Origin of the sequence: Acinetobacter sp. SA01 (genome assembly GCF_011319235.1) — a bacterium.
Classification (GTDB): Bacteria; Pseudomonadota; Gammaproteobacteria; order Pseudomonadales; family Moraxellaceae; genus Acinetobacter.
Genome location: NZ_WXXM01000013.1, coordinates 1 through 57,671, shown reverse-complemented (window position 1 = coordinate 57,671; position 57,671 = coordinate 1). Strand labels below are relative to the sequence as shown.

Below are 57,671 nucleotides of genomic sequence, written 5' to 3'. Positions count from 1 at the left end.
GGTGAAAAAGGTGCTTCGTTTGACCCGGCGGATCAGCAAGTCATCAAGCGGGTGCTTCAGGAAAAGATTCAATCCAAAACTTGGCAAGAGTGGCAAGTGATCTTTGCCGATCAGGATGTGTGTGTAGAGCCTGTTTTAACTCTGGATGAAGCCTTGGATTCTTGTTTGGCTCAAGAACGAAAATGGGCAGTTGAAGTGCCGCTGGCTCCGGACAGCAAGCAGACGGAAACCCAGTTGGCCTGTCCGATTAAATTTTCCCGCTCTCAGGCAGAATATTTATATATAGGACAGCATTTAGGCGCCGGAAACTGGTAGTTTTTACATAGATTAAAAACATTAACATTGAAAAACAATGTATTCACAATTTGCGCCCAATGTTAAATAAAAAACAGGAGTAGCATCAGTATTAGAAAAAAATAATATAAAGGTGAGCGGCTGTGAAGCAGTTATGGAGCACGTTCGGTGTCGGTGTGGGCCTGATCTCTCTCAGCGCTGTATTAAACATCGCAAATGCAGGCAATGCATTTGATTCACAAAGCCAGTGGATGTTTGGTGACTGGAATGGTCAACGTACAGCATTACAACAAAAAGGTTATGACTTCAGTCTGGGTTATACCGGCGAAGTTGCGACTCTACTGGACTCAGATCATTATTCCAGTGATGGCACTGAATACGCAGATCAGTTTGCAATCGGTGTCCACTTCGATTTAAACAGAATTCTAGGTTGGCAAGACACTGAAGCGCAAATAACCGTGACTGAACGTAATGGCCGTAGTCTGTCGAATAGTTCAGCTGCCTTAAATGGTCATCTCAGTTCGGTACAAGAAGTTTGGGGCCGTGGCCAAACCTGGCGTTTAACAGACTTCTGGATCAAGAAAAAATTCCTGGAGCAAAAACTGGATCTCAAAGTGGGACGCTTTGGTGAAGGTGAAGATTTCAACAGTTTCGACTGTGATTTCCAGAATCTGGCGCTTTGCGGTTCTCAAGTGGGGAACTGGGTCGGTGATCAGTGGTACAACTGGCCAGTGAGTCAATGGGCTGCCCGAGCGAAATATAACTTCACTCCTGACGTCTATGCCCAAGTCGGTGCCTATGAATATAACCCTGAAAACCTTGAACGAGGCAAAGGCTTCAATTTAAGTACCGACGGTTCTCATGGTGCGATTATTCCTGCTGAAGTGGTCTGGACACCGAAAATCGGCGCGGCAAAATTTCAGGGTGAATACCGTGCCGGTTATTACTACAGCAGCGCCGATACTGCAGAAATAAAAGATGCATCTCAAACTGAGCACAAACAAGGTGCTTGGGTTGTGGCCAAACAGCAACTGACTGCACATAACGGTGATTCATCTCGCGGTCTGAGTGCTTTTGTAAACTTAACTGTACATGATCGTGACACAAACAAAGTCAGTGACATGCAAAATATGGGTCTGGTTTATAAAGGTTTAATGGACTTTCGTCCTCAGGACGAGATTGCGATCGGTATAGCCCGCATCAAGATCAATGACGATGTCAATGATGCGAACATTCACAATAACAGTGTGGATGCCCGTGGCCTACAGAGCGAAGAATACGATACGGAAATTTACTATGGTATTCATGCAACAAACTGGCTCACTATCCGTCCAAATATTCAATATATCCAACAGGTTGGTGCATATAAAAATGGTGAGAATGCCTGGGTTGGCGGTATTAAGCTACAAACAGCGTTCTAGTTTATAGATGATAAGTACTTGGGTTTTATCATTCGATGCTTGGAGCACAACTTTCTTTTGCAGATCGGTTTAATCCAGATATTTAAAATCTAAAAATTAAAAAGGTGCTCATATTTAACTTTAGGTATGAGCTTTAAAAGAATTCTAAAAATAGGTGGTCAATATGAGTACTCCATCTTCAGGTTCAGGGCTAAAAACGATTTTGGTTGTTGTGGCCATCATTTTCGGTTTAGTACTGCTGATTGGAGGAATATATCTTGCAGTGCTTGGTGGGTCTTGGTACTACATCATCGCAGGTCTATTCTTCATTGCTACTGCAGTTTTATTACACAAATTAAAAAGCTCGGCACTGCTGATTTACGCGGCGCTGCTATTAGGGACTGTGGTGTGGGGGCTTTGGGAAGTGGGCTCTGACTTCTTTGCGCTGGCACCTCGTCTCGACATTTTAGGACTATTTGGTCTTTTATTACTTATTCCTGCGGTGACTCGCGGATTTGAACATTCCAAAGGGGCAAAACTGGTTCTTGCAGGCACATTGGCCATCACCATTGCCGTGATGATTTACTCGGTATTTAATGATCCACAGGAAATTCGTGGCGAGTTAAGCACTAAACAGCCTGCAACATCACAGCCTATTCCAGGGATTGAAGATGGTGACTGGCCGGCTTATGGCAGGACACAGTCCGGTTTACGCTATTCTCCGTTAAGGCAAATTAATTCTGAAAACGTAAAAGACTTGCAAGTGGCCTGGGAATATCACACTGGTGAATTCAAAACTGAAAATGACTCGGGTGAAACCACCAATCAGGTCACGCCGATTAAAGTGGGTGACAATATGTACATTTGTACAACTCACCAGAAATTGACCGCACTTGATCCGGCAACAGGTAAAGCAAAATGGACTTATGATCCTAAATTACGTGCTGATAATACCTATCAACATTTAACTTGCCGTGGTGTGTCTTATTATGATGCCAATAACACGGCAGGCTTCGAAGCCAGTCTTGCTGCCAAGAAAACAGCTTCAGCCGATTGCCCTAAAAAAGTGATTTTGCCGGTGAATGATGGCCGTCTTGTCGCGATCAATGCCGACACGGGCAAGGCGTGTACTGACTTTGGTAAAAATGGCGAAGTCGATCTGCAAAAAGACATGCCATTCCCATACCCGGGCGGTTATATCCCGACCTCTCCGCCAGTGGTTACAGGTACAACTATTATTATTGGCGGTTCAACCACCGATAACTATTCGACTGAAGAGCCATCGGGTGTGATCCGCGGTTATGACGTCAATAGCGGTGAACTGCTTTGGGTATTTGATACCGGTGCTGAAGATCCAAATGCCATTCCTGCGCCAGGCCAGAAATTTGTTCATAACTCCCCCAACGCATGGGCACCATTAGCCTATGATGCAAAACTGGATATGGTCTATGTACCTACAGGTGTCGGTACGCCAGATATTTATGGTGGGCACCGTACTGAACTGGATGAACGCTATGCCAACTCCATGCTGGCTTTAAATGCATCTACCGGTAAGCTGGTCTGGAATTTCCAAACCACCCATCATGACTTATGGGATATGGATGTACCAGCGCAGCCGACTTTAGCGGACATTAAAGATAAATCTGGCAATCTTGTTCCTGCAATCTATGTGCTGACGAAAACAGGCAATGCTTTTGTGCTGGACCGTCGTACGGGTAAGGCAATCGTTCCGATTACAGAGAGGCCGGTGCCGCAAACGGTAAAACGCGGCGCACAAACCAAAGGCGAACGTTATTCACCAACTCAACCATTCTCTGATTTTGACCTGGCGCCTAAAGAAAAATTAACCGACAAGCAGATGTGGGGTGCCACCATGTTTGACCAGTTAATGTGCCGTGTAGCATTCAAGAAATTAAACTATGATGGCATTTATACGCCACCTTCTGAAAATGGCACGCTAGTGTTCCCGGGTAACCTGGGGGTGTTTGAATGGGGCGGTATGTCGGTCAACCCCGACCGTCAAATTGCAGTAATGAACCCGATTGGCTTGCCCTTTGTGTCCAGACTGATCCCTGAAGATCCGAACCGTCAGCAAACAGCCAAAGGCGCGGGGACTGAACAAGGTGTTCAGCCCATGTACGGTGTGCCATACGGTGTGGAAATCAGTGCCTTTCTGTCTCCGTTCGGTCTACCGTGTAAACAGCCGGCTTGGGGCTATGTGGCGGGTGTCGATTTAAACACCCATGAAGTGGCTTGGAAACGTCGGATCGGTACCATTCGTGACAGTATGCAGGGTATTCCATTACCGCCATTTAAAATGGGTGTGCCAATGCTGGGCGGTCCAATCTCGACTGCAGGTAATTTGATGTTTGTGGGTGCAACCCAGGATAACTATATCCGTGCCATTAACGTCACCAATGGTGATGAGCTGTGGAAAGGCCGTCTACCGGCGGGTGGTCAGGCAACGCCAATGACATATGAAGCCAATGGTAAACAATATGTAGTCATTATGGCCGGTGGTCATGGTTCATTTGGCACCAAGATGGGTGACTCTATCGTAGCTTATGCCTTACCCGATAAAAAATAAGCTACCTATTTATTCGGTTAAATTTTAAAAGTCCGATTCGTCGGGCTTTTTATGAAAATAAATGCTAAGGAATAAATAAAATAAGCAATATCATGGAAAATGAATCAAAAAAGGCTGAAAGGCTGTATATCCGTGCAGCTTAGACACACTTATCAATAAAATCGCTATGAAATATGTAAAAAACGCATTTTGTTGATAGATCAAATCTCGTTATGCTGTCCGCCGTTATAATAGAAACTACTAGCTGTACGCCATGTATTTATATACTGATTTTGACCAGCAACTGGTCAATGAACGTGTTGCACAATTCCGTGACCAAACGGAACGTTATTTAGCCGGTAAATTGACGGAAGATGAATATCGTCCGCTTCGTCTGCAAAACGGCCTTTATGTACAACGTTATGCGCCAATGTTGCGTGTTGCAGTGCCTTACGGTCTGATGAATTCAAAACAATTGCGTAAAATTGCGCAATTGGCTCAAGACTATGACCGTGGTTATGCACACGTATCAACACGTCAAAACATTCAGTTTAACTGGCCTGCACTAGAAAATGTACCGGACATGCTGCAAGAACTGGCATCTGTACAAATGCATGCCATCCAGACTTCTGGTAACTGTATCCGTAATACCACGACTGACCAGTATGCCGGGGTGGTTGCCGGTGAAATTGCAGATCCACGTCCGACCTGTGAATTGATCCGTCAGTGGTCAACCTTCCATCCGGAATTTGCCTTCTTGCCACGTAAGTTCAAAATTGCGGTTTCTGCATTAGAAGAAACTGACCGTGCGGCAACGTCATTCCACGACATCGGTGTATACATCGTGCGTAATGAAGCAGGTGAGATGGGCTATAAAATCAAAGTTGGTGGTGGCTTAGGTCGTACCCCGGTGATTGGTAGCTTTATCCGTGACTTCCTGCCACGTGAAGATTTGATTGCATATTTGGAAGCGGTACTGCGCGTCTATAACTTGCATGGTCGCCGTGACAACAAATACAAAGCCCGTATCAAGATTTTGGTAAAAGCATTAACGCCAGCCGTATTTGCAGAAAAAGTGGAAGCTGAATTTGCGCATACTGTAAAAACACTGAAAATTGATGCAGACACCTTGGCAAAAATGGATCAGAACTTCACGCCATTTGCTTACCAAGATTATGCCGATGAAGACTTTACAGAAGAGTTTGCAGCGCATTCGAAATTCAAACAGTGGTTCAACATCAACACCAATGCACATAAAGTAAAAGGTTATCGTATCGTCACGATTTCTCTGAAACGTGCCGGTATTGCTCCTGGTGATATGACCGTTGAAGAGATGAACCTGATTGCAGATCTTGCAGACAAGTACACCTTCGGCGAGTTCCGTACCACCCACGAACAAAATATTGCCTTGGTTGACGTACCGCAAAAAGACCTGTTTGAATTGTGGCAGATCCTGGATCAGCACAATCTGGCTCGTGCGCATATTGGTTTCTTGACCGATATCATCTGCTGCCCAGGCGGTGACTTCTGCTCGCTTGCAAACGCAAAATCTATTCCTATTTCAGAAGCGATTTCACGCCGTTTTGATGATCTGGATACCATTTACAATTTAGGTAAACTGGATCTCAACATTTCAGGTTGTATGAATGCCTGCGGTCACCACCATGTCGGTAATATCGGTATTTTGGGTGTAGACAAAAAAGGTGCAGAATTCTACCAAATCACGCTTGGTGGTAATGCAGACCACGATGCATCGATTGGTGACATCCTTGGGCCATCATTTGCAGCAGACCGTATTCCAGATGTAGTGGAAGAAATTCTAAATACCTATCTTGACCTTCGAAATGACGGTGAAGAGTTTATTGATACTTACCGCCGTGTTGGTATTCAACCATTTAAGGAGCGTGCATATGCTTAATACCGCACTACAAGTGCTCTCTAAAGATGGCACGATTGCAGACAATACGTATCAATTAATTGGTGAAGATGGTGTATTACCTCAAGGTGATGTGGTTGTAACGGTTGAACAGTTAGACCAGATTGCCCATGTTTCAGGTAAAAAAGCACTTTACATCACTGTAGATGCCTCTCCTGAAACGCATGAGTTTCCACTTGACCAGTTAGATGCAATCTTTATCGAATTTGCAGGCTTTAACGATGGCCGCGGTTATTCTTTTGCAGCATTGCTTCGTCGTCAAGGTTACCAAGGTGAACTTCGTGCCATTGGCGATGTATTCAAAGACGTGTTGAACTATATGAAGCGTTCAGGTTTTGATACTTTCGTGATTAAAGAAGGTAAAGATATTGCTGAAGCTGCTGCAGGTTTGGGTGATTTCACCAATCCTTATCAAGCTTCAACTGCAGTGCCAAAAGCACATTATCAAACTGGTGCTTAATCTCATTCATTAAGCTCAAGTTGAAAAAAGCCTCCATATGGAGGCTTTTTTGATTTGGAATATTTACATGGCTTCAAGCTGACAGTTGACCATCCATTTAATCCCGAACTGATCGGTAAATGCCCCATAGAGTGCACCCCAAAATGTCTTTTCTAAAGGCATTTCTATTTGTCCATTGACAGATAAAGCATCAAATAAGCGTTTTGCTTCTGCCTGCTCATGGGCATTCAGATTAATTGAAATATAGTGATTATTCCCTGGCGTGAAAACGGTATTGTTTTGCGCACAGAATTGATCATTGGTGTCAGATCCCATCAGTTCTGTAAATTCGTTAATGGGAAGTGAGATATGCAGGATTTTATTTTTATCCGCTTCTGATAGCGTGACACCTTCTTCAGCTAGCATTTCACCATAACGGGTCAGATTGGAAAATTCGCCTCCAAAAACTGATTTATAAAAGTTAAAGGCTGCTTCAGCCTGACCTTGGAAATTGAGGTAATGATTCAGTTGCATGAAAAGCCTTTGTTGTTGTTTTAATGGTTCTAATCTAGCAGGCTTAAGCTTAAATTTAGATGATGAAAATATAAAAAAGTGTAAGCATAAAAAATCCCTCAAAAGATGGATTTTGTTCTCTCTCCCTAAGGGGAGAGAGTTAGAGAGAGGGGGAATTACCTGACTCCCTCTTTAATAAAGGCAGACTTCAAAAATTAAAGCAGTTCAATCGCTACAGCAGTCGCTTCACCACCACCAATACACAGGGTAGCAATCCCTTTTTTACCACCAGTACGTTTTAAAGCATGAATGAGCGTCAAGATAATACGAGAACCGGTAGAGCCAACTGGATGACCAAGGGCGCAAGCACCACCGTTAATGTTGACTTTAGCTGGATCAAGTTTGAAGTTATCCATCGGACACATAGTCACCATAGCAAAAGCTTCGTTAATCTCCCAAAGATCGACGTCTTGTGCATCCCACCCAGTTTTATTTAAAACTTTCTGAATGGCGCCGACTGGAGCAATGGTAAATTCTGAAGGGTGCTGTGAATTTGAAGCATAGGCCACAATCTTAGCCAATGGTTTTAAGCCTTTTGCTATTGCATTGTCACTTGAGGTGAGTACAAGGGCAGAGGCACCATCGGAAATCGAGCTGGCATTTGCTGCAGTAATGGTGCCGTCTTTGGCAAATGCAGGGCGAAGTGTTGGAATTTTGGCAATATTGGCATTAAAAGGCTGTTCGTCTTTATCAACCACGACATCGCCTTTACGGGTAGATATGGTTACAGGCACGATTTCATCGGCAAAATAACCTTCGTTCACGGCTTTTTGTGCACGTTCTAAAGAGCGAATCGCAAAGTCATCCATTTGTTCGCGGGTGTAGCCACGGGTATTTGCCATGTCTTGTGCAAAAGAACCCATTAAACGGCCTGTTTCTGCATCTTCAAGACCATCCAAGAACATATGGTCTTTAATTTCACCATGACCCATGCGCAAACCACCACGTGCCTTAGGCAATACATAAGGTGCATTAGTCATGGATTCCATACCGCCTGCAACTACAATTTCAGCAGAGCCGGCTTTAATCATGTCAGCCGCTTGCATCACGGCTTTCATGCCAGAACCACACAGCTTATTGATGGTGACTGCGCCAGTTGAATCGGGCAGCCCGGCTTGACGCATTGCCTGACGGGCTGGTCCTTGCTTTAAGCCAGCAGGCAACACGCAGCCCATAATGACTTCTTCGACATCGGTTGCTTGTAATCCAGCACGTGCAATCGCTTCTTTGATACATGCTGCTCCAAGTTCTGGGGCTGTTACACTGGCCAAGCTACCTTGGAAGCCGCCCATTGCAGTACGTGCCCCATTTACGATTACGATGTCTGTCATTGTTCTTTCTCCAAGATTGATTTTTTTAGGGAATTACTTTCCAAGCTTAAGCAGTATATTGAAAAATGAGCTGGAATAAACAAAGATTGTAGGATGTCTTTAGACTGATAAGTTTTTTAGCAGCTCGATAGGTTTTCTATCCGCATATGTCCCATCGCACTCAGAACCAGCTTCCGGTGATGATCAGAAACCATTGAACAATAATAAAAACTACCATTTGAACCTATAGGCAGGCCATTTTCAGCTTGAAAAGTTAAACTGGGAACACTCAAAGTTCCTCTCCAGTCTAAGTGCCCATATTTTAAATCGGTAGATTCTGTATAGATAATTTTTTCACCTGTATCAATTTGTCTATTTTTATTACTGTCGAGAAAAACAAGTAAACCAGCAGTCCATTGGCTTGTTTGACAATTCACTTTATTTTGACTTGGACATAACACTACATTGCTATGATAGAGCGTAGCTTGAGATTTAGCGAATTGAATCGTTGAAATCAGTTTATTAGTGGTGGCGTTGACTTCCTGTTTGGCTTTCATGTCTTGAAAATAAGGTAAAGCGATTGTTGCCAGAATTGCAAAAATAGCCAAAGTAACGATGAGTTCAACTAATGTGAAGCCATTTTTTTGTTGAAAAAGCATTGAAAGTAATCCTGTAATATATTTTTTTTAATTATGTATGTTATTAATGTTTTGTTTTTTAATTGTTTTTTTGCAGGTAATATTTATTTCTCAACTTTATAAGAAAGCTGTTAAAATAATTTGCAAGTGACAATAAGCTATTCATCAGAATAAATTGAGTAAAAAATTACCGAATTACAACGGAAATTGTAAGTAATTTTGTCAATAATTTACTTGATTAAAATTATCAAGCACTTGGAAAAAAAATAAAGTGTTTGTATGATTCAAAGTGAATAGCTTAAGAATAAGACTGGGGTATAAAAAAGCCTATCTCAGAATAGCCAAATTCTAGGCTTGAGCTTGAACAACAATTGTTATCTCTGGAGGATAAATCCATGAAAATGAGTCGTATTGCTTTAGCAATGCTCGTTGCTGCACCTTTAGCTGCTGCAAACGCTGGCGTAACTGTTACTCCATTAATGGTCGGTTATACATGGCAAGATACTCAACACAACAATGGCGCAGATCATTTAACTGATGGTCCTGAGCTTCAAGACGATTTATTCGTTGGTGCAGCACTTGGTGTTGAATTAACGCCTTGGTTAGGTTTTGAAGCTGAATATAACCAAGTGAAAGGTGATGTAGAAGGTCTTAATGTACCTGCTGGTGCAGAGTATAAACAAACTCAAATCAATGGTAACTTCTATGCGACTTCTGATTTGATCACTAAAAACTATGACAGCAAAATCAAACCTTATGTATTGTTAGGTGCTGGTCATTACAAATATAAAGCTGCAGGTTCAATTGCAGATGGTGAGTCTGAAGAAGGTACTTTGGGTAATGCTGGTCTAGGTGCTTTCTGGCGCTTAAACGATGCTTTATCTCTACGTACTGAAGCTCGTGCTACTTATAATATCGACGAAGATTTCTGGAACTATACAGCTTTAGCGGGTCTTAACGTAGTTCTTGGTGGTCACTTGAAACCTGCTGCTCCTGTAGTAGAAGTTGCTCCAGTTGAGCCTGTAGCTCCAGTTCAACCTGCTCCACAAGAGTTGACTGAAGACCTTAACATGGAACTTCGTGTGTTCTTTGATACCAACAAATCAAACATCAAAGACCAATACAAACCAGAAATCGCTAAAGTTGCTGAGAAGTTAGTTGAATATCCAAACGCTACTGCTCGCATCGAAGGTCACACAGATAACACCGGTCCACGTGCATTGAACGAACGTTTATCTTTAGCTCGTGCTAACTCTGTTAAATCTTCACTTGTAAATGAATACAATGTAGATCCAGCTCGTTTGTCTACTCAAGGTTTCGCTTGGGATCAACCGATTGCTGACAACAACACTAAAGAAGGCCGTGCTATGAACCGTCGTGTATTCGCGACTATTTCTGGTAGCCGTACTGTTGTTGCAGAACCTGCTCAACAAGCTCCTGCAGCTCAATAATAAATTATTGAACTGAGTTAAAAAAGCAGCCGTAAGGCTGCTTTTTTTGTGTGTGCTACATAAGCATAACTTGTTTAATACACAGTTTCATTTTGATCTTGTTCTAATAAACATCCATATAGACAATAAAAAGAGGGTGAAAAAATGACGCAGATGTTAACGACAACAGATGGAACCTCGATTTATTATAAGGACTGGGGAGAGGGACCGGTTGTGGTCTTTTCCCATGGATGGCCTTTATCTAGTGATGCTTTTGAAGACCAGATGTTATTTCTTGCAGAACATGGCTATCGGGTGATTGCATTTGATCGACGTGGTCATGGACGCTCGAGTCAGCCTTGGGCTGGACATAACATTGATCAATATGCGCAAGATATGCATCAACTCATTGAGCATCTTGGATTAACCGAGTTCGCTTTAGTCGGACATTCTACTGGTGGGGCAGTCGTGACCCGTTATACGGCAAAATATGGTCAGCATAAAGTCACTAAACTTGCACTTATTGCAGCCGTAACTCCACTCATGATTAAACGAGATGATTATCCAGACGGTGTAGATTCGGACGTGTTTGATGAGATGCGCGCAAATTTATTGGCCAATAGAGCTGATTTTTATCTGGATTTTGCTAAAGCATTTTATGGATATGGCAAGCTGTTAAATAAAACTTCGGAAGGGGTAATACAAAATTTCTGGCGTATTGCAATGCAGGGTTCAATCAAGGCGCATTATGATTGTATCCATGCATTTTCAGAAACCGATTTACGTGACGATTTAACCCAGATTACAGTACCGACCTTGGTGCTTTATGGAACAGCAGATGACATTGTTCCGCCAGGAATTTGCAGCCAGCAGACCGTTAAACTATTAAAACAGGCTGTGGAAGAGCAAATTAAGGGAGCACCGCACGGGTTGTGTACCACTCATAAAAATGAAGTCAGTTTTGCCTTGAAGGAATTTCTGTCACATCATTGATATAAGTTAAATAAAAAAAACAGCCTTTAGGCTGTTTTTTTATTTAAATACCCAATTTAGTCCTGATCAGGATTCATCGGTTTAACATCCATATCTTGATAAGAAACCAACTTGGTTTTGTTTTTCCATTTATAACCCAGCCAGATTGCTAGAAATAATGGAATACTGATATAGGTGGACAATACACCGAGCCAATCACCCGTAATAAAGGCTTGATAGTTCTGTCCAAGTACGACAATCGTACAAAGAATAAAGGCAAACCAAGGGGCAAATGGGAAAAACTTGGCTTTATACGCTAAATCTTCCAGTTTATAACCTTGTGCCAAATAACCTTTACGGAAACGGTAGTGTGAAATGGCAATACCCAACCATACGATGAATCCGCACATTCCCGACATATTCAGCAACCAGTTAAACACTTGTTGTTCCCCAATAAAAGTGGTGAGAAAGCAAAGTGCGGCAATTGCTGTGGTGGCATACAGTGCATTCATGGGTACACCACGCGAATCCAGTTTACCAAAGATTTTTGGTGCACTGCCTTTGCGTGCCATGTCAAACAGCATACGGGTAGATGAATACATGCCTGAGTTACCTGCGGACAGGATCGCAGTTAAGATTACGGCATTCATTAAACCTGCGGCGAAAGCAAAACCGACTTTTTCATACAATAAGGTAAAAGGTGAAAGGGTAATGTTTTCACTTGCTGCCGCTTGTAACAGGCGTGGATCATCATAAGCCACTAGTGTACCAATGATGAAAATACACACTACATAGAACAATAAAATACGCCAGAAAATTTGCTTGATGGCTACTGGAATGGTCTTTTTAGGATCTTTCGATTCACCCGCAGCCACACCCACCATCTCTGTGCCCTGGAAGGAGAATCCGGCAATCATGGCGACACCAATCATGGCCTGCAAACCACCAACAAAAGGTGCATCCCCTTTGGTCCAGTTGGCAAAGGTCACCATATTCGGTGTCAGCATGATTTTTGCAATCATGGCAATACCAATAATAATAAAGACAACGATGGCAATGACTTTAACCAGGGAGAACAAAAACTCACTTTCACCAAAGCCTTTTACAGAGAGTGAGTTAATTGCAAAAATCATGCTCAGAAAAATAGCACTCCAGTAGAATCCGGGAATATCAGGAAACCAGAATTTCATAATAAACTGGACAGCAACCAGTTCAAAAGCAACCGTAATGGCCCAGTTGTACCAATAGTTCCAGCCCAAAGCAAAGCCAAAACCGCCTTCTACATATTTTGTACCGTAGGTAAAGAAAGCACCTGAGGTCGGGTTATGGGTCGCAAGCTCGCCCAGACTGGTCATCAGGAAATAAATCATGATTCCAATCAGGCAGTAAGCCAATAAAGCACCGCCCGGACCTGCATTGGCAATGGTTGCACCAGAAGCCAGGAATAAGCCTGTGCCGATAGAACCACCAATGGCGATCATATTCAAATGACGTGCACCCAGCTTACGCTGTAAATGTGCAGATTGAGTTTCGCTCATCGTTGTTCCTTAAGATTTCTTTTCGGTGCTAGTGAACAGCACTTTAAAGCCTTGTTGATCGGCTTTGGTTGTACATTTGCCAAAGCTTTGTTCAATGAGTAATGGATAATTTAAAAAGCGGTTTGCCACAATCCAGAGTTCACCACCAGATTTCAAATGACGGCGTGAAGTTTTGCACAAGCTTTCACTGGCATCATAATTGGTCTGAATACCTTGATGGAAAGGCGGATTGCTGACGATGGCATGCAAGAAAAGAGGCGCATCTTCAATACCCGTCACAGCAGTAATTTCCAGCTGTTCGGGAGAAAGGTCATTTTTTTCAAAAGTCATGCGGGTAGAGGCCAATGCAAAAGCATCAACATCCAGCGCAAAAATGCGGTTTTTAGGATTCAGTTTGGCCAGATAAGCACTGATAATACCGGCACCACAGCCAAAGTCGGCAATTTTACCTGAAGTGACCTGTGATAAAAACGGTAAGAATACTGCTGTGCCGACATCTAAACGATTTTGGCTGAATACGCCGGGCAGGGCACAAATAGTGAGATCACCTTTTGGTGTTGCTACCGTATATTCTTGGGCCCAATTTGCCAAAGTTTTTTCTTTAACCGTCGATTCAATCTTGAGTTGCCAGAGCTGGCAATGACGTGCACTGTCCAGTTTAAAGGCTTTACCATAAGGCTGTAGCTGTTTGGCTGCGCGTTCAACGCCGCCTTTTTTCTCACCTACCAGGAAGATGGAAGCCCCTAAACCTAGACGGCTGACGACATTATGGAGTACATAATTTAACAGTTCTTTGGACTTCGGTACAAAGATAATGGCTTGGTCAAAACTGCCTTCAGGAAGCTCTACGCCAAAATGTACAGCGGCCTGTTGTGACTGAAAATATTGAAATTCATTATAATTCCATGTCCACAAACAAGGGCTGATGTCTTTCTCTAGATTGGAAAGTAAATCATCAGTCGGTGCATTGACTAAAAGCACACGTCCAGAAAGGTATTCATGCTGTCGAATGACAACTTCACTTCTTGGATCCATTTTTTATCTCGCCATTGAAAAACTCTGCCCAGACAATGCTGGGCAGAGTTGATGCTGAAATGAAATTATTGCTTCGATTCAGGAAGAATAATATTTAAAAGCAATGCTGCAATACCACCAGTCGCCACACCGGAACTGAAGATGTTACGGAATAACTCAGGAAGATGTTCCAAAATTTGTGGGACTTGTGCAACACCCAAACCGAGTGCCAGTGAAATGGCAATAATTAACAGGGCACGACGGTCAAGATGAATCCCTGACAGGATATTAATACCAGAAGCCGCCACAGCACCAAACATCACCATGACTGCACCGCCAAGCACGGCTTGAGGAACTGCTTGAATCACGCCAGCAACCGCAGGTAACAAGCCTAAAATTACCAGTAATGCTGCAATCCAGATGCCGACATAACGGCTTGCAACACCAGTAAGCTGAATGACGCCATTATTTTGTGCGAACACCGAACTTGGGAAAGTATTGAATAAGCCGGCGAGCAGAGAGTTGGCACCATTCACCAGCACACCGCCTTTAATACGTTCCATCCATACTGGACCATCGACTGGCTGATTCGAAATCTTTGAAGTTGCGGTAATGTCACCAATCGCTTCTAAAGATGTGACTAGATAAATAAAGGCCATTGGAATAAACAAGCTCCAAGAGAAGCTTAAACCAAAATGCATCGGTGTTGGAATCTGAACCATTGGCGCATCTTTCATGCCTGAAAAATCAAGATGGCCCATAAAGCCGGCAAGAGCATAACCAATAATCAGGGCAATCAGAATGGCGGAGCTTTTGATCCAGGTAATACGGACACGGTTCAGGACAATAATAATCGCCAGTACCGTACAGGACATAATCAGGTTATCGGCGTTGGCAAAGGTTTTATCGCCCATGGCCTGATAACCGCCCCCCATACTGATTAAACCTTCCTTAATTAAGGTCAAACCAATCAGCAGGACGACAATACCTGTAACAAGGGGAGTGATCAGTTGTTTTACCCAAGGTAAAATACGTGATACACCCATTTCAATAAATGAGCCGGCAATTACTACACCAAAAATAGAAGCCATCACTGCTTCAACAGGGGTACCTGCCGCGACCATGGCTGAACCAATGCCGATAATCGGACCAATAAAGTTAAAACTGGTGCCTTGTACAATTAAAAGACCCGCGCCCAAAGGGCCAACCTTTTTACATTGTAAAAAGGTTGCTATCCCGGAGATTACCAAAGACATGGAAAGAATCATGTTGGTGTCTTCTTTTGAAACGCCTAAAGCAAGACAGATCAAAAGACCAGGGGTGACAATCGGGACAATAATCGCAAGTAAATGTTGCAGGGCAGCGAGAAAAGCGATAAATGGTTTGGGGCGATCGTTTAATCCGTAGACCAAATCAAGACGATCTTGTTGTTTGGGAGAGTTTTGTAAATCAGACATGTAAGAAAGGTACAACAGCAATTTGGCGTTATTCTAATCGAGTTACAGGAGTTTACAAACCAAAAAAAGGACGAAAAGTCAAAAAAACTTGTAACTGTCAATAAACTGTCACTACTAAAAGTTTAGTTTTTTCTGTATAATTTGCCCTCAAATTTAATACGTATCGAATTTACATGTCAGATATTAAAACTCTCCGCAACATTGCCATTATTGCGCACGTTGACCACGGTAAAACAACTCTTGTAGACAAACTTTTACAACAATCAGGTGCACTCGGTGAACGAGCGGGCGAGATTGAGCGTGTCATGGATTCAGGCGCTATTGAAAGTGAACGTGGTATTACCATTCTTGCAAAAAACACTGCAATCAAATGGTTAGATGAACGTACTAATACTGAATACCGCATTAACATCGTGGACACCCCGGGGCACGCCGACTTCGGTGGTGAAGTAGAACGTGTATTGTCGATGGTAGACTGTGTATTGCTACTTGTGGATGCACAAGAAGGTCCAATGCCACAAACACGCTTCGTAACACAAAAAGCCTTTGCACGTGGTTTGAAACCAATCGTGATTATCAACAAAGTCGACAAGCCAAGTGCACGTTGTGACTGGGTGATCGATCAAGTTTTTGATCTGTTTGATAATCTTGGTGGTACTGACGAACAGTTAGACTTCCCGATCGTTTATGCTTCAGGTCTTCGTGGTGTTGCTGGTCCTTCTCCAGAAGAACTTGCTGAAGATATGACACCGTTGTTCCAAACAATCGTTGACATCGTTGAGCCACCAGCAGTTGATGTTGATGGTCCATTCCAAATGCAGATTTCTTCACTTGACTATAACAGCTTCGTTGGTGTGATCGGTGTTGGTCGTATCCAGCGCGGTTCAGTGAAATTAAATACGCAAGTGACTGTGATTGATAAAGATGGTAAGACGCGTAACGGCCGTATCTTAAAAATCATGGGTTACCATGGTCTAGATCGTGTTGACGTTGAAGAAGCTTCTGCAGGCGATATCGTTTGTGTAACGGGTATTGATGCACTCAACATTTCTGACACAATCTGTGATCCGAAAGCTGTTGAAGCTTTACCGCCATTGTCTGTAGATGAACCTACCGTATCGATGACGTTCCAGGTCAACAACTCACCGTTTGCTGGTAAAGAAGGTAAATTCGTGACTTCACGTAACATCCGTGAACGTCTAGATCGCGAATTGATCCATAACGTAGCACTTCGTGTTGAAGATACTGACAGTCCAGACCGTTTTAAAGTGTCTGGCCGTGGTGAACTTCACCTTTCAGTTTTGATCGAAAACATGCGTCGTGAAGGCTTCGAGATGGGTGTATCTCGTCCGCAAGTAATCTTGAAAGAAATCGACGGCCAAATGCAAGAGCCGTACGAAAACGTAACTTTTGACGTTGAAGAACAGCATCAAGGTGCTGTAATGGAACAAATGGGTCACCGTAAAGGCGAGATGACCAATATGGAAGTTGACGGTAAAGGCCGTATCCGTATTGAAGCAACTGTTCCTTCACGTGGCTTGATCGGTTTCCGTTCTGAATTCTTGACCATGACTTCTGGTACAGGGATCATGACATCAAGCTTCTCGCACTACGGTCCAATGAAACAAGGTACTGTTGCTAAACGTCAAAACGGTGTGTTGATTTCTATGGTTCAAGGTACTTGCCTGGGCTATGCATTGTTCACACTGCAAGACCGTGGCCGTCTATTTGCTAAACCACAGTTGGAAGTTTATGAAGGAATGATCGTGGGTATTAACTCTCGTTCAGACGACATGGTGGTTAACCCGACTAAAGCGAAACAGCTCACTAACGTACGTGCATCAGGTACTGATGATGCCTTAACACTTGTACCTAATATTGAATACACGCTTGAACAGGCGCTTGAATTCATCGAAGACGACGAGTTGGTTGAAGTAACACCGAAATCAATTCGTATCCGTAAACGTTACTTGACTGAAAACGAACGTAAGCGTAACCGCGGTAAATAATTTTTCTGTTTAGCAGATATAAAAAACCGCTAACTAAGGTTAGCGGTTTTTTTGTGAGCATAAGTTACAAAATGAAACTGCTCTGTGAGCAAAAATTGCTAAAGTACCCCTAACAACAGATTAATTATCATCCTATAAAAACACTGAAAATGGTCTCAGGAGTCAAGTATGAGTATTGTTCAAGAATTTAAAGAGTTTGCCATCAAGGGCAACATGATGGATTTGGCTATCGGGGTTATCATTGGTGGGGCATTCGGTAAAATTGTCGACTCATTGGTGAAAGATATCATCATGCCCATCATTACCCTGATTACAGGTGGAGGCGTTGATTTTACCCAGAAATTTATCGTCCTCGGGGATAATCCGGAGAATCTGCAATCTTTGGATGCATTGACCAAAGCCGGAATTAACGTGCTGACCTATGGTAATTTCCTCACGATTTTAATTAACTTTATCATTTTGGCTTGGGTGGTGTTCCTGATGGTAAAAATGTTAAACCGTATGCGCCGTACAAAAGAGGAAGTGCCGGCAGCACCTGCCCCAACACCGGAAGATATTCAGTTACTGCGTGAAATCCGTGATGAATTGAAGAAAAAGGTTTAAGGATTTTCTGCTTGAAAAAACGGTGCTGAATGTACCGTTTTTTATTCCTTATTTATTCCCTCTCCTTTTAGGAGAGGGCTAGGTAGAGGTTTACCTCCATCCCAGCCTTCCTCCTAAAAGGAGGAAGGAGCAACAAAGATTACTAATCCATCCGAAACTTGATTTCCAGCAAATGCCAGCCAAACTGGCTTTTGATTGGGCCATGCAATTCACGCTCAGGCAAGCTAAACACGGCTTTATCAATCGAACCGACTAACTGACCTTTTTTAATATCACCCAGTTCACCGCCTTTTTTGCCCGAAGGGCAGGTGGAATGCTGTTTGGCAATTTTGGCAAAATCAGCCCCATCCTTAATTTTCTTTTTCAGCTGTTCAGCAAGCACTTTATCCTTAACCAGGATATGTCGAACGATGGCAGATTTCATGCTTGGCTTCCTTTAATGGCTTTCTGGTGGGCTATTTTAACTTTTTTTAGGGGCTGACACTCTGGACAAAATACCGATGCACGCTGTCCGAGTTTTAAATTTTCCAACGTGGTTTCACAGTTCACACACATTTCACCGGCACGACCATAAGCCAGCAGGGTTTGCTGGAAATAGCCGTTTTCACCCATGGCATTGGTATAGTCACGCAAGGTCGAGCCGCCGAGATCAATCGCCTGTTTTAAAATACGTTTAATTTCTATAACTAACTGTTCAATTTGCTGAAAACTCAGGCTAGAAGCCGGTTGAGCAGGATGAATCCCTACATTAAATAAACTTTCCGTGGCATAAATATTGCCCACTCCCACCACTATGTGGTTATCCATAATCGCCACTTTCGCTGCTACATTTTTCTTTTTAAATTTTTCAAACAGATATTCAGCATTAAATGCTTCACTCAAAGGCTCAGGCCCTAATGTATCAATCAGCTTGCTTTGCGAGTCTTGATCGAGCCATAAAATACAGCCGAAACGGCGCGGGTCATGATAACGCAGTTCAATATCTTCAAATTGAATGATTAGATGATCGTGTTTGCGCAGTTCATCTGTTGCTGTACATAATCTGAAACTGCCCGACATGCCCAAATGCCACAGCATACTGTCTTGTTCAAACTCTGCCAAAATATATTTGGAACGGCGGGTGAGTTTCAGCAATTTTTGCCCCATCAACTTTTGTATATTTTCAGGAATAGGCCAACGTAAGCTCGGCTGACGGACTTCTACCTTTAAGACGGTTTGATCCAACAGTGGCAAGAGACTGGTTTTGGTGGTTTCAACTTCAGGTAATTCAGGCATGGGATCAAATGTATCAAGAAAACTTTGTGCTTAATATTGGACTGCTAAGAGGAGATTGCAAGGGAATCTCAAAAAATCTATATGCTTGTTGCAATTCGTTAATCGATGTAATTGACTGATTCTAGCAGTCATTTTGATTCGCCGATTACTTAATTCTTCGCCTCAATCTAAATGCTTCATCTTAATCTGAAAGGGTCATTAACTTTGGTACTACAAATAAACTTAAACGCTATGCAGGTAGTTCGTTTAAGCTTTCAAGCAGTATTTTAATAAGAGATAGAGCAAGCTATGCCAGGTAAATATTACGAGATTCTCTTCCCTAAGACTTTGCTTTACCTGACAGCATGCCTCTGCCAGCATCTTTATGCTGCCCCTGATTCTACTGACCCGGTTTTGCTTACTGTCATTAAAATAGAAGCGACACGTAGCGATACTGACTGGCTGCAAACACCTGCTTCAGTATATCGAATTGAACAAAATAAGCATACGAATCATCTGGGTGTAAATCTTTCTGAAAGCTTGAAAGGAGTTCCCGGGCTACAGTTGAATAACCGTGAAAATTATGCCCAGGATTTACAGATTTCCATGCGTGGCTTTGGTGCACGTTCAACTTTTGGTGTGCGTGGTATCCGTTTATATGTCGATGGTATTCCTGCGAGCATGCCGGATGGGCAGGGCCAGACCTCAAATATTGATTTAAGTAGTCTGGATCATATTGAAGTACTGGGTGGGCCATTTTCTACACTTTATGGCAATTCCTCTGGCGGTACAATTTTAACCACAACCAAACAGGGGGAAGGCAAAGATTCCATTGAATTGGGCTATTCGGCTGGCAGTCAGCATAAAAGCCGTGCCAATGTGGTATTGCAAGGTGGTGCAGATCGGGCCGGTGAGCCGAGTTATGTGCTCAGTTCCTCTTATTTTGATACTGATGGCTACCGTGACCACAGTGCTGCGCATAAAGTACTGAGTAATGCCAAACTGACCAGGGATCTGGATGACGGCTCTAAACTGAACTGGATTATGAATCAGGTTGATATAAATGCCGATGATCCGCAAGGTTTGACCCGCCAGCAGTGGCAAGCCAATCCCAAACAGGTCAATGATGCGAACAATATCTATGACGTGCGCAAGGAAATTAATCAAACCCAGACAGGTCTGACCTGGTCTAAACCGATTAATGATCAGCATGAACTGTATGCTATGGCTTATCTGGGACATCGTGAAGTGACCCAGTATCAGTCGATTCCTTCGGCACCGCAAATAAACCCACGCCATGCCGGCGGTGTGATTGATTTCAGCCGTGATTATTACGGTACTGATATTCGCTGGATTGGCAAGAATCTTTTACCCAATACGCGTCTGACCGCAGGTCTGGCCTTTGATTATATGGATGAAGACCGCCAGGGTTATGAAAACTTTGATGCCAATGGGCAATTTGGCGTAAAAGGGAATCTACGTCGTGATGAACAGAATTTTTTATGGAATTTAGATCCATATCTTCAAGCCTCGTGGGATTTTTTACCAGGCTGGAATTTGGATACGGGGCTGCGTTATAGCAATGTACATTACCAGTCCAACGATCACTATATTGTCACAGGCAACGGCGATGATAGCGGCAAGACTGACTATGATCAGGTGTTACCTTCAGTAGCTTTAAGCTGGGAGATTCAGCCTGATCTAAATGCGTATGTGAGTTATGCCAAAGGTTTCGAAACACCGACCTTTACCGAAATGGCCTATTCTGCAAATGATGGCATGAATTTCAATTTAAAGCCCGCCAGTAGTAATAATTATGAGCTGGGTGTGAAAGCACAAAATATGTGGGGCAATTTCACGGCTGCAGTCTTCCAAAGCAAAACACAAAACGATATTGTTTCTGCAGGAACAGTGGATGGCCGTGCGACCTATAAGAATGCGGATAAAACGCTGCGTGAAGGACTAGAACTGTCCTGGAACAAAAATCTATGGCGTGATTTAACTGCTCAGGCCAGCTACAGCTATATTGATGCTACATTTGATGCAGCGATTCCGGACAGTACGGTGCAGAAAGGCAACAAGATTCCAGGTATCTCTAAAAATCAGGCTTTTGCCTCTTTAGGCTGGCAGCCGGAAACCGGCTTTAATGCGGGTGTTGATGTCCGCTATATGGATCAGGTTTATGTAGATGATGCAAATAGCGATGCCGCATCAAGTTATAGCATCGTTTCAGCCAATGCTGGTTATGTCTGGAAACAGGCCGACTGGAAAGTTCGGACTTTTGCGCGAGTCGATAATCTGTTTGATAAAGACTATGTCGGTTCAGTGATTGTAAATGAGGGTAATGGACGATTCTTTGAACCCGCGGATGGTTTGAACTGGAGTGCGGGATTAAGTTTGAGCAAGGTATTCTAACAGGGGGCTAAGCGTGGTGTTATTATTTAAACCAATTCAATTTGGTTCGTTAAAACTGGGCAATAAAATTGTAATTGCTCCAATGTGTCAGTATTCGGCAACTGAACAAGGTGAAGTGACGTATTGGCATGAGCAGCAATGGGCCAATTATGCTTTGTCTGGTGCCGGTTTATGTATTGTTGAAGCCACCGCAGTGCAAGCGGAAGGGCGGATCAGTTATGCCGATTTGGGACTGTGGAATGATACACAGCGTGATCAGATTAAGGCATTACTGACAAAAATAAAGACACTTTCGCCTATGCCGTTTGCTGTGCAATTGGCACACGCAGGGCGTAAAGCCTCAACCGATAAACCTTGGAATGGAAGAGGTCAATTTAAGCCGGCAGAGACTCATGGTTGGCAAACAGTTTCTGCCAGTGACATTCCTTTTAATCCAGCCGATCATGCACCGCATGCGCTGAGTAAAGATGAAATCCAGCAAGTGATTCAAGACTTTGCTGATGCTGCCAAGCGTGCCGTGGATGCCGGTTTTGACTTAATTGAAGTGCATGCAGCACATGGTTATTTGCTGCATCAATTTATGTCACCATTATCGAATCAGCGTCAGGACGAATATGGCGGCAGTTTCGAGAACCGCATTCGCTTAACGCTGCAAGTTTTTCAGGCCATGAAAAATGCGGTACCAGAAGGCTACCCTATAGGCGTGCGTATTTCTGCAACAGACTGGATGGAGGGGCAGGCCAGCTGGGATGTCGAATCTTCGGTCGGTTTGGCCAAAGCTTTAGAGCAATTGGGGGCGGTATATATCCATGTGTCGAGTGGTGGCTTGCATATCGATCAGAATATTCATCTGGAAGCCAATTATCAGGTTCCATTTGCTCATGCCATTAAGCAGGTGGTCAGCATTCCCGTGATTGCTGTGGGTTTAATTACTGAAGCCATGCAGGCCGAAGGAATTTTGCATTATCAGCAAGCTGACGCAATTGCTTTAGCTCGTGCTATGCTGTATGACCCGCGCTGGCCATGGCATGCTGCCGCAGAGTTGGGTGAAAATATTCAAATCGCACCGCAATATTTGCGCTGTCAGCCGCGTGGATTAAAAGCGTTGTTTAGCGCTTTTTAATACTTCATCCCGATATTTCGCTTGAATGTTTTAATGCTCAGACTCTAAAGAGTCGGAGTCTGGGCAAGTAATTTTATTTATTGAAAGGACAAATTCCATATGGTCTTTACGGTCATCGTACCGATCTTTTTTTTATTAGCTTTAGGTTATTTTTCGGTAAAGTTTCAGCTTTTAACAAAAGAACAAGTCAATGCTGTTGGGGCCTTTGTCATTAAAATTGCGCTACCTGCTTTATTTTTCCAATCCTTGGCCGCAAAAGATTTGCATGAAATCTGGTATCCAGAATACTTTCTTGTCTATAGCGGTGTGACTTTTATTTTATATGCTGCGGCATTTTTTATTGTTTCACATTACTTTAAAAATGACCGTTCACAGTCTTCAGTTTTGTCGCTGGGTGCGGCCATGTCGAATACTGGGCTCATTGGTACGGCGGTATTGTCCTTGCTGCTGGGACAAAAGGCGATGACCTATACCTCTTTGGTGGTAATCATTGAAAGTGTGCTGCTTATTCCGGCAGTGCTGATTCTGGCGGAACTGGGAAACTCACAAAAGGCCAGTTTTGCCCAAATCCTCCAGAGCACGGTGGTTACTTTATTGAAAAATCCCTTGTTTATGGGCGTCATGCTGGGGATAGCCTGCGCCATCTTTCAGATTCATATTCCTAAACAGCTGGATCAGGTCTTGGCCCTGCTTGGACAAACTGCATCGCCTTTAGCCTTATTCTCGATTGGTGGCGGGATTGTGGGATTGACGCTGAAATATGTGAATCTGCAAAGCTTTTATCTGGTGATTTCCAGTAACCTGATCATGCCTTTGCTGATGTTCCTGGGTTTGAATTATTTAACCAATGTGAGTCAGGAAATGGTCTATGCTGGAACGCTTATTGCCGCTTTGCCGATGCCGACCATTTTTGCCATGTTAGGTCAAGCGTATGGTTTAAATGAAAAAACTTTAACTCCTTTATTGATGAGTACCATTTTAGGATTCATTGTGGTGAGTGTGTTAATTAGTGTCTGGTGGGCTTAAAATTTTACGGTCAGCATGAATAGCAACAAAATAATAGGCATAAAAAAAGCCCCCGGAATTGAGGCTTTTAATCATCTCTGTAGTGATTAGCTTTTCTTTTCAGCAGTAGCTTTAGGTGGGTTTTTGGCCTGTTCGGCAATCATTTTATCCACCACAGCTAAAGATTGTTTGGCTTGCGGGATATTTTCTTTGGCTAAAGCCTCAAAAATTTTTTTCGCTTCAGGCAGGTTTTGCGGAACGATTTTACCGTTGGCAAACATGTTACCTACAGCCATTAAAGCGGGAATATAGCCTTTTTGTGCCAGATCCTGAATGCTTTTTAAGCCTTGCTTAATTGGCGCTTCGTTTTTGTTTTTAAAACCCTGACTGATGTCATATAACGCTTTGGCATGAATGGCCTGATAATTGCCTTTTTTGATCAGCGGATCTAATTTTTGTAAAGCCAGTTTATCTGATGCTGCTGTACCTTCAGAAAACAGTAATACGGCCAAATCTACGCTGGCATCATCAAAACCTTGCTTGGATGCTTTTTCTAAATACTGTTTGGCTTTTTTAGTATCTTGGGGCAGACCTAAAGTACCGGTCATGTAGTTTTTACCTAGGACATAGTTGGCTACCGGATAGCCTTTGTTTGCAGACTCTTGATACAGCTGGATGGCTTTTTTCTCATCTTTGGTGGTGCCCTGACCGGTTTGAGTCAGGTAGGCCAAATTATAAAGTGCCTGTGCATTTCCTGTTTTTGCTAGTTTATCCAGCTCCTGATAAGCGCCTTTCATATCGTTGGCTTTGACCAGTGTTTCTACTTTGGCAAATGCAGGATCAACAGAAGTGGTTGTCATTTCAGCCATCGCGAAACTTGAAGACAAAGCGATCAGGCTGGCAAGTATAATTCTTTTCATATTTTTAAAAAACCTTTTATAAACATAATCTTAATTCCATTTATGTGCTTAAAAATGAATATGGAACCCTTCCTTTAACATCATAAGTTTATTTATGTGAATGTAAATACATGAGGGGTGCATTACCATAATATTTCATAGATATTTACATAATTGCTACTGGCTCGATTTTGGGTAGAAAATCTTAAAGCAAGCTTAAGTAGGGTGAGGGCTTTGTAGATGAATTGTTTTGTGCTTAAAATTTAAAACCATCAAGCACAAGGATCAGAGAAAAATACGCAGCAGCGAAACGGCACTTTGTTTTTCAGCCAATCTTTGTTTAAATCGCGGCTGAATTAATGTGTGAGTAGATAAATGTTCATTAAAGCCATTAAACGCGCCTATGATCGGGTCAATCTGGACAGTAATATTCCTGAAGAAGAAAAAATGGATGCTTTGCTGATGAAACTGGGGGCTGAATATTTGGTCAGTAAAAATGACCGTGTCTATATTTTTAAAAAAGGTGAGCTTGAAGCAAAATTTGATGCCAAGCATGCGCGTGATTATTCATTTAAAGAATATGTCTGCAAAGACATGAACAAGCTGTTTCATGGTTTTTAATCCGGAAATGTGATCGGTTTAGTATCCCTTCACATGCATAAAAGCCTCCAAAGATGGAGGCTCAGTGCAGCAGATATCCAAAGCTTAAATATCTAAAGTTTCAATATTTACTGTGGACGTGCTACATCACCATTTAAGGCTTCAGGCAAATCTAGAACTTGTAATCCCAGCTCTTCAAGCGCAGCAGGTTTTGCCACGACCAGGGCTTTATAACCGCCATCCACAGTAATGCTGTTGACCACTTCAACATCATTGTTTAACTGGGTTGCAGCAGCAGGAGCATCACCGCTACCTTGCACCAAATGCAGCCAGTGTTTCGGTTTGGCCTTGAACCAGAGACGTGCAATAATTTCCTGCCCCAAATAACAGCCCTTGTCATAATGTACGCCTTCACGCTGATGCAAACGTAGTTCTTGCGGTTGGAATTCTTGTGCCGTTGTCGCTTCAATCCAGGCCTGACCGGCTTCAATCGCTTGAAGTTGCCAAGCTGCGATATCGGTTTCAGTGCTAGAAAAATCGGTGCTATCGCCATTGAGCGTAGGGAAAACTTGGCCGACTTGTTCCAGTTTCATTTTCGAAAAAGCGCCAAACTTTTTAATGTGTTGGGCAAATTCTTCGGCCTGATCGTCAGTGACCACAATTTCAAAACTTTCCGGACTAATTTTTTTTAGCCATAAGCCAAACTGGATCCGTCCTTTTAAACTACAGATCGCGGTATAGCGAGTCAGGTTTTCGGCTAATGCCTCAGCATTTAAAGTCACTTGGCCCTGAAGGAATTTTTGTGCATCTACCCCATTTAAAGTGAATAGTGTAAAAGCAGGAGACGTTGACATGACTAGCCTCTGGATATATTTCACAAATCATTAGTTCAGATATTTTGCAGCATGTAGTGCAGATAGGCAAACAAAAAGCCCAGATTGCTATAGCTTTACTGAAATTCAGAAATATGCAGTTTTGTTTAAATGAATGCGGTTAAGCGACAAAATTATCAGCATTAAAATCGCTGCTCTAACATAAAAATGGCAACCAAAATTTTTTACTCGTGATCAATTTTTTGTAAGGTGAAGATCTTTTCTGACCTCATATTTGAAGGATTTAGAGTGATGAAATGATGCAAAAATCGGTATTACTCAATAAGCATGTTTAAAAAATAAGCATCGAAAGCAGTGCTAGATCCTCAGATTTTTAGCTTAACCTATTTTGTCGGTTTTAATGCCTGACAAGAGCGAATGCAATATAAAAAATATAAGTTTTACATTCACTTAAACGATTGGGATAAATATTACAGAACAAGATTGTTTGTTATTCGCTTAGGAACATCTAATACTAAAGAATGAGGCGTATTTCCCGCTATTTTTCCAAAAAAAGCATGATTAGAGCAAATATCTCAAAAATTATGTAACAATATGTTTCTAAAACACCTGTTTTTATACCTAAATATATGAAATATAAAAGATTTGGGAAATGGCTTTTCGGCGGTGTACTATGCCGTTGAACCGATTGTAACTCGCAACAACAATTACGTAGTAAAGAAAAAATGATTCAAGAGGCAGGTAAGCTATGAACAACAACTACCGCAAACCACTGCAAGGTACCCAGCTCGAATATTATGACGTACGCCAAGCCGTAGAAGATATTCAGCCAGGCGCATATGCAAAACTTCCTTATACCTCGAAAGTACTGGCCGAACAGCTGGTACGCCGTTGTGATCCTGCTATTCTGGAACAGTCTTTACGTCAGCTGATTGAACGTAAACAAGACCACGATTTCCCTTGGTATCCGGCACGTGTGGTGTGTCATGACATCCTGGGGCAAACGGCACTGGTTGACCTTGCAGGTTTGCGTGATGCCATTGCTGATCAGGGTGGTGACCCGTCTAAAGTCAACCCGGTTGTACCAACCCAGCTTATCGTGGACCATTCATTGGCTGTGGAATACGGTGGTTTTGACCCGGATGCCTTTGCCAAAAACCGTGCTGTAGAAGACCGTCGTAACGAAGACCGTTTCCACTTCATTGAATGGACCAAAACCGCATTTGAAAATGTCGATGTGATTCCGGCGGGCAACGGCATCATGCATCAGATTAACCTGGAAAAAATGTCTCCGGTGATTCAAAAGCGTGAAGGTGTGGCATTCCCTGATACCTGTGTCGGTACAGACTCGCATACGCCACATACTGATGCCTTGGGTGTTATTTCAGTGGGCGTGGGTGGTTTGGAAGCTGAAAACGTCATGCTCGGCCGTGCGTCTTGGATGCGTCTGCCGGACATCATTGGTGTAGAGCTGGTAGGTCAGCGCAAGCCGGGCATCACCGCAACCGATATCGTTTTGGCATTAACTGAATTCTTGCGTAAAGAACGTGTCGTGGGTGCGTATCTGGAATTCTTTGGTGAAGGTGCCGACAGCATGTCGGTGGGTGATCGCGCGACCATCTCTAACATGACGCCTGAATATGGCGCGACTGCGGCGATGTTCTATATTGACCAGAACACCATTGATTATCTGACTTTAACCGGTCGTGAAGCAGACCAGGTGAAACTGGTTGAACAATATGCCAAAGAAATTGGTCTTTGGGCTTCAGACATGAAACAGGCGGAATATCCACGCGTACTGCGTTTCGACCTATCGACTGTAACTCGTAACATTGCCGGACCATCGAACCCGCATGCACGTGTATCAACGGCTGACTTAAAAGAAAAAGGGATTGCAGGTAATTTAGAAGCCGCTCGCGCACAAGAAGCAGAAGGTTTAATGCCAGATGGCGCTGTGATTATCGCGGCGATTACTTCTTGTACCAATACCTCTAACCCGCGTAATACAGTGGCAGCCGGTTTATTGGCACGTAAGGCAAACGAGTTGGGTCTAACCCGTAAGCCTTGGGTGAAATCATCTTTTGCACCAGGTTCTAAAGCAGCAGCTTTATACCTTGAAGAAGCAGGCGTACTGCACGATCTGGAAAAACTGGGCTTTGGTATTGTCGCTTATGCATGTACGACTTGTAACGGTATGTCTGGCGCCTTAGATCCAAAAATTCAGCAAGAAATTATTGACCGTGACCTGTATGCAACTGCGGTACTTTCAGGTAACCGTAACTTCGATGGTCGTATTCATCCTTATGCGAAACAGGCATTCTTGGCATCTCCGCCACTTGTTGTGGCTTACGCAATTGCTGGTACGATTCGTTTTGATATCGAAAAAGATGCTTTAGGTACAGACAAAGCCGGTAACCCGATTTACCTCAAAGACATCTGGCCTTCGGATGAAGAAATTGATGCGCTGGTAAAAGTTGCGGTAAAACCTGAGCAATTTAAGAAAGTTTACATTCCAATGTTTGATTTGGGTGAGCGTGAAAAAGCCGCAAGCCCATTATATGACTGGCGTCCGCAAAGTACCTATATCCGCCGTCCGCCGTATTGGGAAGGGGCTTTGGCTGCACCGCGTACCTTGACAAATATGCGTCCGCTGGCGATCTTGCCGGATAACATCACCACCGACCATTTATCGCCATCAAATGCGATTATTATGGATTCGGCTGCGGGTGAATATCTGCATAAAATGGGCTTGCCTGAGGAAGACTTTAACTCCTATGCAACCCACCGTGGTGACCATTTAACTGCACAACGTGCGACTTTGGCCAACCCGAAACTGTTTAATGAAATGGTGGTGCGTGCTGACGGTACCATCAAGCAGGGTTCAAAAGCGCGTGTCGAGCCGGAAGGCGAAGTGATGCGTATGTGGGAAGCGATTGAAACTTACATGAATCGTAAGCAGCCGCTAATCATTATTGCCGGTAAAGACTATGGTCAGGGTTCTAGCCGTGACTGGGCTGCCAAAGGTGTGCGTTTGGCTGGTGTTGAAGCGATTGTTGCAGAAGGTTTTGAGCGTATTCACCGTACCAACCTAGTGGGTATGGGCGTGTTACCGCTGGAGTTTAAACAGGGTACTGACCGTAAAACGTTGAAGCTGGATGGTACAGAGCTGTATAGCGTAGCGGGTAATATTGCACCGCGTTCGACCTTGACTTTAGTGATTGAGCGTTCAACTGAGGATGGTAAAAACCAGATTGTTGAAGTGCCTGTAACGTGTCGTTTAGATACCGAAGAAGAAGTTTCTGTTTATGAGGCGGGCGGTGTATTGCAACGCTTTGCACAGGATTTCTTGGAAGGGAATGTGGCTTAACCATTTTTTGATTAGAAATAAAAAATCTCCCCTAGCCCCTCTTTGGAAAAGAGGGGAACTCCCTCCTTTTAAAAAGGAGGGTTGGGGAGGATTAATGATTAAAGTTATTGATATTGTTTAAAAAAGACCCTGCTGTTAAGTGGGGTTTTGATTTAGGATAATTATGAAAAATTTAGCAATTTTAATAGGTGTTGCTGATTATCAACATTTAAATAAACTTCATCCATGTTCAAGAGATATTGATTTAATATCATCAATTTTATCTACCTCATCAAAATATGAAGATATTTTGCTTTTAAATGATAGTCCTAAAAGTAACGAAGCTAAAGATAAAATATCTGAATTTATAAGAAAACATCAAGACTCCGAAATAAATGAAATGTTCATTTATTATACGGGGCACGGCGCACGTGCTAATAATGATTTTATCTACCTATTTTCAGATTATCATCCGCAACGTCAGGAACAAACTTCATTAAGAAATAGTGAATTTGATTCAATGATAAAATCAATGAAACCGACTTTAACGGTTAAAGTAGTTGATGCATGTCAAGCAGGAACAGAATACATAAAAGCAGACTCTGAATTACAGATGATTTTTGAAAAATCGTCTACAGAAAGTTTTAATAAAGCTTACTTTCTTTTTTCATCATCAAGTGCTGAGTATTCAACAGCATTACCTGATTTTAGTGTCTTTACAAAAAGTTTTGCAAAATCAATATTGAGTTTTGATGGTAAAAAAATTCGGTTTAGAGATGTAATGGCCTATATCTCAGATGATCAAAGTGTAAAAAAATATCAAACACCATTATTTATTCAGCAAGCAGATAATACTGAAATTTTCTTAGAGCTAACAGATGAATTAACTGATTTAATTTATAGCCAAATCGATATTTTTGAAAATCAAAATAGTGATAATAAGCTTTTAGAGGATAATGTTGATCAAATATCTGAAGCTAATAATGAAATATTATCTCCTGAGACATTATTAATTAATAAGATTAAAGAAAAATCAAAACATTTTTGTAATGAAGAGGAAGCGCAACAGGTAATTTCATCTTTTGGGGATAAAATTACAGAAACTTCATGGGGAACTTTTATAAATGCTGTGTATTCAATAGACCATAAATTTGAAAATGAAACTTTGAGGTTGAATTCTGCAAAAGATTTAGCAAAATGGATTTTTAAAAATGATGAAAATTATTTTACTGAAATAATCTATGCAGATGAACCATATGAGGTTCAGAAGAAAGTAGAATATGAAGAAAGTAGTGCATATGCATCAATATTTGGTAGAAAAAGAGTTGAGTATCAGCCTGTTACGCAATATAGGCAGGTAATTAATAGTTATAGATTAACAGCACCCTGTCCATTCCAAAGTATAATTTTTAGTTTAGACCCAAATGAAGAAATATTACCTTGGTTTAAAGTATATGTTACTTTGATTTTTTCTAAGTCTAAATTAACCTTATTCTATAAATATGAAATTCAAAAAGAGATTAATTGGAGTGTGAGATCTGTAGAAGAAGTAAATGAATGGAAAACTGTGCACTGCAATTTGAAAAATATAATTGAAGTAGAGAACTCAGCTAACTATATATTAGAAGATATTATTCAATTGATTACGCAAAATATCTACAACTTGATAGAGTGACGTATATTTTATAAGGTTATCTAAGTATAAAATTTGTAAATTTTTCTTATAAAGCCTTTGCCCAAACGCCATCATCAATTGTCGAAATGATCAATAGACAATCATCACGATAGGGGTATACTGAGTTCACCATTTCTAAAACCTATGGAGAACAAAAATGGTTACTGCTGGCTCTAAACCCGGAACAGGCTTCTATTTTTGTGTCAAATGCGGACACCGCACCTACTTAGAAATTGGTACTGATCGTCTACCACCGTGTACCAAATGCCTTGGCAATCAATTTAACAACAAAATTGCCTAAGCAGCACCTATCAAACAGTTATCCTCTGTTTTGAACAAAAGCCCTATTCATCCATAGGGCTTTTTTGTATCTATAGTAATATTTAAAAAATAAAGTTTATTATTTCAATGGTATATTGGTTTTCAATAATAATTTCATAGTCTGTAAGAATGATAAAAGATCTTGAACGAATTTTACAAATAGCTTTTAACAATGCAAAACAACAATGTAATTCAGAGGAAAGCTGTCAGCTTGAAATGATTGAACGCAAAAAACATAATGACCGAAGTAAACAATGGATTGCACATTTAGCTGCACAGTTATTACAGTTTACGAAAGAATCCAATAAGACAAATGATCCAGAATTTTGTGCTTTTTATCGCAACAATGCGAATCTTGAAGATCGCAAAATATTTGGTCTAAACGAATTTTTATTTGATATTGTAATCGCACAGATGATTGAATTCGAATCAGCGCATAAGAAAGCTAAATTTAAAGCTATCAGGAATGCAAAATGGCTTGTAGAAAGTGAATTTCAAACAGGTACATCTAGACCACTTCTATTAGGTATAAATAAGCTTGCGCTAGGAGCAGCTGAAAATAAGCTCTTCATTATGAGCAATAGTGATAAAAGCGTCATGAAGAGTTGGGTAACCGATACAATTAAAAAACTAATGGATGATGGAAAGGCAAACGTTTTTTTAGCTGTTGTGCCTCATCCTAGGGATTGGACAAATAAAGATATAATTGAAGTTGAGCAAATCGTTTAGTATTTTATATTGATCATCAATGAGTTAACAAAAGCCCTATTCATCCATAGGGCTTTTTTCTTGGCTGGGCATTCTATCGTAGTGTATCAAGCGCGACTACAGGCGAAATTACAAACTCCGTGATTTCCACAGCTGAATGAATTGGGGCGACTTTGTTGTCAACTCTGTCTTTGTCTGTGCGGGTGCCTAGATGTGTCAGAATACTAATTATTATGCTGATATGTTGGGTATGCTTTGAATAAGAACATCACAGGAAAAACCTGCTTTTAAAATGTAAATAAAATATATGTTTATACAAAATTTTTAAGAAATATTTACTTAAAGAATGTCACGGATATTTCATGTAAAACCGCTTGATTTTTATTCAATAAAGACATAATTATATTATGGAATTAAATCCATAAATTTTATATGGGTTTATTGTGGTTCAACTTTATAAAAATTATTCGGGGAACTATCAATGATCAAATTTATTGTAGATGAACAACCTGCAGCTAAAGGCATACACTATATACACAATGCGACACTGGGCTGCGAAGACCTGCCAAAATCGGATGACCAGATTTTGATTGGATACTTTGCAAATTATGAACTCGCCTATAAACGCGCAAGAATGAACTGGCCAACAGAAAGAGTAGAAGGCTGTAGCAAGTGCTGTAAGGAATAATTTAAATCTGAAACTGAAAAACTCTGCCTGACTGGCGGAGTTTTTTATTGGGCGGCTTATTAATTTGGCTAAGGAACACTAAAATGTTTCAATCCTAGATCAGGTTTTGAATAAATATAAATAGATAGAAATAACTAGCGAATAGAAATCGCTTCCCATTCATCTATGGACTGATTATTGTGGATTGTTTGAAAAATACTCAACACACCCTCATCTTAAACTCTATATTCACAGTATTTAGGGTTGTTCAATTGCAACATTATCTTGATCTCTAAACCACGACTCTGGTGTGGCCAGCTATGAAATTGGCAATCAGTTTATTCGTGTTCAATTTAAGAAAAAATCAAAAATTTATACTTATAGCTATGCCAGTGCCGGCTATCAGCATATTGAAAATATGAAACAGCTGGCGCAATATGGCGATGGCTTAAATGCCTATATCAATCAGAATGTTAAACAGCTCTATGTGTGATAAAGGGCAGTGGAATTCACAGCTTGGCTTTGGTTTAAATTTTTGTTTATAAACGAATAAACAACATAAGGGCTCACTGCTATAGGCCTATAGTATCTGGCATATTTATCTTTAAAGTTGCTGGATTATTGCTTTTAAATTAGCCTAAAAATATGGAAGGGATAAAGTTAAAACCAAGCTTGTCCTGGCAAAATATGACCAGAAATAAGCCTTTATTTGAGCCTGGAAACGATCAACATCATGGCATATTGAAGTATAGATGAAACAGAAGGTATGGGGTATGAACGGAAGAACAGAATATCAAACATGCATGGTCTGCAAGAAAAGCTTTCCTAAGAAAAATCTTATCCCGATCGGAACAATTCGCAAAGTCATTACAGAGGAAATTTCACAGGACTTTCCACAGTGGTCACCTGGCGACTTTATCTGCCAAGCCGATTTAACCAAATACCGCATGCAGTATGTACAGTCCATTTTAAAATCTGAACAAGGTGAAGTCACTGATCTGGAATATGAAGTGTTGAACAGTATGCAGCAGCATGAGCTGATCAGTAAAAATGTAGAGAACAAGCTCGATCAGAATTGGACTTTTGGAGAAAAACTGGCTGATAAAATTGCAAGTTTCGGTGGTAGCTGGACCTTTTTGATCTGCTTTGCCATTTTCTTGGCGCTGTGGATTGTTATCAATACCGTGGTAATGGTGAAACATCCTGCAGATCCATATCCCTTCATTTTATTAAATTTAATGCTGTCCTGTTTGGCTGCCATTCAGGCACCCGTAATCATGATGAGCCAAAACCGGCAGGAAGCTAAAGACCGTTTGCGTTCGCAAAATGATTATCAGGTCAACTTAAAAGCTGAACTAGAGATTCGGCATTTACATGAAAAACTCGATCATCTTTTAATGCATCAGTGGGATCGTCTGGCTAAAATTCAGGAAATTCAACTGGATTTGCTGTCGGAAATGACCAAGAAGAAATAGCCATTTATAATCTGATGCTAATCTTCAATGCTGTGATTTATAGAGAGGGAGAAAATATTCCGATTCATGTTGGTTTGGCGCAATAAAAAGCGGCATTTTATATCAATTAGGGAAATTTTTTTACAAATATGGATAAAGCGGGAAAATATTTCAAAAATAATTAAAAATGCAAAATCTTAGGAAATTAATCCCGCATGTCTTTGGCTATTCTATATCTCAAGGGTGTGAAGGGATCGAAAAGAGTAGATTGCTGCCAGTTGCGTACAACGTGAGTGTAGTACTTACCCACAAGGTCTTGATTCGGCTTAAGACGCTATAGATTACCAATCTATAGGCATCAGGTTATCACTTACAAAGTGGTAATAGTTGAAGTGAAACGGTATGTTTTCCCTGACCCCCTAAAAAATTCTCAAACCCATAAAAATAGAAGAAATCAAATTTGAATTCAAAAAACCGGATACAAATCAGTGGTTCATTTTTGTTGATAAAATCTGCTAATTTATAAAATATCAGCGAGCATCCGGTCAGGCTATAAAAATGATAAATGATGATTTTTGGAGTCGTTTTTTACTTTGTTCATTACTCATTAATTACATCATATTAATGATCTGGTTTTTGCTGTTTATTTTTGCCCGTAACTGGATGAAACAGCTGCATGGCAAATGGTTCCAGCTTTCAGATCACACTTTTGATGCCATCCATTATGGCGGCATGGCTATATATAAAATTGGTATTTTACTGCTTAATCTCGTGCCATTTCTGGCCTTATATCTGATACGAAATTCCTAGGCCAGATTTAAATGATTTAAAAGACTTATATGCAGATAAACCTTTTTTAGACAGCAGTTTCGAAGTTTATAAAAACAGGACCGCTACAATCAAAAACAAGCAAAAGAGGAATTTGGCAGCATGAATCAATTCAAACCTGCACTGGTTTTAGGTGTTTTCATTTGTCTGGGGATGATTATTGCGGGATGGATTCTCGGCAGTAGTGCAGTCAAAATTAAGCAGTATGAACGTATAGTCTCGGTCAAGGGTCTATCTGAGCGTGAGGTGAAAGCTGATGTCGCAGTATGGCCAATCCGGTTTAGCTCGGCCAGTCAGGACCTGACCCAGCTGTATGACACCATGGAAATACAAACCCAGCAAATTCAGGCATTTTTAAAGGCTGAAGGTTTTAGCGATCAGGAAATTACCACTGCGGCTCCGGTTACGATCGATAAATATGCCCAGCAATATGGCGGCGATGCCAATGTCGCGCTACGTTATACCGCCCATCAAACTATTACCATCTATACTCACCGAATAGATGCAGTGCGGGCAGCACAAAGTCGTCTGGTGGCTTTGGGTAAAAAGGGCATTGCCTTTGGTGGCGATGATTCAGGTCAACGAACCGAATATTTATTTACCAAGTTAAATGATATCAAGCCGGCCATGATTGAGCAGGCGACACAGAACGCCCGCAGTGTGGCAGAAAAATTTGCTGCAGATTCCAAAAGCCGTTTAGGTAAAATCAAGGCGGCCAATCAGGGACTGTTTAGCATTGAAGATCGCGACAGCAACACGCCTTATTTAAAGAAAGTCCGTGTCGTGTCCACGGTAGACTATTATCTGGCTGATTAAATGGGGTAAAAAGTGATGAAAAAATGCGGTTTGATGTGCAGATAAATTCCAGTAATCCCAATTTTTCTGCAATAAAAAACCTGTATTTTAATTCGGAAGATAAAAAATTCTTTTAAATTATTATTTTTAGGAAAAAATTACCAAAATTAATAAAAAATGAAAAAATTGAGGGAATTCATCCCGCCCAAGGTTGTCTATCATATGTTTCAAGGGTGTGATAAAGGGATCGAAAAGAGTAGATTGCTGCCAGTTGCGTACAACGTGAGTGCAGTACTTACCCACAAGGTCTTGATTCGGCTTAGGACGCTATAGATTATCAATTTATAGGCATAGGGTTATAACTTACAAAGTTATAATGGTTGAAGTAAACCACAGATGTTTTCCCTAACACCCTCAAAAATTCTCCGGCAAAAAATATAAGATAAAATTCCCTCTTCTTTTTTCTTCATTGATAAAATATTTAACAAATTACTTACCTATAATAAATTATATGCGTTATCTCGATACGCTTATTCAGCATTGTCATGCTGCTAAAATGGCCATACCTGTTCAGGAATTTATATTTTCAACTGTAGATGATTTACCTCCGATATCTAAGGCGATTTACATCATTGAACAAGTAGACGGTGATATGAATGAAACATTTAATCACTTTCGTACCTTTAAAGCACAGGGAACTCATGCCTGTGCAAGATTAAATGCGCCTTGCACAGTGATGTATGTAGGTTATCTACCACAGGCTTAAAAATCGGTTGAAACAACATTTGGGACAAGGCCAAAAGAGCACGTATGCACTACATTTGAGTCAATGCAAGGTAAGTTTAAAATCACGATCAGGCAATATGAAGTAGATCATCCGGTACTGCAATTGATTGAAGATGACCTTTCTCATCAGCTTAAACCTGCGTTTGGAAAATTGGGTGCAAACAATAAATAATTCTAAATCGACTCTGTATTTCACAGACGTTGACAGTCTGATCTGACCTTGTTATTTTGCGCCCATTCTCCCACATGCTGTAATGCTATGCCCATCAACGACAACTTCGTGTATATGCCGCCTCAGGAACCGCTTGTTATTGTCTATGAAGATGAAGACCTGGTGGTGATTGAAAAGCCGGCAGGGCTGTTGTCCGTTCCGGGACGTTTGCCTGAACATCATGACAGTGCCTATTTTCGCGTATTGGAACGCTATCCCAACGCTAAAATTACCCACCGTCTAGATATGGCAACTTCCGGCATTTTGATGTTTGCCAAACACCGTGAAGCAGAAGTGGCGGTCAGTAAAATGTTTCAGGCGCGTACGGTCAAAAAAAACTATATTGCGCTGGTTCAAGGCAAGCTCGAAGCCGAGGGCAGTGTCGAAGTGCCATTAATTACTGACTGGGAAAACCGGCCGCGTCAAATCGTGCATTTTGAATTGGGAAAACCCGCTAGAACCCTGTATCAGGCCTTGGAATATTCTGCAGTGGAAGACATTAGCCGGGTATTACTGACCCCGATTACTGGACGTTCCCATCAACTTCGGGTGCATATGCAATATATCGGACATCCGATTACTGGCGACAAGCTCTATCATCCAGAACCCTATCAGAGTCCATTACAACGTATGGCCTTACATGCCAGCTATCTGGCTTTTAAACAGCCTTTAAGCGGAGCAGATGTTGAAATAAAGGCTAAAGTGCCTTTTTAATCAGTGTCTTAAAATTTTATCTGTTTAACATTCTAGAATTTTAATCATAAGTTACATATATGATATGCGGGCTATCTTCTGCTTAGCTCACTGATTTATGATGATGAAAATCTTAGAATAATAAAAAGTATGATCGTTCAGACACGATATCCCTTTTCTGGTAATGGAAAAACAAACGAATAATAATGCGTAACATTTCTTTGAAATAATAATAATTCTGAGATAATAATCGTTTATCTATATATCCTGACCACAATGATTTATCTATATATCCTGACCACCCTCATTTTGCTGGGATTGCTTTATCGGGCAATCATGCAAATAAGAAAAAAACAGATCATGCTTGAATCTTTACAGGTGAATCTGGATCGTACGCGAAATAATCTGGCAGAGCATGAGCAGCAAAATGATGCGCTGCACCATCAATTAAATACCTGTCGTATAGAGATCGGAAATTTAAAAAACAGGGTTGAAAAGCTGAGCCAGTATCAGGACATTGTAGATATTGAACATTACATTGCGGAGCGAAAAAACCAGGTTGAGAGCTTTGTTGAAGTCACTAAAACTGAAGCAGAGTTTCTGCTGGAAAAAATGAAGGCAGAGATTGAAAATACTCGACATTATCTGGAAAAACTGGAAAAAAATAGCCAGCTTAAGCTGGAAGCCCAAGCCAGAGAACGATTAGGTGCTTTTTATAATCAGGTCTTAGAACAAGAAAACTTGGAGGCAATTTCTAAAGCACTGGAAAACAAGATTCAGGGTTATGGTATTCAAGATGTATATCCTGTACAAACCTTTCTGGATCAATTGATTGATGGCTATGGTGACATTCATGCCGCGCAGCAGTTAAAAGAAGTCCGCCGTAAAATAAAAAATGCCATTGCAGCAAACACAGGGGGGCAATGTGAGTATGTCGAAGAAAATCGCCAACTTTCTGCCATCGCTCTGGTTACTCATGTGTTTAACAGTAAAGCTGATCTGTATTTATCTCAATTAGACCATGACACTGTGGAGTTGTTTATTCAGGCGCTGCAAGATGACTTTATCCTGATCAATCATTATGGAGAAGCATTCGGTCATACCCGAATTCATGAATCATTTTTAAAGTTACGTCTGGAAGAATTTAAACTTACAGCCCTGATTTTAGCCTTCAAGGCACAACAACAGACTGGGCCAAGTGAATTGCAACAGCAGAGGGTGTAAGGCTAATACCAGCAATCTGTAAAAATGGTAGAAAGAGAGATTGTTCATCAGCACAAGTGCTGTAATTAAGCTAAATAGTTAAATAGATAAACTGAAACAAACTTGAGCTAATCTATATGGCATGATATACCTGGTACCTAATTACAATAAGGAAACGCTCCATGACACGCGATTTTGAACAATTCCCCGATGATGAAAATGGTAATGTGCTTTGGCAAATGGCCGAAGATGGCGATGACCTGACCGAAGCGCATGAAATTGAATTTTCCATTGCTTTTCAGTCTGAAGAACAGGCACAGAAATGTGCACTTTATCTGCTTAAAGAAGAGCAAAAAATTAGCCTGTTTGAAGATGAAGAAGCCGATACGGTCGAGTGGATTATTACCATTTATGTGTATATGGAACCTGAATATTCAGACATCGTCGATCTGGAAGAATGGTTCACTAAAATTGCGACGCAATATGATGGCGAATATGATGGCTGGGGCTGCATGGCCTATGTCTATGAAGATGAAGAATGGGAAAATGAAGTCAAAAGTTAATCCATATTCCTAAAAAAATTAACAGGTTGGGGATGATCCAGGTTAAGCCAATCGGATCGAACCTGTTAAAACAGGCCTTAAGCATTTAGATGCTTAGGGCTTTTTTAATGGCAAAATTTTATTAAAAGCATCAGAAATGAGCTGAAACTCAGCGCTGCATGGCTAAAAGCGGGTTTCTCATTGTTTTTAAGTTTCTATCTGTTTTAATTCTTCTGGATTTTTAATTTAAATATTTGATTTTAATATTAATATGGTTGTGTGGTGATTTTTAACTCAGCTATTTGAATGTCATCTCTCTGCGTTGTTTACCAAATACCTGCAATGTATTTACCAAGCACTTCCTTTGTAAAGAAAACTCCTTGCTAGATTAATACATAAATTGCAAAAAAAGTTTATCTCTATTCCCAGAAGAAAAGGAGCATAGCATGGCAGTCAATCACTATGTGACCTATGGTCCAGAAGTAGAGCAACAACAGGAAAATGAAGAAGCAGACATTCAGTATATCGTAGAGTATATGGCGCAAACCCATACTCAGGTTTTTGACAAGCATCGTCATGCGGTACGCGATGCACATGCGAAATCCCATGGTTTTTTAAAAGGCATTTTGATTATTCCTGAAAACCTGCCCAATCACTTGGCACAGGGAATTTTTGCCCATCCGGGTTATTATGATGTCATTGTGCGTCTGTCTGCCGCTCCGGGAGATTTGCGTAGTGATAAAACACCTGCACCTCATGGTTTTGCCCTTAAAATTTTAAATGTACCGGGCGAGCGCTTATTGCCAGAAGATTCAAGCGATGGAAAAAATCAGGATTTCCTGATGGTCAATATTCCGGTGCTGGCTTTTGGGACGGTACGCAAATATATGCAAATGCTGCCTTTCATCATTGAAGGGGAAAGAACGCCTGAACTGGTCATGCGTAGCCTGCGCAATGTCATGCGCGGAATGGATCATCTGCTCAATCGCGCTGGCTTGCCGGCATCTACGATGATAAAAGGTCTGGCACGCAGTCAACATCATGTGCTGGGAGAAACCTATCACAGTATGGCTGCTGTTCGTTATGGCAACTATATTGCCAAAATGAGTGTGGCACCTGAATCTGAATCGGTGAAGCAGTTGACCGGTCTACAGATGCATATTCAGGATGATTCAGGCATACGTGATCTGGTACAGGACTTTTTCAAGCGTAATACGGCTGAATATGTGATTCGCGCCCAGCTCTGTACTCATCTGGACCGTATGCCTGTCGAAGATGCATCGGTCTTATGGGATGAGGATGAGTCACCGCATCAGGCCATTGGAATTTTACATTTTCCGCGGCAAAATACCTTCAGTCCGGCACGTCGGGTTTATTCGGATGACGTGCTGTCTTTCAGCCCATGGCATGGGGTAAAAGAACATCAGCCTCTGGGTTTTCCATCATGCGTGTACGTATGCAGGCTTATGAACGTTCATCCTGTTTTCGGCACTGTATGAACATCCAGCCCCGCACAGAACCCAATGATATTGATGACATGCCAGATTAAATATTCACAGCTGGATTTTACACTCAGACTAAAAATACCTGCCTGAATGCAGCTGTTTTAGACCTATACTGTTTAGGGATATTTTAATTGCTGATTAACAAGGAAGTGAAAATCCTGCTTAATATTGTATTAAAGTCCCACATAGATCATAGAGTAACAGCAAGAGTTTTCATCTTAGATCAGCATTTAAAAACAACAATAAGATGAGGTCGTAAAATGAGTAAAAGCAATACGGTTAAATTGCATCGGGTATTGAGCGCACCCCCAGAACGGGTGTTTAAGGCCTTTATTGATCCGGATGCTCTAGTTAAATGGATGGCACCGCATGGTTTTACCGCGAAGGTTCATCATCTGGATGCAAAAGTGGGTGGAAGCTATAAAATGTCGTTTAGCAATTTTTCTACTGGTTCCAGCCATTCCTTTGCTGGCACCTATCATGAAATCATTCCCAATCAATTGTTACGCTATACTGACCAGTTTGATGATCCCAGTTTTCCCGGAAACATTGAAGTGGTCATTCAATTCAAAGCAGTGTCGGTGGGAACTGAAGTGCATATTACCCAATCGGGTATTCCTGATGTTATTCCAGTGGAAGCCTGTTATTTGGGATGGCAGGAATCTTTGCAACTGCTCACTTTACTGGTTACTCCTGAAATTCCAGATCAATAGTGCTTTACAATGCAAATTCAAATTAAACGTGCCTATGCGGAAGTTTCACCTTCAGATGGCAAACGTATTCTGGTTGACCGGCTGTGGCCCAGAGGCATTAAAAAGGAAGATGCCAAAATTGATTTGTGGGCTAAAGCAATCACGCCATCGACTGAGCTGCGAAAATGGTATGCGCATGACCCCGAACATTGGGATGAATTTCAGCAACGTTACAGGGCTGAACTGCGTTCACAAGCAGAGTTGTTGCAGCAAATTAGAGAAATCGCTAAACAGGAAAAAATTAGTCTCATCACCGCAGCAAAAAGTGAAAGATATAACCATGTGATTGTACTCAAACAGGTTTTAGAGGAAAGGTGAAAGCATCCGCTGAGTAGATTTATTCCATAATTTAAATAAGGTTTTAGCAGGTGTTTGGCGGATAAAATGCTATAGTAGCGTTTTTGAGGTTTTTTTATGTCTTTGCCAAATTGCCCCAAATGTAATTCAGAATATGCTTATCAAGATGGCGATTTGCTGATTTGCCCAGAATGCGCTCATGAGTGGAAAGAGGGTGAAAGCAGTACTGAACAGGCTACAATTATTAAAGATGCAAATGGCAATGTGCTTGCTGATGGCGATACTGTTACCCTGATTAAAGATCTGAAAATTAAAGGTTCTTCATCTGTGATTAAAGTCGGAACCAAGGCGAAGAATATTCGTTTATTACCTGACTCAAGTGATGGTCATGATCTGGACTGTAAAGTGGATGGCTTTGGTGCCATGAAATTAAAATCTGAATTTGTGAAAAAAGCTTAATTCACTACATTAAAAACCAAAAAAGCTCTGGCGACATGCTGGAGCTTTTTTATGAGCTGGTGCCCATTTGTATGATTTTGGAATTGGTTTTTTTATAATTGCTATGCTTGATTCAACATTGACATAATCTATCTGATGATTACTCCCTTCATGCTATAACTACCGTCCTTCATCTTAAAAAAAATTGTTATGCCGCATATCCATCTTGAATATTCAGACAATGTAGAAAATTTTCAAGCAAAATCCCTCTTGCTTGCTTTAAATCAGGCGCTGGTTGATGGAGCTTATGTGACTGCCGCAAATGAGCTAAAAAGCCGTGCCATTTGCCAGCACGATTATGTCATTGGTTTGGGAGATGTTTCACAAGCCTATGTCCATGCGAAAGTTTCTTTATTGGCCGGACGTAGTCTGGAGTTACAACAGCAAATTGCTCAAGTGATTCTGCACACACTTGAACAGCACATACCAGCTCAAAGCCAAGTCAGTGTACAGATTTGTGTGGAAATATTGGAAATGCAGAAAGCCACTTACGCTAAAAAAATTGTTTAAGGCTTGGCTACTTATTCAATATCAACAGTTAGGAAGAGAATAGATGGTCGATTTATTCTCTTGGCGGCCTGTTATTGTGCTGCCATAGAAACTGTACTTGGAGAAAACTGGGCTTTGATAAGAATGACCAAGTGTCCTTTTAAGGCGATAAATCATACAATCCAGATTTAAATCATGATCATAAAATGTGCTTTTTTGAAATAAAAAGTCATTTTTATTTCATATAAATAGCGTATTTTTAATCATATAAATTCGATTCTTTTATAACTTTTACAATAACAAGGGGAGTATTTTATATGGCAGGATGGTATGAAGTCAGTCAGGCCAGCGATGGACAATATCGCTTTGTTTTGAAAGCTGGCAATGGGGAAGTGATTCTGACCAGCGAATTATACAAGAGCAAAGCTTCGGCACAGAATGGCATTGAATCGGTGCAAAAAAATAGCCCTGAGGATAGCCGCTATGAACGTCTGGAAGCGAAAAACGGTAAGCCTTATTTCAATTTGAAGGCAGCCAATTATCAAATTATTGGCACCAGCCAACTGTATGCAAGTGAGCAGGCACGCGAGAAAGGAATTGAGTCGGTAAAAAATAACGGTTCCAGCACCACCATTAAGGACCTGATTGCATAAATCAAAGCAATGCTCAGATTAAAGCATGTATTGATACATGCTTTATTTTTGAGTAGAGAAAAACCAGCTAGAATCTGAGATAAAACCCGAATAGCGGGCTGCTCATCAGGTTTTTATGCAGCTTTTTATGCGGTAGAGGAATTTAAAAGCGTTTAGGGATTTTCTGGCCATGCGGTACAGGGGATTCCGCCTTTTTCAGCACACCAAACAGCCAGGTTTCTGCATGATTCACCGCTTGTTTTAAATCATCGCCTTGTGCCAAACGGCCGGCAATGAAACTGGCCAATGAGCAACCTGAACCGTGATATTGACCTTCAAGGCGAGGACATCGGGTTTCAGACACCAGCTTGCCATCAATATATAAGGCATTGCGGATATAGTCTGGGGTATCTTCATGTCCGCCTTTGACCAAAATCGCTTTAGCGCCCATGGCAAAAAGTTTTTCCGTTGCCTGGTCAATATCTTCAAGACCGGTTAAGGCACGAAGTTCAACCGTATTCGGGGTCAGTACAGTCGCCAGCGGAATCAGTTCGACAAAGGCTTTCACCAGTGTGGCTTGATCACCCAGTGAACCACCGCTATTGGCCACCAGTACCGGATCGAGCACATATAAATATTCAGGATGTTCACGTAAAAATTCAGCCAAAGCTGCAATATTGTCTGTGGTTCCTAACATGCCTGATTTAACACATTTAATTGGTAAGTCACCCACCACGGCATGCGCCTGAGCTAACAGTAATTCTTTCGAAGTGGCTTCAAAGCCAAACACCTGCTGCGAGTTTTGAATGGTCAGCGCAGTACAGGCAATTGCTGCATGTGCACCACTTTGGCCAATCGCTTCAATATCTGCCTGCAAGCCAGCGCCACCGGATGGATCTAAACCAGAAAAGCAAAGTACAGTAGGGCGCACAATGATGTCCTTAAATCACAAAATTTGCGTTAGTATAGGCAACTTTGAGCCAAGTCTCGATAGTATTTGTGAAGTAAAAAGTTAAGTTGAAGGGTTGGTTGGTGATTAAGAATATTTTGATTGATTTAGATGGAACATTAACTGATCCCAAAGTGGGGATTACCACTTCAGCGCGTTATGGTCTGGCCAAAGTAGGTCATCCGATTGCCGATGACGTCAACATCGACTGGATTATTGGTCCACCTTTGCAGGCATCTTTGGCGAAAATTTTAAATGTGCCGGTGGATGATGTTTTGGCTGAACAGGCCTTGATGGGCTATCGGGAACGTTTTGCTGTGACCGGCTTGTATGAAAATCATGTTTTTGAAGATGTAGCTGCAACTTTGCAAACCTTGCAGCAAAAAGGTTTCCGTTTGTATTTGGCTACGGCAAAACCTCAAATCTATGCCAAGCAGATTTTAGAACATTTTGATCTGCTGCAATATTTTAGATATGCCTATGGCAGTGAGCTGAATGGTGAGCGTACCAACAAGGGCGATTTGATTGCTTATATCCTTGAAAAGGAAAAGTTAGATCCAGCTGAATGTGTGATGGTGGGTGACCGTGAGCATGATATTTTTGGTGCTCGTAGCAATGGTATAGACACTATCGCAGTGGACTATGGTTATGGTTCTGATGCAGAGCTTACTCAGGCAAAACCTAAAGCACGGATAGCTAAATTTTCCGATCTGCTTCAATTTCTTTGATCACTCAATACAAGCAAGTAGTTCCCTGAATATCTCCCCTGAATCAAGCTTTTGGGACTGTTAACGTAGGTCCAGATAAAAACTTTCCTTCACTTCTTCCATGACAATGTAACTGTGTGAGGACGCGGAGGAGGGAAGTTTTTTGAGTAAGTCGCCAAGTAGACGTCGATAGGCACTCATTTCCTTTAAGCGTGCTTTCACCAGATAATCAAACTCACCCGAAATCAGATGACATTCCAAAACTTCAGGAATTTCCACCAAATCGCGTGCAACCTGATCAAACACATCGCCTGATTTGGCGGATAGTTTGATTTCTAAAAATACCAGCAAGTTGCGATCGACCAGTTGCGGATTCAGCCGCGCGTAATAGCCCATGATGATGCCATCGCGTTCCAGACGTTTGACCCGTTCCGAACAGGGGGTAGTAGACAGATTGACCCGAGATGCCAATTCGCTGATGGCAATCCGTCCATCGCGCTGCAAAATATCCAGAATCTGCTGATCTATACGATCCAATTTACGCATTATGATTTTCCTTTTTTTAGAATTTTTTCGCGACGAAACTATTAAATTACCTAGATTATAGTGCTTAAAACAGTGAAAAAAACTATCAATCAAAAAATATACTAGTGAAATAAACTAGTATGCGTTAGGGATAAGCAATGCGTGTAATTGTCTTGGGTAGTGGTGTAATTGGGGTTGCAAGTGCGTATTACCTCGCACAACAGGGAGCAACCGTTACTGTCTTGGACCGTCAGTCTGGTCCTGCTGAAGAAACCAGTTTTGCCAATGCAGGTCAGGTTTCACCGGGTTATTCGACGCCATGGGCAGCACCGGGTATTCCATTTAAAGCAGTCAAGTGGATGTTTCAGCATCATGCACCGCTTGCCATCAATATGGATGGCAGCATGTGGCAATTACAGTGGATGGCACAGATGCTCAAGAACTGTAATCCATACAGCTATGCAATTAATAAAGAGCGCATGACCCGGGTGGCAGAGTATAGCCGTGACTGCCTCAGAGAGCTGCGTAAAGAGACCGGCATTCATTATGAAAACCGTTCTAAAGGTACTTTGCAAGTTTTTCGTAATGAAGCGCAACTAGACATGGTTCAACGTGACATTCAGGTGTTAAAAGAATGTGGTGTGGAGCATGAACTTTTGCTCAAAGATGATCTGGCCAAAGTAGAACCTGCTTTGGAATTTGCTAAAGATAAACTGGTCGGTGGCCTGCATCTGCCAAATGATGAAACTGGCGACTGCTACCTCTTTACCAATGCGCTTGCAAACTTGGCCAAAGAGCTGGGTGTAGAGTTTAAGTTCAACCAAAATGTTGAAAAACTGGTGGTTGAAGGTGATGACATCAAGGGCGTGGTGGTAAATGGACAAGTCCTTACTGCAGACCGTTATGTCTTGGCTTTTGGCAGTTATTCACGTGACTTTTTAAAACCATTGCACCTGAACCTGCCGGTTTATCCGGTGAAAGGCTATTCACTTACTATTCCAATTGTCGACCCTGCATTTGCACCGCAGTCTACGGTATTGGATGAGACGTACAAGATCGCGATTACCCGTTTCGACCAGCGTATCCGGGTGGGTGGTATGGCAGAACTCAGTGGTTTTAACCATGGTCTGAATCAGGATCGTCGTGCAACTCTGGAAATGGTCACCAAAGATTTGTTCCCGGGTGGAAACCTGGCAGAAGCGACCTTCTGGACCGGTTTACGTCCAATGACACCAGACTCTACCCCGATTATTGGCGCAACACGTTTTAAAAATCTGTTCCTCAACACCGGTCACGGCACGCTGGGATGGACCATGGCCTGCGGTTCAGGCAAGTTGATCAGTGACCTGGTCATGAATCATCAACCAGACATCAGTACCGAAGGTCTATCGATCCAACGTTACCCTTCAGCAGCCTAATCTGTTTTAGGTCATATTGATTCAAGGAAGAACAACATGCCACGTCCCATTACTGCAGTGATTCATCGTCAGTCACTGCAGCACAATTTAAATGTTGCCCATACCAAAATGCCGAATAGCCAAGTCTATGCGGTGGTGAAAGCCAATGCCTATGGTCATGGTATTGAACGCGTTTATCAAGCTTTCAAGTCTGCCGATGGTTTTGCACTGCTCGATTTGGCAGAGGCGAAACGCATTCGTGCTCTGGGCTGGAAAGGTCCTGTCTTATTGCTTGAAGGCATCTTTTCCGAGCAAGATCTGTTTGATTGTGATGAGCTGAATTTGAGTTTCACCCTTCATAGCCAATATCAGATTGAATGGTTAGCCCGATTCCCCAGACCAGCTCGGTTTGATGTTTATTTAAAAATGAACAGTGGCATGAACCGTCTGGGTTTTACGGCTGTTCATTACCGCGACATCTGGCAACAATTATCTCAAATGAATAATGTTCAAAGCATCACTCACATGATGCATTTCTCCGATGCTGACGGTGAGCGTTTGGGCCGTTCTGGCATTGAGCATCAGTGTCAAATCTTCGATGCGGTCATTCAGGATCTGCCAGGTGCGCGTTCCGTATGTAACAGTGCAGCCATCTTACGCCATCAGCAGTTGCAATCGGATGTGATTCGTAGCGGCATCATGCTTTACGGCAGTTCTCCCGATTTCCCTGCACATAGCATTGATGACTGGAACCTTCAGCCTGCAATGAGTCTGCGTAGTGAGATCATTGCCGTTCAACAGCTTAAAGCGGGGGATAGCGTAGGTTATGGCTCCAGATTTGTTGCTGAAAAGGAAATGTGTGTTGGCATCGTAGCCTGTGGCTATGCCGATGGTTATCAGCGTATTACCGCAACAGGTACGCCCATTTTAGTCGATGGTCAACGCAGCAGTTTGGTCGGACGTGTCAGCATGGATATGTTGGCGGTCGATTTATCTCATCTCCCAAGTGCCCAAGTCGGTAGTGAAGTGGTGCTGTGGGGTACATCGAAACACGGCACTGTGCTCAGTATTGATGAAGTGGCGGCAGGTTCAGGCACCATTGGCTATGAGCTGATGTGTGCTGTCACTGCACGCGTCAATTTTATCCAAGATTAAATTTTTAAAAAATCAGATCATTCATTCAATTTATTGATACAAGGAAATGTAGATGTCTCATAGCGATATAGAAAAGTTCAATAGCAACGCCGTCATGAGCGCCGTGACGGTGTTCAATCAGGTAGTTTATCTTTCCGGACAAGTACCTAAGAACACCGGTAATGGTGTCGCAGGCCAGACCCATGAAATTTTAGCCACCATTGATGAACTGCTGGCTTTGGCCGGAACCGATAAATCCCGACTGCTGTCTGCACAGCTTTATATTAAAAATCTCGCTGACTTTTCAATCGTCAATGCCATTTGGATTGACTGGATGAAAGGTTGTACTCCACCTTCACGTGCCACCATTCAGGCCGATCTAGTCAATCCGGACTGGTTGATTGAAATTGCGGTAACGGCGGCACAGCCTTAATGTCAAAAATCTCCCCCGTATGGCAGCAAAGCGGTTGAGACCGATGTGCTGCCTGGCGTGTAAATGTCGCTGGTTGGGATGACCGGCAATGTAAAGCACATGGTTTACACGCAATCGTATGTTAAAAGGATGTTCAGTTATGACCACTACACCACGAGCAGACGATGCCAAGGCATCATCGCATGAACTACAACGAAAACTGTCCAACCGTCACCTGCAACTCATTGCCATTGGTGGCGCGATTGGGACAGGCTTGTTTATGGGCTCAGGCAAAACCATCTCCCTGGCTGGCCCTTCAATTTTATTGATCTATACCATCATTGGTACCATGTTCTTTTTCCTGATGCGTGCATTGGGCGAAATTTTACTCTCCAACCTGCATTACAAATCCTTTATCGATATGGCGCATGACCTGATTGGTCCGGGTGCAGGCTACTATATTGGCTGGTCCTACTGGCTGGGCTGGGTGCTGGTTGGCATCGCAGACTTGGCTGCTATTATCAACTATCTCAGCTTTTGGCTGCCTGAAGGGATGGCCTTTACCCCATCAGGACAGGCCATGATTAGTGTGGCCTGCGTGTTACTGGTGCTCGGTATTAATATGCTCGCCGTACGTCTGTTTGGTGAAATTGAATTCTGGTTTGCGCTCATAAAGATTTTGGCCATTTTGGGACTGATTGGTATTGGTGGCTTTATGGTGTTTAACCATTTTCATGCGCCAGGAGGTTCGCTTGCCAGCTTTAGTAATGTCTGGTCACATGGCGGCATGTTCCCGCAAGGTGGCAGCGGTTTTCTGGCCGGTTTTCAGATTGCCTTGTTTGCTTTTGTCGGTGTGGAACTGATCGGGACCATGGCGGCAGAAACCCAAGACCCTGAAAAGAACTTGCCCAAAGCGGTGAATGCCATTCCGACCCGGATTATTTTGTTCTATGTGTTGTCACTTTTCATTGTGATGTCGGTGACCCCGTGGAACCAGATTCCTGCGGATCAGAGTCCATTTGTATCGCTGTTTATGCATGCGGGTATTGGTGCAGCAGCGATTATCATGAACCTGGTGGTGCTGTCATCGGTCATGTCATCCATGAACAGTGGCGTATTTTCAACGTCGCGCATGCTGTTTGGCTTGGCGCGGGAAGGGCAGGCTCCGCAAAATCTGGCGCAATTGTCTAAGCGTGCCGTACCTGCCAAAGGTTTATTGTTCTCTTGTGCCTTTATTATGGCAGGTGCAGCATTGCAATACTTTGTACCGAACACGGTTGAAGCCTTTACCTTGGCAAGTTCGCTGTGCGTGATTTTGTTTATCAGTATCTGGAGCATCATCATGGTGTGCTACATCCGTTACCGTAAATTGCGTCCAGAACTGCATGCCCAGTCAACCTTTAAAATGCCGGGCGGGATATGGATGTCCTATGTGGTACTGGTATTTTTATTTTTTACTTTGATTATTTTAAGTCTGGAAGCCGATACTTTGCGTGCCCTGATGATCAGTCCGATTTGGCTGATTATTTTAGCCGTGACCTATCAGCTCCTGTATAAACCGCGGATGCGTAAACGTCATCAGGACATGCTGATGAAACGTAATCAGGAAATGTTGAACTAAGTTTCTCTCAGATATGGTTTTTGTCAGATGTAAAAAAGCCCTCGATTGAGGGCTTTTTTGATGCTTAGAAGATGGGTTTCACTACTACTAGAATTACCACGGCAAACAAAATCAGCGTTGGCATTTCATTAAAGAAGCGCCAGAACTTGTGTGATTTATAATGCGCGTTACCGATCAGTTTTTTACGGTAATAACCACAAACAAAATGATAAATTACCAATAATCCGACCAATCCGACTTTCAGGTAAAACCACAGTGCGTCGTGGTAATGACGCGTTGCATCACCCCAATCGACCAGAAAGTGCGCGGTGATCAGTGTTGCAATCATGGAGGGCCACATGATGCCACGGTATAGTTTGCGTTCCATGACTTCAAAACGCTGATGACTCACTGCATCATCACTCATGGCATGGTAAACGTATAGACGTGGCAGGTAGAACAATGCAGCGAACCAGCAAACGACTGCAATAATATGTAATGCTTTTACCCACAAAAAAGCATCAGAAGGAGCATCCATCCATTCACCCTTTTAAAGGGCAGTGTGGCAGAAGTTGATCATCCACTGCTGAATGATCAACATTTCTTAGCTTAGCCTTCCCATTTTTTGAAAACGAGACAAGCATTTACACCGCCAAAACCGAAACTGTTACTCATCACAGTATTCAATTTTGCGTCACGTTTTTCAAGTACGATATCAAACGGTTTTGCACCTTCATCCAGTTCAGTCACGTTGATGTTTGGCGCAATAAAGTCATTTTGCATCATCAGGACTGAATAAATGGCTTCATGCACGCCGGCAGCACCCAGGCTGTGACCGGTCATAGACTTGGTTGAGCTGATAGGCGGTACTTGGCCTTCACCGAATGCACGTTCCATGGCTTTCAGTTCAGTCACGTCACCTGCAGGAGTTGACGTACCATGCGTGTTTACATAGTCAATCTTGTCAACACCATGCTGTTTCGCTTCTTCCAGTGCCATCAGGATACAGCGTGTTGCACCTTCACCACTTGGTGCAACCATGTCTGCACCATCGCTGTTTGCAGCATAGCCAACTACTTCAGCCAGGATATTTGCACCACGTGCTTGCGCATGTTCCAGTGATTCAAGCACCACGAAACCACCACCACCGGCAATCACGAAACCGTCACGGTCAGCTGAGTATGGGCGAGACGCTGTTTCAGGCGTGTCATTGTATTTAGAGCAAAGTGCACCCATGGCATCAAACAGCAAGCTTTGAGACCAGTGATCTTCTTCACCACCGCCTGCCAGCATTAAATCCTGTTTGCCGAGTTGAATCAGGTTGTAGGCATAACCAATGGCATCGGCAGAAGTAGCACATGCGCTGGTAATGGTATGTGCCACACCTTGTAATTTGAATGCCACACCTACGTTTGCGGTAATGGTGTTGGTCATGTTACGAGGAACAAAGAAAGGACCTACTTTACGCGCACCCTTGGTTTGCAGTAATTCGTTCATTTCAATGACAGATGCAGTTGAACCACCACCTGAACCACCGGTAATCCCATAACGTGGGTTGCCAGCCAAATCTTCAACGCTTAAACCTGCATGTTCTACCGCAGCAACTGCCGAGTTGTAGGCATACATGGCACAAACACCCATAAAGCGTTTCAATTTACGGTCAATATGGTCAAAATCTTGTTCAGCGGCTGCACTGACATGGCTCTTAAAGTTTAATTCTGCATAAGTCGGGTTAAAACGTGTTCCAGAAATCCCGTTTTGTAAAGAATGAGTGACATCTTCTAAAGAATTACCAATGCATGAGTTGATACCCATACCAGTGATTACAACACGCTTCATCTAAAGATCCCTTATATGGTGATATTTTTGAGTAAACGCAGCTGATTCAGGCAGAAAAGTAAAAACCTCAATCCAGCGCATTACTCATGTCTTTCGGTCGCATTCATGATAGCAGAAAGGGTTTTGAATTCTTATGGCAAATATTATGCCTATTTCGACAGTATGTATCTGTAATGTTTAGGCGGCATAATTAACTAAAAGATACACATTCGTGTTGAGATAAACTTAGACTACACCTAGTATTTATCAATAATTGTAAGAATAGAAGATGAGGGTAAAAGAATGGCAGATACCAATAATAAACATTCAGGTGGATTCCTCTCCAATGCTTTGGGAGTGGCTAAAAAGATCAGTGCAACAGGAATGAGTGCACTGAATCACGCGGCTGCCGAGCGTGCTGGCAAGGCTTCCGGGGCCTTGGCCAACGGTCATGTCATTGAGGGAAGTGCCCGTTCTCAAAGCATATTTGAACCCAGAAAATATGATAATCCTCAACAAATGATGCGTGAGTATTTACCCAATGTCTCCAGACAATTGCTGGGCCGCCAGTATAGCAAAGTGAATCGTGTGGCCAGTTTTGTTGCGCCGGACTTTTCAGACAAGGTTTCGGACTATTTTTTTGACCATTTAAATCAGTTCACTTCAAATCTCAGTTCTGTAGATACTGTACTGGATCAGGCTGGAGCAAAAGATTTACAGGAACTGACTCAGGATGTTGACCGTTCCAAACGGTTGAGCCAGGCTTTGGCTGAACAAAACAAATGGCTGGCTTCTATACAGGGGGCTGTTACCGGTGCCACAGGCGTAGTTGGTTCAGCGATTGACGTGCCTTTATCACTGCTCATGTCCTTGCGCATGATTTATCAGGTGGGACGTGCCTATGGCTTTGAGCTGAATAAAGACACCGAACAAGATATTGTCCAGTTTGTGTTTAAACAAATCGACTTGGGCCAGATTGCTGAAAAGCAGAGTGTATTGATGGCACTGAAAATCGTTTCCAATATGTTGCAAACCAATGACACTGCACAATTGCAAAACATGCTGGGTTCCAGCAATGACAGTGAGCCACTGAAAAAATGGCTGGTCAATGAAAATGGCGACATGAAATGGAACTGGTTAAATCATCTCCCAAACCTTTCATTGATCAGTAAATTAACGCCTGTTGCCGGAGCAGGTATAGGTGCAGCCTATAGCTGGAAACTGGTAGAAGATGTCAACCAGAAAGCCCAGCAAATATTTTCCCATGCCAGAAGCTATTTGCAGCAGCATCAGGGAGTGGAGTTGTCTCCTATTGCGGCTTATGAAAAATCCCTTGAGTTATTGGCGCAGGCAGCGCCAAGATTGTTAAATCCCTTTACTAAAGACGAGCCAAATTCCGGCGAGCTTAAACTTGATCAGGACATTCCGGTGCAAGGGCATAGCACGATTGCCAAAGTAACTATTAAGAAGAAGGCAGATGATGCCATTGTTGATGATGAACGTAAAAGTGAGCGCGTGGAACAAGGATTAGAGTATTTGGCTGAACACATGGTTGAACCGCATGCTCAGGTTGAACCGCAAAAACCGGCTATCACGGTAGATGAACCGGAAATAGATGAATATATGCAGGCAGATGTTGAAGGAGCTGATGCAGGCACTGAGCAACTTGCTGCTTCGCAATCTGAACAAAATGAAGCACCTAAGCTCGCCAAGAAAAAAGTTACAAAATAGAGTGCATAAAAGTCTGGAATTGCGTCTTTAAAAAAGCGTCTACTGACCAATATACAGGTAAGTGGTCAATATTTGACATGGTCTCGAATATTGACCATTTTTCTATCTTCGCTTACAATTGTGTGCCCTCAAAAAGTGGTATTTTTTTGAGGCTTTTTATTAACGGGAGAATTGCCAAATGGCAACAACAAATCAGTTGATCCGTAAGGGTCGTACGACTTTGATTGAAAAATCAAAAGTTCCTGCGTTGAAGGCTTGTCCACAACGTCGTGGTGTTTGTACACGTGTTTACACAACTACACCTAAAAAACCTAACTCAGCAATGCGTAAAGTTTGCCGTGTTCGCTTAACTTCTGGTTTTGAAGTATCAAGCTATATCGGTGGTGAAGGCCATAACCTACAAGAGCACAGTGTTGTGCTTATCCGTGGTGGTCGTGTTAAAGACTTACCAGGTGTACGTTACCATACCGTTCGTGGTTCTTTAGACTGCGCTGGTGTTAAAGATCGTAACCAGTCTCGTTCTAAATACGGTACTAAACGTCCTAAGAAATAATCTGTTTAGATTAGCTTTTTAAGAACGTAGAACCGCAATCCTTTATCGTCTCGCTTGTCTGATTTCTGCATTTAATTTTGTGAAATTCAAGCGACGTGTAGTAAGGCCAGCGAATGTACATGACACTTTGTACTCATGCTGGATAAACCTGAAGTGTCATATTTATAGGTGTATTAAAATGCCAAGACGTCGCGTAGTCGCTGCCCGTGAAATCCTTCCGGATCCTAAGTTCGGCAGCCAAACAATCGCTAAATTCATGAACCACGTAATGCAAGATGGTAAAAAATCTATTGCTGAAAGTATCGTTTACGGTGCTTTAGATCGCGTTCAAGAAAAATCTAAAGTAGACCCAGTTGAATTTTTCGAGACTACTCTTGAAAAAGTTCGTCCTATGGTCGAAGTAAAAGCACGCCGTGTTGGTGGTGCTACTTATCAAGTGCCTATGGAAGTACGCCCATCCCGTCGTACTGCCTTAGCTATGCGCTGGTTAGTAGACGCTGCTGCTAAGCGTTCTGAAAAAACAATGGCTTTACGTCTTGCTGGCGAGTTGCTTGATGCAGCTGAAGGTAAGGGTTCAGCGATTAAAAAACGTGAAGATGTGCACCGTATGGCTGAAGCCAACAAAGCCTTCTCTCACTACCGTTTCTAAGCGGATAAAACAGCCCCTATTCAGGAGGGTGGCAATTTTGGTTTTCACCATGTTGTCATCGAATCGCTTTAAGCTGCTTGGCAGCTTAAAGCGTCCTGTTTTAAACAACAAAATTTAGGAATGCAAGAAATCATGGCTCGTCAAACCCCAATTTCTCGTTACCGTAACATTGGTATCTCAGCTCACATCGATGCTGGTAAAACCACGACTACAGAACGTATTTTGTTCTACACAGGTGTATCTCACAAAATTGGTGAAGTACATGATGGTGCAGCAACAATGGACTGGATGGAACAAGAGCAAGAACGTGGTATTACCATCACTTCTGCTGCTACGACTACATTCTGGTCAGGTATGAGTAAACAGTTCCCAGAACACCGTATCAACGTAATTGATACTCCGGGACACGTTGACTTCACAATCGAAGTTGAGCGTTCTATGCGTGTTCTTGATGGTGCATGTATGGTTTACTGTGCTGTAGGTGGTGTACAACCTCAGTCTGAAACTGTATGGCGTCAAGCGAACAAATACCAAGTTCCTCGTTTAGCATTCGTGAACAAGATGGACCGTACAGGTGCAAACTTCTTCCGTGTTGTTGAACAAATGAAGACACGTTTAGGTGCATCTCCTGTACCTGTAGTTATCCCTGTTGGCGCTGAAGAAAACTTCCAAGGCGTGATCGACTTGATCGAAATGAAAGCGATCATTTGGGATGAAGCTTCACAAGGTATGAAGTTCGAATACGGTGATATCCCGGCTGAACTTCAAGCTTCTGCTGAAGAATGGCGTACCAATATGGTTGAAGCTGCTGCTGAAGCTTCTGAAGAGCTAATGGACAAATACCTAGAAGAAGGCGATCTTTCTAAAGAAGATATCGTTGCTGGTCTACGTGTTCAGACTTTGGCTTGTCAAATTCAACCAATGCTTTGTGGTACAGCGTTCAAAAACAAAGGTGTTCAACGTATGTTGGACGCAGTAATTGAATTCTTGCCATCACCGACTGAAGTTAAAGCAATCGAAGGTGTACTTGACGATAAAGCTGAAACTAAAGCGATTCGTGAAGCATCTGACGAAGCTCCGTTCTCTGCGCTTGCGTTCAAAATCATGAACGACAAATTCGTAGGTAACTTGACATTCGTACGTGTTTATTCTGGTGTTCTTAAACAAGGTGACTCTGTTTATAACCCGGTTAAATCTAAACGTGAACGTATCGGCCGTATCGTGCAAATGCACGCGAACGATCGTCAAGACGTTGAAGAAATCCGTGCGGGTGATATCGCTGCGTGTGTAGGTCTTAAAGACGTTACAACTGGTGATACACTTTGTGATGAGAAAAATGTCATCACACTTGAACGTATGGAATTCCCAGAGCCAGTAATTGCATTGGCTGTTGAACCAAAAACTAAAGCTGACCAAGAAAAAATGTCAATTGCTTTAGGTCGTTTGGCTAAGGAAGATCCATCATTCCGCGTTCGTACTGACGAAGAATCAGGTCAAACCATTATTGCTGGTATGGGTGAGCTTCACCTTGACATCATCGTTGACCGTATGAAGCGTGAATTCGGTGTTGAAGCAAACATTGGTAAACCAATGGTTTCTTACCGTGAAACGATCAAAAAGACAGTTGAACAAGAAGGTAAGTTCGTACGTCAAACTGGTGGTAAAGGTAAATTTGGTCACGTATACGTACGTTTAGAACCAATGGATGCTGATGCTGGTAAAGACTACGAGTTCGCTGAAGAAGTTGTTGGTGGTGTAGTTCCTAAAGAATTCTTCGGTGCTGTGGATAAAGGTATCCAAGAACGTATGAAGAATGGTGTATTGGCTGGTTACCCTGTTGTGGGTATTAAAGCGACACTATTTGATGGTTCTTACCACGATGTCGATTCTGACGAATTATCGTTCAAAATGGCTGGTTCTTACGCATTCCGTGACGGTTTCATGAAAGCAGATCCTATCTTGCTTGAGCCTATCATGAAAGTTGAAGTAGAAACTCCAGAAGACTACATGGGCGATATCATGGGTGACTTAAACCGTCGTCGTGGTATGGTTCAAGGTATGGACGATTTACCTGGTGGTACTAAAGCAATCCGTGCTGAAGTTCCATTGGCTGAGATGTTTGGTTACGCGACTCAAATGCGTTCTATGTCTCAAGGTCGTGCGACATACTCTATGGAATTCGCTAAATATGCTGAAACTCCACGTAACGTGGCTGAAGGCATCATCAGCAAGTTCCAATCTGGTGGTAAAAAAGGTGACGACGAGTAATCTTTCGATTACTATAAGCCCAAACTAATTCATAGTTAAAAACCAAAATCACTTATGGAGTTAAACCCTCCATAAGTATTTTAATAAGGAAGATCTCATGGCTAAGGCTAAGTTCGAACGTAACAAACCACACGTAAACGTGGGCACAATTGGTCACGTCGACCATGGTAAAACTACTTTAACTGCTGCGATTGCAACTATTTGTGCAAAAACTTACG

At 42.2% G+C, this 57,671-nt stretch carries 55 protein-coding genes and 2 pseudogenes (1 of these 57 running past the window's edge); 43 read left to right on the top strand and 14 right to left on the bottom strand.

The genetic code is table 11. From position 1 onward, the window contains the following. The 5 genes from GTU69_RS12335 to GTU69_RS12315 form a co-directional block, all read left to right on the top strand. Positions 1-315: the end of a CaiB/BaiF CoA-transferase family protein gene (locus tag GTU69_RS12335; protein WP_166170881.1), read on the top strand. 804 nt of this gene lie to the left of the window's left edge; the window shows 315 of its 1,119 coding nt (coding positions 805-1,119); the start codon falls outside the window, past its left edge; its stop codon occupies positions 313-315. Positions 316-470: 155 nt separating this feature from the next. Beyond that, positions 471-1,715, top strand: coding sequence for a carbohydrate porin (locus GTU69_RS12330; RefSeq protein ID WP_346764485.1), 1,245 nt, complete (start codon positions 471-473; stop codon positions 1,713-1,715). 163 nt (positions 1,716-1,878) lie between these two features. After that, entirely contained in the window at positions 1,879-4,281 is a 2,403-nt protein-coding gene (locus GTU69_RS12325) for a glucose/quinate/shikimate family membrane-bound PQQ-dependent dehydrogenase (protein WP_166170877.1), read from the top strand. 253 nt (positions 4,282-4,534) lie between these two features. Then, entirely contained in the window at positions 4,535-6,178 is a 1,644-nt protein-coding gene (locus GTU69_RS12320) for a nitrite/sulfite reductase (RefSeq protein WP_166170875.1), read from the top strand. Beyond that, on the top strand, positions 6,171-6,656 hold the full coding sequence (locus GTU69_RS12315) for a DUF934 domain-containing protein (RefSeq protein ID WP_166170873.1): 486 nt from the start codon (positions 6,171-6,173) through the stop codon (positions 6,654-6,656). Before GTU69_RS12320 ends, GTU69_RS12315 begins: the two co-directional genes overlap by 8 nt. A 63-nt stretch (positions 6,657-6,719) precedes the next feature. Here the strand turns inward: GTU69_RS12315 and GTU69_RS12310 are convergent, their stop codons facing one another. From GTU69_RS12310 to GTU69_RS12300, 3 genes are all read right to left on the bottom strand, one after another. Beyond that, the gene (locus tag GTU69_RS12310; RefSeq protein WP_166170871.1) at positions 6,720-7,169 is read right to left on the bottom strand and encodes a VOC family protein; all 450 of its coding nucleotides are present in this window, start codon (positions 7,167-7,169) and stop codon (positions 6,720-6,722) included. Positions 7,170-7,363: 194 nt separating this feature from the next. Continuing rightward, positions 7,364-8,539 (bottom strand): thiolase family protein, encoded by a 1,176-nt coding sequence (locus GTU69_RS12305; protein ID WP_166170869.1) that lies wholly within the window; start codon positions 8,537-8,539, stop codon positions 7,364-7,366. Positions 8,540-8,655: 116 nt separating this feature from the next. Beyond that, positions 8,656-9,177 carry a GspH/FimT family pseudopilin gene (locus GTU69_RS12300; RefSeq protein ID WP_166170867.1) on the bottom strand — a complete coding sequence of 174 codons (522 nt, stop codon included), beginning with the start codon at positions 9,175-9,177 and terminating at the stop codon, positions 8,656-8,658. Positions 9,178-9,551: 374 nt separating this feature from the next. Between GTU69_RS12300 and omp38 the strand changes: the two genes are divergently transcribed. Both omp38 and GTU69_RS12290 read left to right on the top strand, forming a co-directional pair. Continuing rightward, on the top strand, positions 9,552-10,607 hold the full coding sequence (gene omp38 / locus GTU69_RS12295; RefSeq protein WP_166170865.1) for an outer membrane protein Omp38: 1,056 nt from the start codon (positions 9,552-9,554) through the stop codon (positions 10,605-10,607). A 144-nt stretch (positions 10,608-10,751) separates the two neighbouring features. After that, positions 10,752-11,579 carry an alpha/beta hydrolase gene (locus GTU69_RS12290; protein WP_166170863.1) on the top strand — a complete coding sequence of 276 codons (828 nt, stop codon included), beginning with the start codon at positions 10,752-10,754 and terminating at the stop codon, positions 11,577-11,579. A gap of 56 nt (positions 11,580-11,635) precedes the next feature. On the opposite strand, the gene GTU69_RS12285 is transcribed toward GTU69_RS12290, so the two are convergent. The 3 genes from GTU69_RS12285 to GTU69_RS12275 all read right to left on the bottom strand — a co-directional run bounded on the left by GTU69_RS12285 (position 11,636) and on the right by GTU69_RS12275 (position 15,567). Next, entirely contained in the window at positions 11,636-13,096 is a 1,461-nt protein-coding gene (locus tag GTU69_RS12285; protein ID WP_166170861.1) for an amino acid permease, read from the bottom strand. A 9-nt stretch (positions 13,097-13,105) separates the two neighbouring features. Further along, positions 13,106-14,131, bottom strand: coding sequence for a methyltransferase (locus GTU69_RS12280; protein ID WP_166170859.1), 1,026 nt, complete (start codon positions 14,129-14,131; stop codon positions 13,106-13,108). Between the two features lie 65 nt (positions 14,132-14,196). Next, positions 14,197-15,567 (bottom strand): uracil-xanthine permease family protein, encoded by a 1,371-nt coding sequence (locus GTU69_RS12275; RefSeq protein ID WP_086195686.1) that lies wholly within the window; start codon positions 15,565-15,567, stop codon positions 14,197-14,199. Between the two features lie 173 nt (positions 15,568-15,740). Here GTU69_RS12275 and typA point away from each other — a divergent pair, with 173 nt between their 5' ends. Then, a complete protein-coding gene (typA, locus tag GTU69_RS12270; RefSeq protein ID WP_166170857.1) occupies positions 15,741-17,576 on the top strand; it encodes a translational GTPase TypA in 1,836 nt (611 codons plus the stop codon). Positions 17,577-17,744: 168 nt separating this feature from the next. Beyond that, complete coding sequence (gene mscL / locus GTU69_RS12265; RefSeq protein ID WP_166170855.1) at positions 17,745-18,179, top strand: large conductance mechanosensitive channel protein MscL; 435 nt, start codon at positions 17,745-17,747, stop codon at positions 18,177-18,179. A 142-nt stretch (positions 18,180-18,321) separates the two neighbouring features. Here the strand turns inward: mscL and GTU69_RS12260 are convergent, their stop codons facing one another. Both GTU69_RS12260 and mutM read right to left on the bottom strand, forming a co-directional pair. Continuing rightward, positions 18,322-18,603 carry a peptidylprolyl isomerase gene (locus GTU69_RS12260; RefSeq protein ID WP_166170853.1) on the bottom strand — a complete coding sequence of 94 codons (282 nt, stop codon included), beginning with the start codon at positions 18,601-18,603 and terminating at the stop codon, positions 18,322-18,324. Beyond that, positions 18,600-19,454: a bifunctional DNA-formamidopyrimidine glycosylase/DNA-(apurinic or apyrimidinic site) lyase gene (mutM, locus tag GTU69_RS12255; protein WP_166170851.1), complete on the bottom strand. Its 855-nt coding sequence runs from the start codon at positions 19,452-19,454 to the stop codon at positions 18,600-18,602. The genes GTU69_RS12260 and mutM overlap by 4 nt, the downstream gene beginning before the upstream one ends. Positions 19,455-19,742: 288 nt before the next feature. On the opposite strand from mutM, the gene GTU69_RS12250 reads away from it, so the two are divergent. From GTU69_RS12250 to GTU69_RS12240, 3 genes are all read left to right on the top strand, one after another. Beyond that, on the top strand, positions 19,743-21,848 hold the full coding sequence (locus GTU69_RS12250) for a TonB-dependent receptor (protein ID WP_166170849.1): 2,106 nt from the start codon (positions 19,743-19,745) through the stop codon (positions 21,846-21,848). A 13-nt stretch (positions 21,849-21,861) separates the two neighbouring features. Then, complete coding sequence (locus GTU69_RS12245; RefSeq protein ID WP_166170847.1) at positions 21,862-22,971, top strand: NADH:flavin oxidoreductase/NADH oxidase; 1,110 nt, start codon at positions 21,862-21,864, stop codon at positions 22,969-22,971. 99 nt (positions 22,972-23,070) lie between these two features. Beyond that, complete coding sequence (locus GTU69_RS12240; protein WP_166170845.1) at positions 23,071-23,997, top strand: AEC family transporter; 927 nt, start codon at positions 23,071-23,073, stop codon at positions 23,995-23,997. Positions 23,998-24,083: 86 nt separating this feature from the next. On the opposite strand, the gene GTU69_RS12235 is transcribed toward GTU69_RS12240, so the two are convergent. After that, positions 24,084-24,896, bottom strand: coding sequence for a tetratricopeptide repeat protein (locus GTU69_RS12235; RefSeq protein ID WP_166170843.1), 813 nt, complete (start codon positions 24,894-24,896; stop codon positions 24,084-24,086). A 354-nt stretch (positions 24,897-25,250) separates the two neighbouring features. On the opposite strand from GTU69_RS12235, the gene GTU69_RS12230 reads away from it, so the two are divergent. Beyond that, on the top strand, positions 25,251-25,496 hold the full coding sequence (locus tag GTU69_RS12230) for a hypothetical protein (RefSeq protein ID WP_166170841.1): 246 nt from the start codon (positions 25,251-25,253) through the stop codon (positions 25,494-25,496). A gap of 107 nt (positions 25,497-25,603) precedes the next feature. On the opposite strand, the gene GTU69_RS12225 is transcribed toward GTU69_RS12230, so the two are convergent. Beyond that, a complete protein-coding gene (locus GTU69_RS12225) occupies positions 25,604-26,329 on the bottom strand; it encodes a folate-binding Fe/S cluster repair protein (protein WP_166170839.1) in 726 nt (241 codons plus the stop codon). A gap of 727 nt (positions 26,330-27,056) precedes the next feature. Between GTU69_RS12225 and acnD the strand changes: the two genes are divergently transcribed. The 20 genes and pseudogenes from acnD to GTU69_RS12130 all read left to right on the top strand — a co-directional run bounded on the left by acnD (position 27,057) and on the right by GTU69_RS12130 (position 43,731). Then, positions 27,057-29,675, top strand: coding sequence for a Fe/S-dependent 2-methylisocitrate dehydratase AcnD (acnD, locus tag GTU69_RS12220; RefSeq protein ID WP_166170837.1), 2,619 nt, complete (start codon positions 27,057-27,059; stop codon positions 29,673-29,675). A gap of 163 nt (positions 29,676-29,838) precedes the next feature. Next, positions 29,839-31,329, top strand: a complete 1,491-nt coding sequence (locus GTU69_RS12215; protein ID WP_166170835.1) for a caspase family protein — start codon at positions 29,839-29,841, stop codon at positions 31,327-31,329. Between the two features lie 157 nt (positions 31,330-31,486). After that, positions 31,487-31,630: a hypothetical protein gene (locus GTU69_RS12210; RefSeq protein WP_086197667.1), complete on the top strand. Its 144-nt coding sequence runs from the start codon at positions 31,487-31,489 to the stop codon at positions 31,628-31,630. 149 nt (positions 31,631-31,779) lie between these two features. Beyond that, the gene (locus GTU69_RS12205; protein WP_166170833.1) at positions 31,780-32,379 is read left to right on the top strand and encodes a hypothetical protein; all 600 of its coding nucleotides are present in this window, start codon (positions 31,780-31,782) and stop codon (positions 32,377-32,379) included. A 460-nt stretch (positions 32,380-32,839) separates the two neighbouring features. Continuing rightward, positions 32,840-33,046: a hypothetical protein gene (locus GTU69_RS12200; RefSeq protein WP_086197666.1), complete on the top strand. Its 207-nt coding sequence runs from the start codon at positions 32,840-32,842 to the stop codon at positions 33,044-33,046. A 251-nt stretch (positions 33,047-33,297) separates the two neighbouring features. After that, positions 33,298-33,518, top strand: a pseudogene (locus GTU69_RS12195) (hypothetical protein). Between the two features lie 280 nt (positions 33,519-33,798). Then, the gene (locus GTU69_RS12190) at positions 33,799-34,500 is read left to right on the top strand and encodes a DUF1003 domain-containing protein (RefSeq protein WP_166170829.1); all 702 of its coding nucleotides are present in this window, start codon (positions 33,799-33,801) and stop codon (positions 34,498-34,500) included. Positions 34,501-35,040: 540 nt separating this feature from the next. After that, the gene (locus tag GTU69_RS12185) at positions 35,041-35,289 is read left to right on the top strand and encodes a DUF6868 family protein (RefSeq protein ID WP_166170915.1); all 249 of its coding nucleotides are present in this window, start codon (positions 35,041-35,043) and stop codon (positions 35,287-35,289) included. 120 nt (positions 35,290-35,409) lie between these two features. Continuing rightward, positions 35,410-36,123 carry an SIMPL domain-containing protein gene (locus tag GTU69_RS12180; RefSeq protein WP_166170827.1) on the top strand — a complete coding sequence of 238 codons (714 nt, stop codon included), beginning with the start codon at positions 35,410-35,412 and terminating at the stop codon, positions 36,121-36,123. Positions 36,124-36,613: 490 nt separating this feature from the next. After that, positions 36,614-36,868 carry a hypothetical protein gene (locus GTU69_RS17050; protein WP_205683509.1) on the top strand — a complete coding sequence of 85 codons (255 nt, stop codon included), beginning with the start codon at positions 36,614-36,616 and terminating at the stop codon, positions 36,866-36,868. Between the two features lie 63 nt (positions 36,869-36,931). After that, positions 36,932-37,060, top strand: coding sequence for a hypothetical protein (locus GTU69_RS17320; protein ID WP_277343574.1), 129 nt, complete (start codon positions 36,932-36,934; stop codon positions 37,058-37,060). 87 nt (positions 37,061-37,147) lie between these two features. Continuing rightward, complete coding sequence (locus tag GTU69_RS12170) at positions 37,148-37,813, top strand: pseudouridine synthase (RefSeq protein ID WP_166170825.1); 666 nt, start codon at positions 37,148-37,150, stop codon at positions 37,811-37,813. 315 nt (positions 37,814-38,128) lie between these two features. Then, positions 38,129-39,016: a DUF5660 family protein gene (locus GTU69_RS12165; RefSeq protein ID WP_166170823.1), complete on the top strand. Its 888-nt coding sequence runs from the start codon at positions 38,129-38,131 to the stop codon at positions 39,014-39,016. A gap of 161 nt (positions 39,017-39,177) precedes the next feature. Continuing rightward, on the top strand, positions 39,178-39,558 hold the full coding sequence (locus tag GTU69_RS12160) for a ribonuclease E inhibitor RraB (protein WP_086197659.1): 381 nt from the start codon (positions 39,178-39,180) through the stop codon (positions 39,556-39,558). 425 nt (positions 39,559-39,983) lie between these two features. Beyond that, positions 39,984-41,086 (top strand): annotated as a pseudogene (locus GTU69_RS12155) (catalase family protein). A gap of 216 nt (positions 41,087-41,302) precedes the next feature. Then, on the top strand, positions 41,303-41,755 hold the full coding sequence (locus GTU69_RS12150) for an SRPBCC family protein (protein WP_166170821.1): 453 nt from the start codon (positions 41,303-41,305) through the stop codon (positions 41,753-41,755). 9 nt (positions 41,756-41,764) lie between these two features. After that, on the top strand, positions 41,765-42,112 hold the full coding sequence (locus GTU69_RS12145; RefSeq protein WP_166170819.1) for a DUF488 domain-containing protein: 348 nt from the start codon (positions 41,765-41,767) through the stop codon (positions 42,110-42,112). Positions 42,113-42,208: 96 nt separating this feature from the next. Further along, positions 42,209-42,550 (top strand): zinc ribbon domain-containing protein YjdM, encoded by a 342-nt coding sequence (locus tag GTU69_RS12140; protein WP_166170817.1) that lies wholly within the window; start codon positions 42,209-42,211, stop codon positions 42,548-42,550. A 189-nt stretch (positions 42,551-42,739) separates the two neighbouring features. Then, the gene (locus GTU69_RS12135) at positions 42,740-43,099 is read left to right on the top strand and encodes a 5-carboxymethyl-2-hydroxymuconate Delta-isomerase (protein WP_166170815.1); all 360 of its coding nucleotides are present in this window, start codon (positions 42,740-42,742) and stop codon (positions 43,097-43,099) included. Positions 43,100-43,395: 296 nt separating this feature from the next. Continuing rightward, positions 43,396-43,731: a YegP family protein gene (locus tag GTU69_RS12130; protein WP_166170813.1), complete on the top strand. Its 336-nt coding sequence runs from the start codon at positions 43,396-43,398 to the stop codon at positions 43,729-43,731. A gap of 142 nt (positions 43,732-43,873) precedes the next feature. On the opposite strand, the gene GTU69_RS12125 is transcribed toward GTU69_RS12130, so the two are convergent. Further along, the gene (locus tag GTU69_RS12125; protein WP_166170811.1) at positions 43,874-44,641 is read right to left on the bottom strand and encodes a hydroxymethylpyrimidine/phosphomethylpyrimidine kinase; all 768 of its coding nucleotides are present in this window, start codon (positions 44,639-44,641) and stop codon (positions 43,874-43,876) included. A gap of 101 nt (positions 44,642-44,742) precedes the next feature. On the opposite strand from GTU69_RS12125, the gene GTU69_RS12120 reads away from it, so the two are divergent. Further along, positions 44,743-45,387 (top strand): HAD-IA family hydrolase, encoded by a 645-nt coding sequence (locus tag GTU69_RS12120; protein WP_166170809.1) that lies wholly within the window; start codon positions 44,743-44,745, stop codon positions 45,385-45,387. A gap of 60 nt (positions 45,388-45,447) precedes the next feature. Here GTU69_RS12120 and GTU69_RS12115 read toward each other — a convergent pair whose 3' ends face one another. Next, positions 45,448-45,912 carry an Lrp/AsnC ligand binding domain-containing protein gene (locus GTU69_RS12115; protein ID WP_086197651.1) on the bottom strand — a complete coding sequence of 155 codons (465 nt, stop codon included), beginning with the start codon at positions 45,910-45,912 and terminating at the stop codon, positions 45,448-45,450. Between the two features lie 137 nt (positions 45,913-46,049). On the opposite strand from GTU69_RS12115, the gene GTU69_RS12110 reads away from it, so the two are divergent. The 4 genes from GTU69_RS12110 to GTU69_RS12095 all read left to right on the top strand — a co-directional run bounded on the left by GTU69_RS12110 (position 46,050) and on the right by GTU69_RS12095 (position 50,455). Then, on the top strand, positions 46,050-47,309 hold the full coding sequence (locus GTU69_RS12110; protein ID WP_166170807.1) for a D-amino acid dehydrogenase: 1,260 nt from the start codon (positions 46,050-46,052) through the stop codon (positions 47,307-47,309). A 36-nt stretch (positions 47,310-47,345) separates the two neighbouring features. Continuing rightward, positions 47,346-48,443, top strand: a complete 1,098-nt coding sequence (alr, locus tag GTU69_RS12105; RefSeq protein ID WP_166170805.1) for an alanine racemase — start codon at positions 47,346-47,348, stop codon at positions 48,441-48,443. Between the two features lie 52 nt (positions 48,444-48,495). Next, positions 48,496-48,855, top strand: coding sequence for a RidA family protein (locus GTU69_RS12100; RefSeq protein WP_166170803.1), 360 nt, complete (start codon positions 48,496-48,498; stop codon positions 48,853-48,855). A 139-nt stretch (positions 48,856-48,994) separates the two neighbouring features. Further along, positions 48,995-50,455: an amino acid permease gene (locus GTU69_RS12095; RefSeq protein WP_166170800.1), complete on the top strand. Its 1,461-nt coding sequence runs from the start codon at positions 48,995-48,997 to the stop codon at positions 50,453-50,455. 64 nt (positions 50,456-50,519) lie between these two features. On the opposite strand, the gene hemJ is transcribed toward GTU69_RS12095, so the two are convergent. Beyond that, positions 50,520-50,972 (bottom strand): protoporphyrinogen oxidase HemJ, encoded by a 453-nt coding sequence (gene hemJ, locus GTU69_RS12090; RefSeq protein WP_086197647.1) that lies wholly within the window; start codon positions 50,970-50,972, stop codon positions 50,520-50,522. Positions 50,973-51,043: 71 nt separating this feature from the next. Then, complete coding sequence (locus GTU69_RS12085; protein ID WP_166170798.1) at positions 51,044-52,273, bottom strand: beta-ketoacyl synthase N-terminal-like domain-containing protein; 1,230 nt, start codon at positions 52,271-52,273, stop codon at positions 51,044-51,046. Between the two features lie 282 nt (positions 52,274-52,555). On the opposite strand from GTU69_RS12085, the gene GTU69_RS12080 reads away from it, so the two are divergent. The 5 genes from GTU69_RS12080 to GTU69_RS12060 all read left to right on the top strand — a co-directional run. Next, the gene (locus GTU69_RS12080) at positions 52,556-53,983 is read left to right on the top strand and encodes an EcsC family protein (RefSeq protein WP_166170796.1); all 1,428 of its coding nucleotides are present in this window, start codon (positions 52,556-52,558) and stop codon (positions 53,981-53,983) included. 178 nt (positions 53,984-54,161) lie between these two features. After that, the gene (gene rpsL / locus GTU69_RS12075; RefSeq protein WP_004648013.1) at positions 54,162-54,536 is read left to right on the top strand and encodes a 30S ribosomal protein S12; all 375 of its coding nucleotides are present in this window, start codon (positions 54,162-54,164) and stop codon (positions 54,534-54,536) included. A 178-nt stretch (positions 54,537-54,714) separates the two neighbouring features. After that, entirely contained in the window at positions 54,715-55,185 is a 471-nt protein-coding gene (gene rpsG / locus GTU69_RS12070) for a 30S ribosomal protein S7 (protein WP_004648014.1), read from the top strand. Between the two features lie 132 nt (positions 55,186-55,317). Further along, the gene (fusA, locus tag GTU69_RS12065; protein ID WP_086197644.1) at positions 55,318-57,453 is read left to right on the top strand and encodes an elongation factor G; all 2,136 of its coding nucleotides are present in this window, start codon (positions 55,318-55,320) and stop codon (positions 57,451-57,453) included. Positions 57,454-57,550: 97 nt separating this feature from the next. Then, positions 57,551-57,671 (top strand): GTP-binding protein (locus GTU69_RS12060; protein ID WP_228183273.1); only part of this gene is annotated, 121 nt, incomplete at its 3' end.

Bases quoted from the DNA above. Each gene is read 5' to 3' on its own strand.
- GTU69_RS12165 (WP_166170823.1), top strand. From the start codon at position 38,129: ATGCAAATAAGAAAAAAACAGATCATGCTTGAATCTTTACAGGTGAAT.
- GTU69_RS12140 (WP_166170817.1), top strand. From the start codon at position 42,209: ATGTCTTTGCCAAATTGCCCCAAATGTAATTCAGAATATGCTTATCAA.
- GTU69_RS12260 (WP_166170853.1), bottom strand. From the start codon at position 18,603: ATGAAATCTGCCATCGTTCGACATATCCTGGTTAAGGATAAAGTGCTT.
- GTU69_RS12130 (WP_166170813.1), top strand. From the start codon at position 43,396: ATGGCAGGATGGTATGAAGTCAGTCAGGCCAGCGATGGACAATATCGC.
- rpsL (WP_004648013.1), top strand. From the start codon at position 54,162: ATGGCAACAACAAATCAGTTGATCCGTAAGGGTCGTACGACTTTGATT.
- GTU69_RS12310 (WP_166170871.1), bottom strand. From the start codon at position 7,169: ATGCAACTGAATCATTACCTCAATTTCCAAGGTCAGGCTGAAGCAGCC.
- GTU69_RS12250 (WP_166170849.1), top strand. From the start codon at position 19,743: ATGCCAGGTAAATATTACGAGATTCTCTTCCCTAAGACTTTGCTTTAC.
- GTU69_RS12115 (WP_086197651.1), bottom strand. From the start codon at position 45,912: ATGCGTAAATTGGATCGTATAGATCAGCAGATTCTGGATATTTTGCAG.
- GTU69_RS12145 (WP_166170819.1), top strand. From the start codon at position 41,765: ATGCAAATTCAAATTAAACGTGCCTATGCGGAAGTTTCACCTTCAGAT.
- GTU69_RS12275 (WP_086195686.1), bottom strand. From the start codon at position 15,567: ATGTCTGATTTACAAAACTCTCCCAAACAACAAGATCGTCTTGATTTG.
- GTU69_RS12180 (WP_166170827.1), top strand. From the start codon at position 35,410: ATGAATCAATTCAAACCTGCACTGGTTTTAGGTGTTTTCATTTGTCTG.
- GTU69_RS12135 (WP_166170815.1), top strand. From the start codon at position 42,740: ATGCCGCATATCCATCTTGAATATTCAGACAATGTAGAAAATTTTCAA.
- GTU69_RS12200 (WP_086197666.1), top strand. From the start codon at position 32,840: ATGATCAAATTTATTGTAGATGAACAACCTGCAGCTAAAGGCATACAC.
- GTU69_RS12095 (WP_166170800.1), top strand. From the start codon at position 48,995: ATGACCACTACACCACGAGCAGACGATGCCAAGGCATCATCGCATGAA.
- GTU69_RS17320 (WP_277343574.1), top strand. From the start codon at position 36,932: ATGCAAGGTAAGTTTAAAATCACGATCAGGCAATATGAAGTAGATCAT.
- GTU69_RS17050 (WP_205683509.1), top strand. From the start codon at position 36,614: ATGCGTTATCTCGATACGCTTATTCAGCATTGTCATGCTGCTAAAATG.
- fusA (WP_086197644.1), top strand. From the start codon at position 55,318: ATGGCTCGTCAAACCCCAATTTCTCGTTACCGTAACATTGGTATCTCA.
- GTU69_RS12235 (WP_166170843.1), bottom strand. From the start codon at position 24,896: ATGAAAAGAATTATACTTGCCAGCCTGATCGCTTTGTCTTCAAGTTTC.
- GTU69_RS12325 (WP_166170877.1), top strand. From the start codon at position 1,879: ATGAGTACTCCATCTTCAGGTTCAGGGCTAAAAACGATTTTGGTTGTT.
- GTU69_RS12280 (WP_166170859.1), bottom strand. From the start codon at position 14,131: ATGGATCCAAGAAGTGAAGTTGTCATTCGACAGCATGAATACCTTTCT.
- GTU69_RS12240 (WP_166170845.1), top strand. From the start codon at position 23,071: ATGGTCTTTACGGTCATCGTACCGATCTTTTTTTTATTAGCTTTAGGT.
- GTU69_RS12305 (WP_166170869.1), bottom strand. From the start codon at position 8,539: ATGACAGACATCGTAATCGTAAATGGGGCACGTACTGCAATGGGCGGC.
- GTU69_RS12300 (WP_166170867.1), bottom strand. From the start codon at position 9,177: ATGCTTTTTCAACAAAAAAATGGCTTCACATTAGTTGAACTCATCGTT.
- hemJ (WP_086197647.1), bottom strand. From the start codon at position 50,972: ATGGATGCTCCTTCTGATGCTTTTTTGTGGGTAAAAGCATTACATATT.
- alr (WP_166170805.1), top strand. From the start codon at position 47,346: ATGCCACGTCCCATTACTGCAGTGATTCATCGTCAGTCACTGCAGCAC.
- GTU69_RS12085 (WP_166170798.1), bottom strand. From the start codon at position 52,273: ATGAAGCGTGTTGTAATCACTGGTATGGGTATCAACTCATGCATTGGT.
- acnD (WP_166170837.1), top strand. From the start codon at position 27,057: ATGAACAACAACTACCGCAAACCACTGCAAGGTACCCAGCTCGAATAT.
- GTU69_RS12210 (WP_086197667.1), top strand. From the start codon at position 31,487: ATGGTTACTGCTGGCTCTAAACCCGGAACAGGCTTCTATTTTTGTGTC.
- GTU69_RS12225 (WP_166170839.1), bottom strand. From the start codon at position 26,329: ATGTCAACGTCTCCTGCTTTTACACTATTCACTTTAAATGGGGTAGAT.
- typA (WP_166170857.1), top strand. From the start codon at position 15,741: ATGTCAGATATTAAAACTCTCCGCAACATTGCCATTATTGCGCACGTT.
- GTU69_RS12100 (WP_166170803.1), top strand. From the start codon at position 48,496: ATGTCTCATAGCGATATAGAAAAGTTCAATAGCAACGCCGTCATGAGC.
- GTU69_RS12285 (WP_166170861.1), bottom strand. From the start codon at position 13,096: ATGAGCGAAACTCAATCTGCACATTTACAGCGTAAGCTGGGTGCACGT.
- GTU69_RS12205 (WP_166170833.1), top strand. From the start codon at position 31,780: ATGATAAAAGATCTTGAACGAATTTTACAAATAGCTTTTAACAATGCA.
- GTU69_RS12215 (WP_166170835.1), top strand. From the start codon at position 29,839: ATGAAAAATTTAGCAATTTTAATAGGTGTTGCTGATTATCAACATTTA.
- omp38 (WP_166170865.1), top strand. From the start codon at position 9,552: ATGAAAATGAGTCGTATTGCTTTAGCAATGCTCGTTGCTGCACCTTTA.
- GTU69_RS12160 (WP_086197659.1), top strand. From the start codon at position 39,178: ATGACACGCGATTTTGAACAATTCCCCGATGATGAAAATGGTAATGTG.
- GTU69_RS12080 (WP_166170796.1), top strand. From the start codon at position 52,556: ATGGCAGATACCAATAATAAACATTCAGGTGGATTCCTCTCCAATGCT.
- GTU69_RS12150 (WP_166170821.1), top strand. From the start codon at position 41,303: ATGAGTAAAAGCAATACGGTTAAATTGCATCGGGTATTGAGCGCACCC.
- GTU69_RS12320 (WP_166170875.1), top strand. From the start codon at position 4,535: ATGTATTTATATACTGATTTTGACCAGCAACTGGTCAATGAACGTGTT.
- GTU69_RS12315 (WP_166170873.1), top strand. From the start codon at position 6,171: ATGCTTAATACCGCACTACAAGTGCTCTCTAAAGATGGCACGATTGCA.
- GTU69_RS12110 (WP_166170807.1), top strand. From the start codon at position 46,050: ATGCGTGTAATTGTCTTGGGTAGTGGTGTAATTGGGGTTGCAAGTGCG.
- GTU69_RS12190 (WP_166170829.1), top strand. From the start codon at position 33,799: ATGAACGGAAGAACAGAATATCAAACATGCATGGTCTGCAAGAAAAGC.
- GTU69_RS12230 (WP_166170841.1), top strand. From the start codon at position 25,251: ATGTTCATTAAAGCCATTAAACGCGCCTATGATCGGGTCAATCTGGAC.
- mutM (WP_166170851.1), bottom strand. From the start codon at position 19,454: ATGCCTGAATTACCTGAAGTTGAAACCACCAAAACCAGTCTCTTGCCA.
- GTU69_RS12290 (WP_166170863.1), top strand. From the start codon at position 10,752: ATGACGCAGATGTTAACGACAACAGATGGAACCTCGATTTATTATAAG.
- rpsG (WP_004648014.1), top strand. From the start codon at position 54,715: ATGCCAAGACGTCGCGTAGTCGCTGCCCGTGAAATCCTTCCGGATCCT.
- GTU69_RS12170 (WP_166170825.1), top strand. From the start codon at position 37,148: ATGCCCATCAACGACAACTTCGTGTATATGCCGCCTCAGGAACCGCTT.
- mscL (WP_166170855.1), top strand. From the start codon at position 17,745: ATGAGTATTGTTCAAGAATTTAAAGAGTTTGCCATCAAGGGCAACATG.